Raw genomic sequence first — 57378 nt, 5'->3', positions numbered from 1 at the left:
ATCCCGCCCGGCCGCCGCCACCGGCACGCCGCGATCGTCACCTGCCTGGCCGCGGCTGTCGGGTGTGCCGCCGTCGCCGGGACCCGGGCCGGTGGCCGGTTCTGGCCGGTGGCCGCCACTCTGGCCACCGCGGGCTGGGCGGCCGGCACCGCCGAATTCGCCGCCGCCCGCATCGCACCCGGCCCCCGGGATCGCCGCGAGGTGACCACCATGCTGCTGACCAGCGCCGTCATCCCGCCGATGGCTGTCGCCCACTGGCTACGCGGCTGGTTCCACTGGCGCGGCGCCGAACCGCTGCCCGAGGTCCCGGCCGGCCTCCAGCGGGTCGTCACACCAACCGACGCGATCACGATTCGTCCGGAGAAAGCTGATGAACCAGATGACTCGGAGGAGACGGTTCGTGACGACGAGGGCGTGCGAGCCGGGGCCCGCCGGTGAGCGGGAACCTCTTCGACGCGGTGCTCCTGGACCGGGACGGGACGCTCGTCGTCGACGTGCCCTACAACGGTGACCCGGACGCGGTGGTGCCCATGCCGGGCGCCCGGGCGGCACTCGACCGGCTGCGGGCCGCGGGACTGCGGCTCGGCGTGGTCACCAACCAGTCCGGGCTGGCCCGGGGACGGTTCACCGCCGAACAGATGGCCGCCGTCAACCGGCGGGTCGAGGAGCTGCTGGGACCGTTCGGCACCTGGCAGATCTGCCCACACGACGAGACCGCCGGCTGCGGATGCCGCAAACCCGCGCCCGGCCTGATCGCCGCCGCCGCGTCCGCGCTCGGCACGGTCCCCGCACGCTGTGTGATGGTCGGCGACATCGGCCGGGACATGGACGCCGCGCTCGCCGCCGGAGCCACCGGAATCCTGGTGCCCACCGACGTCACACTGGCCGGGGAGGTCCTCGCCGCCCCGCATCTCGCGACCGGCCTGGGCGCGGCCGCCGACCTGATCCTGCGCCGCCGGGAGCTGCTCGAACCGGCTCCCGCCGGCGACGGCCGGCCCACCGGCGGGACGGTTCTCGCGGTGCGGTCCGACTCGGCGGGGGACGTGCTGGTCACCGGTCCGGCGGTGCGGGCGCTGGCCGCCGGGGCCGACCGGGTGGTGCTGCTGTGCGGTCCGCGCGGACGGGACGCGGCCGGGCTGCTGCCCGGGGTGGACGAGATCATCGAGTGGCGGCTGCCGTGGATCGACCCGGAGCCGGCCGCGGTCGACGACGGTGACATGCGGGCGCTCGCCGCCCGGTTGCGGGAGATCCGGGCCGACCAGGCGGTGATCTTCACGTCGTTCCATCAGTCGGCGCTGCCGCTGGCCCTCCTGATGCGGATGGCCGGGATACCCCGGATCACCGCGATCAGCGACGACTATCCGGGCTCCCTGCTGGACGTCCGGCACCGCGTACCCGATGATCTGCCGGAACCGGAACGGGCCCGCAGCGTCGCCGCCGCCGCCGGGTTCGGTCTTCCGGAGTCCGACGACGGGCGGCTACGGGTGACCGTCCCGCCCGTCCCGCGCGGCGGCTACCTGGTGGTGCATCCCGGCGCGAGCTGCGAGGCCCGCGCCTGCCCGCCGGAGAACCTGCGCCGGATCGTGGCCGCGCTCGCCGCCGACGGGCACCGGGTGGTGGTCACCGGCGGGCCGGGGGAGCGGCATCTGGCCGGGTACGTCGCCGGGACCACCGGAGTGGACGCCGGGCCGATTCCGCTGCGTGATCTGGCCACGCTGATCGCCGGCGCGGGCGCCCTGATCGTCGCGAACACCGGGCCCGCCCACCTGGCCGCGGCCGTCGGCACCCCGGTGATCAGCCTGTACGCCCCGACCGTCCCATTCGGGCGCTGGGGCCCGTACCGGGTGCCCACCGTCCGCCTCGGCGACCCCGCCGCCGGATGCCGCGACTCCCGGGCCACCCGCTGCCCGGTTCCCGGCCACCCCTGCCTGTCCGGGATCGAACCGGACCAGGTCCGCACCGCGGTACGCCGCCTCGGCGTCACCGCCCGACAACCGAACCTCGGCGAGGTGGCCGCGTGAACATCCTGCTCTGGCACGTGCACGGTTCCTGGACGACGTCGTTCGTCCAGGGCAAACACCGCTACCTGGTGCCGGTCAACGACGCCCGCGACGAGTGGGGCCGCGGCCGGGCCCGCACCTTCGACTGGCCCGACACGGTCGAGGAGCTGCCCCTGGACCGGATCCGGGACGTGGACGTGGCGATCGCCCAGCGGCCGGCCGAACTGGACCTGATCCCGCCGCACGTCCCGGTGATCTACGTCGAGCACAACACCCCGAAGGGCGACGTGCCGGCCACCCGGCATCCGCTCGCCGACCGGGACGACCTGCTGATCGCGCACGTCACCGACTTCAACGAGCTGTTCTGGGACTGCGGCGGCACGCGTACCACGGTGGTGGATCACGGGGTCGGCGAACCGGCCGCGCGCTGGACCGGTGACCTGGACCGGCTGGCGATCGTCACCAACGAGCCGGTCCGGCGCGGACGGGTCACCGGCACCGACCTGTTCGGCCGGTTCACCGGCGCCGCCCCGGTCGACGTGTTCGGCATGGGTGTCACCGGGCTGACCGGGGTCACCACCTACGAGGACCTGCCCCAGCAGGCGATGCACGCCGAACTCGCCCGCCGCCGCGCCTACCTGCACCTGTGCCGGTGGACGTCGCTCGGCCTCAGCCTGATCGAGGCGATGCGAATGGGCATGCCGGTGATCGCGCTGGCCACCACCGAGGCGGTGGCCGCCGTGCCACCGGACGCCGGGATCCTGTCCACCCGGGTGGACACCCTGGTCGAGGCGGCCCGGTGGCTGATCGACGAACCGGCCGAGGCCGCCCGCCTCGGTGAACGGGCCAGGCAGGTGGCCACCACCCGCTACGGACTCGACCGTTTCCTCGCCGACTGGGACCGCCTGCTGGAGGAGGAGTCATGCGCGTCGCGATGATCTCGGAACACGCCAGTCCACTCGCCACCCTCGGCGGAGTGGACGCCGGCGGGCAGAACAGCCACGTCGCGGCGCTGTCCACCGCGCTCGCCGGGCAGGGCCACGACGTCCGGGTCTACACCCGGCGGGACGGCGCCGGCCTGCCCGAGGTGGTGCCGATGGGCGAACGGGTGGAGGTGGTGCACGTGCCCGCCGGACCACCCGAGACGCTGCCGAAGGACGAGCTGCTGCCGCACATGGGGGAGTTCGCCGCGTGGCTGGCCGACGACTGGCGCACCGGCTGGCGACCGGACGTGGCACACGCCCACTTCTGGATGAGCGGGCTCGCCACCCTGGAGGCCGGGCGGGCCTGCGCGACACCGGTGGTGCAGACCTTCCACGCGCTCGGCACCGTCAAACGCCGCCACCAAGGCCGGGCCGACACCAGCCCGGAACGGCGCATCGCCTGCGAACGGCACCTCGGCCGCACGATGGACCGGGTGATCGTGCAGTGCCATGACGAGATCGGCGAACTGCTCCGGATGGGTGTACCCCGCAGCCGGATGACCCTGGTGCCGTCCGGGGTCGACACCACCCGGTTCAGCGGGTACGGGCCGGTGGCCCCACGCCGGCCCGGCCTGGCCCGGATCCTGACGGTGGCCCGGCTGGTCGAGCGCAAGGGCGTCGAGGACCTGGTCCGGGCCCTGACCGCGGTGCCCGGCGCCGAGTTGGTGGTGGTCGGCGGGCCGGCCCCGGACCGGGTGCGCGAGGACCCGTACGCCCGCAGGCTCCTCGCCCTGGCCGTCCGCTGCCGGGTCGCCGACCGGGTCACCCTGGCCGGCGCCGTGCCCGCCCACGAGATGCCCGCCTGGTACCGGTCGGCCGACGTGGTCGCCGCCACCCCCTGGTACGAGCCGTTCGGCCTGACCCCGCTGGAAGCCATGGCGTGCGGGGTGCCGGTCGTCGCCACCGAGGTCGGCGGGCTCACCGACACCGTCGTCGACGGGGTCACCGGAGACCTGGTCCCACCCCACGACCCCGGGCGCCTGGCGGACACGTTGCGGCGGTTGCTGGGCGACGAGGTGCGCCGATTCGGGTACGGGGCGGCCGGCGCCGACCGGGCCGGGGCGGTCTACGCGTGGCCCCGCATCGCCGAACGCCTCACCACCGTGTACACCACCGTCGCCGACCTGGAGGCCGTCGTTTGACTTCTCCCCGCTCTAACGGACGGGGATTCCGGCGGTCGCCCGCCGGGTTTCCTGCTTCACAGCCCGCTGCCCCGAACGGAGGTTCCCCCGTTGAGGTCTGACACCAGCTCCCCAGGCAGACACCGCCAGCCCGGCGGCCAGAATGTTGCGCGCCGCGTTGACGTCGCGGTCGTGGACGGCCCCGCACGGGCAGATCCACGACCGCACGTGCAACGGCATCTTCTCCACGAGGTGCCCACAGGCGGAGCAGAGTTTCGAGGACGGGTACCAGCGGTCGATCACGATCAGGTCCCGGCCGTACCAGGCGCATTTGTAGGTGAGCAGTTCGCGGACGGTGGTCCAGGCCGCGTCGGATATGGCGCGGGCCAGCCGGTGGTTCTTGAGCATGTTGCGGACGGTCAGGTCCTCGATCACGAGCGTTTGGTTCTCACGCACGAGTCGAGTGGTCAGCTGGTGCAGGTGATCCCGGCGCCGGTCGGTGATGCGGGCATGGATCCGGGCGACCTTGCGGCGGGCCTTGTCCCGGTTCGCCGAGCCCTTCTCCTTGCGGGCGAGGTTCCGCTGCGCGAGGGCGAGGCGCAGCCGGTCGGCGCGTTCGTGGCGCGGGTTGGCGATCTTCTCCCCGGTGGACAAGGTGACCAGGTGGTCGAGTCCGGCGTCGATCCCGACCGCCGCCGTGGTGGCCGGGGCCTGCTCGATCGTGTCCCCGCACAGCAAGGACACGAACCAGCGGCCCGCCGAATCTCGGGACACCGTCACAGTGGATGGCGACCGGCCGTCGGGCAGCGGCCGCGACCAGACGATGTCGAGGGGGGCGGTCATCTTGGCGAGGGTCAGCTCGCCGTTTCTCCAGCGGAAAGCGGAGGCGGTGAACTCGGCCGACGCCCGCGACCGGCGTTTGGACTTGAACCGCGGGTAGCGGGCCCGCTTGTCCCAGAACGCGGCGAACGCGCCTTGCAGATGCCGCAGGCACTGCTGGAGCGGAACGCAGGACACCTCGTTGAGGAAGGCCAGCTCGCCGGTCTTCTTCCAAGCGGTCAGCATGGCGCTGGTCGCGTTGTAGCCGACCCGTTCCTGCCGCAGGCGCCAGGCGGTGGTGCGGGCCTCCAAGGCCAGGTTGTAGACCTTGCGCACACATCCGAACGTCCGGTTCAGCAGGTCGGCCTGCTCCGGAGTCGGGTAGAAACGGAACCGGAAGGCCCGTTTCACGGCGTGTTCGGACACGCCCGACACGTTAGTACGCCTGTTCGGCAGGATGTCGCGCGGGGGTGGCTTGTGGACAGACGCCTATTCGCCGCCACGGCGAACAGGCTGCCCCTGACCTGCTCCGCAGGTGCCCAATTCCGCTCCGGCCTGAAGGCCGGGAGTATCCACGGAGGAATCTGATGACCGCGTTGGATCTCGTGGATCAGCACCTCACCGGGCTGGTCCGGGCGCTGCCGGCGTTCCGGGCGCGGGCCGGGCTGCTGGACCGCTGGGGCGCCGCCCTGGCCCGGCATCTGGTCGCCGGCGGCCGGCTGCTGGTGGCCGGCAACGGCGGCAGCGCGGCCGAGGCCCAGCACCTGGCCGCCGAGCTGGTCGGCAGACTGCGCGAGGACCGGATGCCGCTGTCCGCGATCGCCCTCACCCCGGACTCGTCGGCGGTCACCGCGATCGGCAACGACTACGGCTTCGACGAGGTCTTCGCCCGGCAGGTGCGCGCGCACGGCCGCCGGGACGATGTACTGATCGTTCTGTCCACCAGTGGCCGCAGCCCCAATCTGGTGGCCGCCGCGCGGGCCGCGACCGGGATCGGGATGCGGACCTGGGCGATGGTCGGTGATCGTCCCGGCCCGCTCGCCGACCTCTGCGACGAGGCGCTGTGCTGCCCCTCGGTGGACGGCCAGGTGGTCCAGGAACTGCATCTGGTCGCGGTGCACCTGATGTGCGAATACGTCGACCGGCACCTGCCCACCGCGCTGGCCCGGCAGGCGGGCGCCGCCGCGGTCCCGTTCGGCGCGGGCCGGGACGAGATCGGGGAGATGGTGCACGCATGAGGCTCGTCATCGTCGGCGACACCCTGCTGGACCGGGACGTCGACGGCAGCGTCACCCGGATCGCCCCGGACGCGCCCGCGCCGGTCCTCGACGAGGAGAACGTCCACGAACGGCCGGGCGGGGCCGGACTCGCCGCGCTGCTCGCCGCCCGGCACGGCCAGCCGGTCACGCTGGTCACCGCGCTGGCCGCGGACGCCGCCGGGGCCCGGCTCAGCGAGCTGCTGACGGCGGCGGGCATCACCGTGTACGCGCTTCCGCTCCCCGGCCGCACCCCGGAGAAGATCCGGATGCGCGCGGGCGGCCAGGTGCTGCTCCGGCTCGACCGGGGCGGGCCGCCGCAGCCACCCGGGGACGCGCCGGCCGCCGTGCTGGAGGTGCTCCGGGAGGCCACCGCGATTCTGGTCAGCGACTACGGCCGGGGCGTCGCCGGGCATCCGGCCCTGCGTGCCGCCCTGACCGAGGCGAAGGCGCCGGTGGTGTGGGACCCGCACCCGAACGGGCCGTCGCCGGTGCCGGGCGTCCGGCTGGTCACCCCGAACGAGTCCGAGGCGCGCCGGCTGGCCGGGGACGCCGGCCACGGATCCGGGCTCTCGACGGCCCAGCGGACCGGGCACACGCTGCGGCAGCGGTGGAAGGCCGGCGCGGTGGTGGTCACCCGCGGATCCTCCGGGGCGGTGCTGTGCCAGGGCGGTCCGTCGCCGCTGGTGGTGCCGGTCCCGGCCGCCTCGGGCGGGGACACCTGTGGTGCCGGTGACGCCTTCGCCGTGGCGGCTGCGGTCGCGCTGGCCGGCGGAGCCCTGGTCTCGGAGGCGGTGGAGGCGGCGGTCCACGAGGCAAGCGCCTATGTCGCCGGACTCTACGATATGTACGAGATATCGGGCAGAAGGGAAGAGCGGGATCGCACTGCCCCGCTGGGGCAGGCTCGCCCGCGGCCGGACGGCGGATCCGCGGGCGGGCGGCGGGGCGACGGACCGGCGGGTGGGCGGCCGGACGGCGGATCCGCGGGCGGGCGGCCGGACGGCGGATCCGCGGGCGGGCGGCCGGGCGATGCATCCGCGGGCGGGCGGCTGGACGGCGGTTACGGCGGTGTGCGGCCGGGTGGCGGATTCACCGGCGAGCGTCCCGGTGGTGGAAACGCGGGCGGGGGCGACGGTGACGGCTATGCCGGGTCCGGGGACGCCGGCCGGCTCGCCGCCGCCGTCCGGGCGCGGGGTGGGACCGTCGTGGCCACCGGGGGGTGCTTCGATCTGCTGCACACCGGGCATCTGGCCACCCTGCGGGCCGCCCGCTCACTGGGGGACTGCCTGGTCGTGTTGCTGAACAGCGACGACTCGGTGCGCCGGCTGAAAGGGGCGGACCGGCCGCTCACCGGGCAGGACGACCGGGCCCGGCTGCTGGCCGCGCTCGACTGTGTGGACGCCGTGGTGATCTTCGGCGAGCCGACGCCCGAGCCGGTGCTCACCTGGCTGCGGCCGGACATCTGGGTCAAGGGCGGCGACTACGCCGACGGTGGCCCGGACCTGCCCGAGTCCGCTGTCGTCGAGCGCTGGGGCGGGCAGACCGTGATCGTGCCCTACCTGGACGGGCGTTCCACCACCAGGACCATCGCCGAAGCACGTGGGAGGTAACCGAGTTGAACACGGTCATCGTCACCGGAGGGTCGAGCGGCCTGGGCGCCGCGGTCGTGGACGCGGTGCTCGGCGCGGGCGGCCGGCCGTACGTCATCGACCGTCAGCCACCGAGGGACGGGGTGGAGTGGATCGCGTGCGACCTGGCCGACACCCGGGCCGCCGAGCGGGCCACCCGGGAGCTGATCGACCGGGCCGGCGGGAGCGTGGACGGGCTGGTGACCGCGGCCGGCATGGACGTCCCGGGCACCCTGGAGGACACGCCGGGTGAGGTGTGGGACCGGATCGTCACGATCGACCTGTTGGCCACGGCCGCGGTGATCCGGGCGGCGATCCCGGCGCTGAAACGGTCGCACGGTGCTGTGGTGACCGTGTCGTCGACGCTGGGGGTGAAGGCGGTGTCCGACGCGACCGCCTACTGTGCCGCCAAGTTCGGCGTGGTGGGGTTCACCCGGGCGCTGGCCGCCGAGCTGGCCGGGCAGGTCAACGTCACCCTGCTGATCCCGGGCGGGATGCGGACCAGGTTCTTCGACGAGCGGGACGTGAAGTACAAGCCGGGGCCGGACGCGATCCTCAACGATCCGGCGCACGTGGCGGCGGCTGTCGTGTTCGCGTTGAGCCAGCCGCCCGGCTGTGCGATCCGGGAGATGGTCGTGGCGGCCGAGACGGAGAGCTCGTACCCATGATCCTGGCCCTGCGCGCCCTCGGGGTGGGTGACCTGGCGACCGCGGTGCCCACCCTGCGCGGGCTCCGGGCCGCCTTCCCCGGCGAGACCCTGGCGCTGGCCGCCCCGGCCTGGCTGACCCCGCTGATCGTCGCGATCGGTGGCATCGACCGGATCGTTGCGGCGGCCGAGCTGGAGCCGCTGGACATGGCGCCGGCGATGCCCCGGATCGCGGTTAACCTGCACGGTTCCGGGCCGGAGTCGCATCAGCGGTTGCGGGTGCTGCGGCCGGGCGCGCTGTGGGCGTTCGCCAGCGCCCCGGCCGGGCACCAGGACGGGCCGGGCTGGCACGACGGCGAGCACGAGGTGCGGCGCTGGTGCCGGCTGGTGCGCTACTACGGCGTACCGTGTGATGAATCTGATCTTGATCTTGCGGTGCCCGGCGCGGACGTGCCGCACGGTGTCACGATCGTCCACCCGGGCGCCAAGTCCCCGGCCCGGCGCTGGCCTCCGGAACGCTTCGCGTCCGTCGCCCGGCGGTTGCACGAGGCCGGCCATCACGTCCTGGTCACCGGTTCCCCGGCCGAGCAGCAATTGTGTGTACGGGTGAGCGAGCTCGCCGGACTCCCCGGCGCGGTGATCCGAACCGGACTCGGGGAGCTCGCCGCCCTGGTCGCCGCGGCCCGGCTGGTGATCTGCGGGGACACCGGGATCGCGCACCTGGCCACCGCGTACCGGACCCCGTCGGTGGTGCTGTTCGGCCCGGTCTCCCCGGTGCTCTGGGGGCCACCCGCCGACCGCGCGTACCACCAGGTGATCTGGCACGGCACGCGCAGTGAGCGCGGGGATCTGCCCGGCCCGGTGCATCCCGCGCTGCTCGCCGTCACCGAGGACGAGGTCCTCGCCGCCGCGGAGAAGGCCCAGGATGCGGCTGCGTCGCAGTGACCCGGCCAAGCCCGGCCTGACCCGCAGCGGCCGGCGTGTCCTGGACGCGGCCGGCGACCCGGTCCGTGACCCGGAGACCCTCGACCGGGTCAAGAGCCTGGTCATCCCGCCGGCGTGGAAGAAGGTGTGGATCGCTCCCGACCCGCGCGGTCACATCCAGGCGGTGGGTGTCGACGCGGCGGGCCGCCGGCAGTACCTCTACCACCCGGTGTGGCGGGAGCAGCAGGACCGGGCCAAGTTCGACCGGGTCCTGGAGCTGGCCGAGCGGCTGCCCGAGGTCCGCGACCGTCTGACCGCCGACCTGACCGGCCGGGGACTGACCCGGACCCGGGTCCTGGCGGCCGTCGTCGGGCTGCTGGACATGGGCATGTTCCGGGTCGGCGGCGCGGAGTCGGCGGCCCGGGAGGAGGACCCGTCCTACGGCCTGTCGACACTGCGGCCCGATCACGTACGTACCAGGGGCGGTTGTGTGATCCTGCAGTTCGTCGGCAAGTCGGGTGTCGAGCAGAACGCCCCCGTCGGGCATCTGGAGATCTGCACCGTGCTGCGTGATCTGAAGCGCCGCCGGAGGGGCGAGGATCGGCTGTTCGCGCACTGGGACGCGTCGGCCCGGCGCTGGCGGCACGTGCACGCCACCACGATCAACGAGTATCTGCGTGAGATCAGCGGCGAGGAGATGACCGCCAAGGACTTCCGCACCTGGCACGGCACCGTGCGCGCGGCCACCGCCCTGGCCGAGATCGGTCCGCAGCCCACCGCCACGGCCCGGAGGAAGGCGGTGGCGGGGGCGATGCGCGAGGTCGCCGACCTGCTCGGCAACACACCGGCGGTGGCCCGTGCGTCGTACGTCGACCCGCGTGTGGTCGAGGCCTTCGAGCAGGGCGAGGTGGCCGAGGGGGAGGACGAGGTCCGCGACCTGCTTGCCTAAACCCTTTAGGTAGATCATGATGGGGTTAAGGAAAGGGGGCCGTGATGGCGCGAGCGGGACTGACACCCGACCGGGTGGTGCGGGCCGGCGCCGAGCTGGCCGACGACATCGGCTTCGCCGAACTGACCGCCTCCCAGCTGGCCCGGCACCTGGGCGTCAAGGTGCCGAGCCTCTACACCCACGTCGGCGGCACCCACGATCTGCGGACCCGGGTCGCGCTGCTGGCCCTGGCCGAACTCGCCGACCTGGCCGCCCTCGCGGTCGCCGGGCGATCCGGCAAGGCGGCGCTGACCGCGCTGGGCGGGACCTACCGGGACTACGCCGCGGCCCACCCCGGCCGGTACGCCGCCACCCGCATGCGGCTCGACCACGAGACCGCCCTCGCCAGCGCCGGGCCCCGGCACGCCGCGCTGACCCGGGCCATCCTGCGCGGATACCAGCTGCCCGAGGCCGAGCAGAACCACGCCGTCCGGCTGATCGGCAGCGTCATCCACGGCTACATCGACCTGGAGTCGGCGGGCGGCTTCGCCCACAGCTCACCCGACTCCACCACCTCCTGGCTGCGGGCGCTGGACGCGCTGGACGTCGCGCTCCGCGCCTGGCCCACCCCCTCCGATGAGAGATGATCCATGATCACCACCCCGATCACCGCTGACCTGCTGACCGGCTTCGCCGACCTCGAACACACCGGGCACGGCCTGCTCCCGCACCGCCTGCCCGCCTGGGCCCGGGCCCGCACCGCCGACCCGCAACTGGCCATGGTGGAAGCCCAGCCGTCCGGCGTGCGGCTGACCTTCCGGACCCGTGCCACCGTCGTCGAACTCGACACCCTGCCCACCCGCCGCGCCTTCACCGGCCTGCCGGAGCGCCCGCACGGCGTCTACGAACTGCTGGTGGACGGTGTCCCCACCGCTCAGGCCACCGCACCCGGCGCCACCGTGATCACCGTCGACATGGCCGCCGGGACCGCCGACGTGCGCCCCGGTGAGCCGGGCACCGTCGTCTTCACCGGCCTGGCCGGCACCGACAAGACCGTGCAGATCTGGCTGCCGCACAACGAGGTCACCGAGCTGGTAGCGCTGCGCACCGACGCGCCGGTCGAACCCGCCCCGCCGTCCGGCCTGCCGGTGTGGCTGCACCACGGCAGCTCGATCAGCCACGGATCGAACGCGACGAACCCCACCGGGATCTGGCCCGCCGTCGCGGCCACCACCGCCGGGCTCGACCTGATCAACCTCGGTCTCGGCGGCAGTGCCCTGCTGGACTCGTTCACCGCCCGCACCATGCGCGACACCGCCGCCGACCTGATCAGCGTCAAGATCGGCATCAACATCGTCAACGCCGACCTGATGCGGCTGCGCGCCTTCGGGCCCGCCGTGCACGGCTTCCTGGACACCATCCGGGACGGGCATCCGGACACGCCGCTGCTCGTCGTCTCCCCGATCCACTGCCCGATCCACGAGGACACCCCCGGCCCCGGGGCATTCGACACGGCGGCGTTCGGCCGGGGCGAGGTGCTGTTCCGGGCCACCGGCGACCCCGCCGAAACGGCCGCCGGCAAACTGACCCTGACGGTGATCCGCGACGAGCTGTCCCGGGTCGTCGCCCAGCGCGCGGCGACCGACCCGAACCTGCACTACCTGGACGGCCTGGAACTGTACGGCGAAAAGGACGCCGACGCCCACCCGTTGCCGGACCGCCTCCACCCGGACACCGCCACCCACCGGCTGATCGGCGAGCGCTTCGCCGCGTGGCTGTCCGGCAGCGAAATGATCAGCACGCCTCGGTAGGTCCGGACGCGTCGTCCACAGACGGTCGCAGTGGGTCTTCTTCTCGACTGCCTGATCACTCGCGCAGGCGGCCCGCCCAGCCGAGATCTGCCACCGGAAAGAGCCTCGTTCTCGGCCGTCGTCCCGCTCGCGGTCAGCTCCCCGAGCGAATGTCCGCTTCCCTGCCCCACTCCGAGCCGATCTTGGCGGATTTACCACCGGAAAGAGTCTTGTTCTCGGCCGCCTGATCACTTGCGGTCAATCCCTCGCGCGGGCGATCCGCTCAGCTGCGATCTTGGTGGATTTACCACCGTTTCCGGTGGTAAATCCGCCAAGATCGGCCCAGGGTGGGGCAGGGAAGCGGACACCCGCGCGGGGAATTGACCGCGGACCGGTTGCCAACGAAGAAGAAGGCTCGAAACGGTGGTAAATCCGCCAAGATCGGCCAGGGCGGAGCTGGAAGGCGGACATTCGCGCGAGGGATTGACCGCGGGCCGGCCGACGACCGAGGAGAAGGGCCCAGTTGGCGGGACCGGTCTCACCAGTCCATCCAGCCGTCCAGGGGTGGTCGGCGCAGGTGGGCCGGGATGTCGTAGTCGACGGCGGTCAGCCAGTGGGCGCCCGGCAGCGCCCGGTAGCCGAGGCCGCCGGTCAGCTCGCGGACGACCAGGGGCATGTGGGCGGCGCCGAACACGATCGACACCTCCATGTCCTCGTCGGCGAACTCGCCGTGGATCTCCCGGATCACCCCGAGCAGCAGGTCGTCGCGTTCGTCCCGGGCGAAGACCGAGTCGTCGTCGATGGTCAGCCCGGTGCCGCCCAGCCAGTCGTCACCGCGGGTCATCGCCATCTCCAGGGCCAGGAACGGGGTCAGCGCCGCCACCATGATCCGTTCCTCGGGAAGCAGCTCGCGATCCGGGCGGGCCGGGCCGGCGGTGTGCGCGTCCGGAAAGATCACCGGAACGCCCAGCGCGCCGTAGTCGATGTCCTGGGCGACGATGTCCCGGCCGGCCCGCTGCCGGGCCAGGCGCATCGCGTTGGCGTACGCCATCCCGGTCGGGCTCGGCATGTCGGCCTGCTCGGCGATGACCGCCTGGGATGAGCGCATCCGCTGCCAGATCGCCCAGTAGTAGTCGGGATGGCCCATGTGGATGGTGGGCATCACCACCCAGCGCATCCCGCCGGCCGGCCGCTGGAACTCGGCGACCACGGTCCGGAACCCGGCCTCGGTCAACTCGGTCAGTCGCATGACGGCTGGACCAGCTGGGCCCCGCCGAGGTGCGAGGCGCGGACGTGGTTCTCCGGGGCCGCCGGCAGCGCGTCGAGGCACTCCCGGGAGCAGGCGGTCACCAGCAGCGGCAGGACGTCGGTGGCGACCCACAGCGAGTGCCAGACCTGGTGGAACTCGCCGCGGAACGGCTGATCGCAGACGGAGCAGGACCGGACCCCGGAGATGCCGTGCACGTACGGGTCCAGCGCCGCCGGATCACCCGGGGTGACCGCTCGCAGCGCGGGGAACGGCGGCCGGTGCTTGAAGTTGCCGAACAGCCACCGGGTGCTGACCGTCGAGTCCCGCAGCCGGGCGCACCGGGTGATCTCGTAGGGGAACCAGTGCAGACGGCGCGACGTGTACGGGCTGAACGACTCCAGGGCGCTCATCAGCCCGATCTCGGGTGGGATCCGGACCAGGTTGCTGCCGTACAGCACCAGGGTGCGCACCCGGGTGAGCCGCCCGATCGCCGCGGGCAGGGTGATCACGTCGCGGCGCAGTTCGGCGGGCATCACGGCGAGTGGGGCGAACTCCTCGCGCCCGTCGGCGGCGGCCTCGTCGATCAGCTCCAGCAGCCGCAACCAGCCGGGCGCGGTGGTGTCCTGCCGTTCACCGTGGAACGACGTCCCGACCGGCCGGGAACGTTTCGAGAATCCGGTGCAGCGGCAGCCCTGCTGCGCCGTCTGCCGCGGGCCGGGCCCGGCGGCGCCGGCGAACTGGTCGGTGAAGATCCGGGGTTCCTCGGTGCTCACGGCCCCGAACATATCGACGCCGCGCACCGGGTCAGAGCCGGGCGGCGAGCAGCGGCACCCCCGGCCCGGACAGGTCGGGCAGTGCGGCGGCGCGGCCGGTGGCGGCCATCCCGAGGGCTTCGGCCGGGCCGCTGATCTCCGGTCCGTCGCCGGCCGTCCAGTCGATGTCGGTGGCGGTCAGGCGCAGCCCGCCGAGACGGCCGGGCGGGGTGAGCCCGGGCGCCGCGCCGGGGGCGGTCAGATAGCCGAGCAGGATCCGCCAGTGCTCGGCCGGCACGTCGGCGGGCAGGCCGAGCGGCCGGGCGATGTCGCGCAGGTGCACACACGTCTCGGCGAACGGTCCCATCGGGCCGACCCGCGGCGGGTTCAGGCGGTCGGCGGCGTGCGCGCGCAGCAGGGCGATCAGTTCCGGACGGGGCCGTCGGGCGAGGCGGCGGGTGAAATGGTCCACGGTCCGGTCGGTGTCGCCACGGTAGCGGATCGAGACGAGCAGGAAACGACCGAACTTCACCAGCATCGGCTGTACGAGGTGAGCCGCCATGTGCTGGACGTCCCACCCCTCCGACAGGGTCGGTGTGGCCCAGGCCGTGTCGTCGAGCCCGTCCAGGAAGTCCGCGATCATCAGACGGTTCCGGCTGGTCAGCGTGTGGATCATGACAGATCCCGCTGCCGCCGTACGTCCCGGTTGAGGCTCTCCAGGACCCGCAGCGCGATGACCAGATCGGCCGGGCCGTGCTCGGCGGCCATCGTGCCGAGCCGGGCCAGTTCGTCCGCGCGGATCCGGGCGAACAACTCCGTCCCGGCCGGGGTGGCGGCGATCAGCACCGAACGGCGGTGCGCCGGGTTGTCGCGGGTCTCGGTCAGGCCCAGCGCGGTCAGGTCGTCGACGTGCCGCTGGATGCCCTGCCGGGCCAGGTCGAGGTGGTCGCCGATGTCCGGCACGGTCATCGGGCCGCGCTCGGCCAGGATCTCCAGCACCGCTCGGGTGCCGACGGTCAGCCCGTCGGCGCGCAGGGACGCCTCGACCACCCGGGCCGAGTTGAGCACCAGGGGGCGGACCTGGCGCAGGAGGTCGTACACCATCGTGCCTCGCTCTGACATGACAACAATGATGTCATATCGAAGGTCGGCGTGTCTCAGCGGCGGTCGTCGAACTCCCGGCGCATCTGGCGGCCGGTCCGGAACGCCTTACGGCTCATCCAGAAGCCGCCGACGACGAGAGCGATGATCAGCAGGAGCAGTAGCCAGCGCATGGTCTGGCGATTCCCCGATCACATCGACTTCAATCGCTCCGCCCGGATCAGAGTGCGCGTCGAGTGGGCGACAAAAGATCCATGCTTGCGGATGTACGCGTCCAGCCGCTCCAGGTCGGCCAGATGACGCTCGACCGTGAAGTCCGGGACCCACCACACGCATTTGCGCAGGATCCACACCACCGCCCCGATGTCGGTGAACTCCATCCGGCAGCGGGCCGTCCGCAACTCCACCACGTCCAGCCCGGCCGCCGACGCCTCGGCGGCCTCCACCCCGGGATCCCGCGCGGTCGCCGGGAGGGGCCCGAGGAACCACTCGATCAGCTCGAACGCCGAACCCGGGCCGACATGCTGCGCCAGATAGGTCCCGCCCGGCCGCAGCACCCGGCTGATCTCCGGGAAGTCCGGCCGCACCGGATGCCGGCTGCTGACCAGGGCGAACTCGCCGTCCGCGAACGGCAGGGGCGCACCCGGCGGGGTCTCCACCACCCGCACCCCGGGGATCAGCCGGGCCCGGGCGGCGTTCGGCGGCCAGCCCTCGGTCACCACCATCCGGGGCGGGAGCACCGGCATCTCCGCGATGATCTCCCCGCCGCCGGTGTCGACGTCCAGGGCCGAGTCCACCATGGCGAGCCGGGCGGCCAGCAGCCGTGCGTAACCCCACGGCGGCCGTTCCTCGCATGCCCGCCCGTCCAGCCAGCCGAAACCCCAGCCGGTCATGTCCGCGGCCGCCGCCTCGGTCACCAGATCGTCGAAGGAGCGCATACCGCAGTCTGCCGATCGCCGGCGGCGGGCCGCACCCGATTAACGGCCTACAGTCGACCGTCATGGGGATGTACACGTCGATCCGCGGCTGGCTGGAGATCGACCACGCGCAGCGCGGCGCGGCCGAGGCGGTGATCGCCCGGCACCACCATGAGCTGTACTCCGGTGGCTGGGCGTTTCCGGTCAAGCCGTTCAACTGGACGCTCTACCTCTTCTTCGGTGGCGACATCCGGGACGGTGCGGTGGACTGGTTCCGCGCACAGGTCCGCGAACTGGCCGCCCTGACCCCGATCGACGACGACGGCGATCGCCCGGACGGGATGTTCCTGCTCACCGACGAGTACGGCACCGCCGTCACCTGGCACGTCCGCGACGGCGCGGTGACCGAGGGGCCGGCGGGCTCACTCAGGTGGTTCGCGGGCCGCTGACCGTGCTGGCGCCCTCGGCCGCGAACGGGCCGCTGACCGTGGTGGGCACGCCTCCGGCCGCGAACGGGCCGCTGACCGTGGTGGGCACGCCTCCGGCCGCGAAATCCAGGGCCGCCAGGTGCATCTCCGTCTCGGTGCCGGACAGTCCTGCCGTGAGTGTGCCGGCCAGGTCGGTCAGGGGGACACCCCGGCGGCGCAGCACCCGCATCGCGGCGGCCCGGGCGGCGGCGCGGTCGATGGTCAGGCGGTATGTGCCGGCCCGGGCCAGCAGAGCCGCCCGCCATCCCGGGGGCAGTTCGTCGCGGCCGCACTCCTCGACGATCGTCCCGGCGCACGAGTGCGACACGCTCCAGTGCAGCCGGCCGTGCACGATCTGCTCGCCGATCGTCGCGCGGGCGTCCCCGCAGTCGTCGCAGGAATACGGAACGGTCACCCGCCGACTGTAGAAGGGCTCACTTCGTGTGCCGCGGTGCGGCTGTCACTTCGTGTGCCGCATCGGTCGCGCGGACGTCACCGAGCTTTGTCCGGGCGTACCAAATCGTGGGTTAGGTCGGTGATCCAATCGACCGCGACCTGCGCCTGTGTCGGACCGGTGTGCAGACCGTTGATGATCAGCCAGATCCGGTCGGCCAGAAGCTGGTCGCCGCCGATGTCGGTGACCAGGCGGTCCAGGAGCGCGCGCGAGTCGGTCAGGAACGCCCGTGCGACCCGGGCCGGCTCGTCGTCCTCGCCGGGGAATTCGGTCAGGTAGTTGCGGAACGCGCAACCCCGGTAACCGGGCCTGGTCACCGAGTCGGCGATCTCGGTGACCAGGGTGAGCAGGCGCTCCACCGGATCGGTGGTCCAGCGCAGCGCCTCCTTGACGGACCGTTCGCGCTCGCGGCGGGTTAGGCTGAGGTAGGCCGCCGCCAGTTCCGCCTTGCTCGGGAAGTGCTTGTAGAGCAGGTTCTTGCCACATCCGGCGACCTCGACGACCTGGGCCATGCCGACCGCGCGGACGCCGTACTCGTAGAAGAGCCCGGCGGCCGCGGTCAGGATGGTGTCCCGTGTCCCCGGGGCCGGCGTCCGCGCCATGAGATCACCTTACATTCGGACATTTCGGAGTTTGCCCGCTTCCAGGTGCATGATCCGGTCGACCAGGTCCAGACCCTCCGCCCGATGGGCGATCACCAGCACGGTCCGGCCGGACGCCGCCCCCAGCAGGTCCGCCATCAGCGCCCGGCCACCCGCCTCGTCGATGCCCTCGGTCGGCTCGTCCAGGATCAGCAGATCCGGATCGGCCAGCAGCGCCCGCGCCGTCGCCAGCCGCCGCTGCTGCCCGCCGGAGATCGTGCCGCCGCCGGTGCCCAGCCGGGTGTCCAGGTCCAGCCCGCCCAGCCCCACCCGGTCCAGCACCTCGGTGAGCTGCTGATCGGTGGCGTCCGGCGCGGCCAGGCGCAGGTTCTCCCGCACCGTCGAGGCGAACACGTGCCCGGTCTCCTCACCGACCAGCACCGCCCGGCCCCGGGTGCGCACCATGCCCTTACGCGGGGTGAGCAGCCCGGCGAGCACCGCCGCGAGCGTCGACTTGCCCGACCCGGACGCCCCGGTGATCGCCGTCCGCGAGCCGGCCTCCAGGTGGAGTTCGACCCCGTCCAGTACCGGGGTACGCCCCGGATCCCAGCCGGCGACCAGTCCGTCGATCTGAACCGCGTCCATCAGCTCACCCGTTCCCCTCCGCGCGGCCGTCGCGGTCGCGCTCGTCTCTTCTGCCGTGTCGTTCCCGGTTGCCGTGCCGCTATCGGTCGGCGTGCCCTTCCCGGTTGGCGTGTCGTTCCTGGTGGCCGTGTCGTTTTCGGTCATGGCTGCCACCCGGCGTTCGGCGCCGGCCGCCCGGCGCCGGGCGATCGCCGCCTCCGGCAGGCCGACGACGGTCTCGCCCAGCACCACCGCGCCCAGCAGCAGCACCGCGCTCCACTCGGCGGACAGCCCACCCGGGGCGAGGGCGAGAGCCACACCGGTCACCGCCGCGCCCCACCCGGCATGCGCGATCGCCGACGCCAGCCCGGCCTCCCGCGCCGCCCGCGACTCCAGGCGGGCGAGGGCCCGGCTTCTCTGCGCCGGTACGCCGGGACGGCCCCCACCCGCACCCAGCTCCTCGACGGCGTCGACGGTCTCCACCACCGCGTCCCGCAACGCCGACCGGGCCGCACCCGTCGCCGCCTCCGCCCGGTCCGCCTGCCATCCGGCCACCGCGGGCGCCAGCACCCCGGCGAGCAGCAGCCCGGCGGCCAGCGGAACCGCCGCCACCGGCGCCATCAACGCCACCGTGACCAGGGCGATCACCGCGGTCACCGCGGCTGCCGCGACCGGGAGCCGGCCCCGCAGCAGCCCGTCCACCGAGGCGTCCACGTCGTCGACCAGGCGGGTCAGCAGATCGCCGCGCCGGTGCAGCCGGGGACCCGGGACGTGCGGGATCAGGTCGGCGTACACCCGCGCCCGCCGCCCACCGAGCCGTGCGAACGCGACGTCGTGCGCGACCAGGCGTTCCAGGTAGCGCAGCAGCGGCCGGGCGACGGCGCTGCCCCGGACCAGGACCACGGCGGTCGACAGGCTCAGCACCGGCGGCAGCGACGAGGCCCGGACCAGCAGCCAGGCGGCGGCCCCGGTCAGCAGGATCCCGGCCAGCGACGAGCCGGCCCCCAGCGCGACCGCGACGCCCGGCCGCCGGAACCACGCCCACCGCCCGGCCGGCGCGGCGGGGTCGGATCCGTCGAGCCCCGGCCGGGGAGCGGTCGGCGAGATGCCGGTTTCCGGCGTCACCGGCTCATCGGTCATGCCGGACGAATCAGTGCCGAGCTTGGGCGTGCCAGGCTCATCGGTCATGCCGGATGGGCCGGTGTCAGGGTTGGAAGTGTCGGCCTCGGGCGTGCCGGGCTTGTCGGTTGTACCGGATACGTTCCTGCCTGGCTCGGGCGTGCGGAGCACCTTGACGCCGGACCACGACGGGAGTTCGCCGCCGTCCCGGAGCGTGACCGTCACTCCGCCGCCGACCGGGGTTCCGGTGGACGGCGGGCGCAACTCGACGCTCCGGTCCGCGGCGGCCAGCAGGGCCGGGCGGTGTGCCACCACCAGGACCGCGCCGCCCAGCCCGGCGAACTCCCGCAGCCGCCCGATGACCAGCCTTTCCGCGGCGGGGTCGAGGTGGGCGGTCGGCTCATCCAGCAACAGGGTCACCACCGGCCCGGCGGCGGAGGCTGTCGGGGTGGTGGCGGCCAGGGCCCGGCCGGCTCGGTGCAGCAGCACGGCGAGGGCCAGGCGCTGGCGTTGGCCGGCGGAGACGCCGGCCGCCTGTTCGCCGAGAGGGGTGTCCGGGCCGATCTCGCCGGTCAGCCCGGTGAGGTGCAGGGCGGCGGTGATCTGGCCGGCGGTGGCCGACGGGGGGAAGGCCTCGGCGACGGTCCGGGCGTGTGGCAACGCCGGCCGTTGTGGCAGGTAGAACACCTGGCCGACGGCTATCGCACCGGACATCGCCGGGTGCAGTCCGGCGAGGACCCGCAAGGTGGTGGTCTTCCCTGCGCCGGACACCCCGCGGAGCGCTACCGTCTCCCCGGCGTGGACGGTCAGCTCGTCCAGCCGGACCGCGTCGCCGGCCGCGCCGGGATAGCGCGCCCGCAAGCAGGTGGCCCGGACGCCCCACCGGCCGCCGGGCGCGCTGAAGACCGGGTTTCTCGCCGGCGGAGCGAAAGTCAGCGCTCGGAAAGGGTGCGGCTCGAAAGATGGCGGCCCGGAAGGCTGCGGTCCGGAAGATGGCGGCTCGGAAGGCAGCGGTCCGGAAGACGGCGGTCCGGAAGGCAGCGGATCCGGGGGCGGCGCAGCGGAAGACGACGCCGTGATCGGGTCGTCCGGGCCGGTCAGGATCTCGTCGACGTCAGCGATGACCGCGCCCGCATCGGTGGAGGCGTGGTAGCGGGCGGCCATCTCGCGGAGCGGCCGGTAGGCCTCCGGCGCCAGCAGGATCACCAGCAGCGCCGGTCCCAGGGGCATGTCACCGGCCGCCACCCGCAGCCCGGCCTGTACCGCGATCAGCCCCACCGACAGCGTGCCGACCAGGTCGAGTGCGGTGGACGACAGGAACGCGATCCGCAGCACCCGCAGAGTCGCGCGCCGGTGCCGGTCGGTCAGATCGGCGATGACGGCGGTCTGGCGTTCGGCCCGGCCGTACATCCGCAGGGTCGCCAGGCCCCGGACCACGTCCAGGAAGTGGCCGGCCAATCGGGCGTCGGCGGCCCACCGCTGGTCGGCACGGGTTTTGGTGGCCCAGCCGATGAGTGCGCCGAGCACCGGGATCAGCGGCAGGGTGACCAGTGCGATCACCGCGGACGCCGGATCCACGAACGCCATGATCACGACGACCAGTGGGGGCAGCAGGACGCCCAGGACCAGGGCCGGGAGATAGCCGGAGAACCAGGGGCGCAGCACGTCCAGTCCGGTGCCGAGGACGGTGCTCAGGCGGCCGGGCCCGTATGCCGCCACCCACGCCGGCCCCCGCCCGACGATCCGGTCCAGCAGCGACTGCCGCAACTCGTCGGTGACCCGGGCCGCGGTCCGCTGGGCCACCACCTGTTCGGCCCAGGCCAGTAGCCCGCGGGTGGCGAACGCCCCGGCCAGCAGCACGGCCGCCCAGCCCCGGGCGGTGCCGGTGACGATCCGGGTGAGGGCGACCGCGATCAGCACGGTGGCGGTCGCCTGCCCGGCGCCGATCAGCGCCAGCAACGTGATGCCGCCCCGGCTGGCCCGCGCGTGCCGCAGGAGGCGCGGATCGACCGGACCCTTCGCTCTGGACGAAGCCGACGAAGCCGACGACGAGGCCGACGAAGCCGGTGAAACCGACGACGAGGCCGGCGTTGAAACTGGTGACGAGCCCGGTGACGAGGACGGCGGGGGGACCGGGACGGGGGACGGGGTGGCGACGGTCGTCACGAGGCGACCCGTTCGCTGGCGACGCGGCGGCGGAACACCCAGTACGACCAGGCCTGGTAGACGAGCACGCCGGGCAGGATCAGCACTCCGGCGACGGTGATGATCTTGAGTGCTTCCGGGCCGGCCGCCGCCGACTCGCGGGTCAGCGACCAGGCCGGGTTCAGGGTGCTGCGCAGCACCACGTCACCGTGGACGGTGAAGACGGCGACTACCGCACCGGCGACCGCGGTGGCGACGGCGGCGAACGCGGTGCCCTCCCGGGACCGGCGGGCCTGCAGGCCGGCGACGAAGGCGAGCGCGGCGGCGGCCAGGGTCAGCCGGCTGCCGGTGATCACCCCGGCCAGCAGCAGGGCGACCGCGGTGCCGGTGCCCAGGTGCCGGGCCACGTCGCGGGCCCGGCGGCGCACCGGGCCGGTGGTGCGCAGCGCCAGGAAGGTGGCGCCGAGCAGGATCGCGGCGGCCAGCGCGGCCAGCGCGCCGATCCCGGCGGCCGGGCTGACCAGCGGGCTCAGGCTGCGGGCCAGCCCGGTGCCGGTGACCTCGCCGTCGGCGCGCAGCGCGAGACCGTCGACCAGGATGCCGAGGACGGCGCCCCAGAGCAGCACGATGCCGCCGGAACTCCAGGCGAGCAGCTGGTCGGCGCGCCGCCGCCAGACCGGTGAGTCGTGCTTGCCGCGGAACTCCAGGGACACCCCGCGGATCGCGAGCAGCAGCAGGATCAGCACCATCGGCAGGTAGAGGGCGGACATCAGGGCGGCGTACCAGTCGGGGAAGGCGGCGAACGTGACTCCGACGGCCGCCACCAGCCAGACCTCGTTGCCGTCCCAGAACGGGCCGACCGTACGGACGATGGCTCCTCGTTCGTGCTCGTCACGGCCGAGGACGGGGCCGAGGACGCCGACACCGAAGTCGAAGCCCTCCAGGACGAAGTAGAGCACCCAGGCCAGAACCAGTACCGCGAACCAGAACGTGATCACCGAAGCTCCTAGTACGAGGGGACCGGGTCGGGCTCCTCGGAAGAGGAGACGGGAGGCGCCAGCGGCTGCCGGGAGAGGTGGACGACGAGGCGGTACCAGACGAGCGCGAGCAGGCCGTAGACGAGCGTGAACCCGGCCAGTGACGCGATCACCTCGGGGCTGGTCAGGCCGGGCGAGATGCCGTCCTCGACCTTGGAGATGCCGAACGCGATCCACGGCTGCCGGGCGGTCTCGGTGAAGATCCAGCCGAAGGCGTTGGCGGCGGCCGGGAGGACCGGGGCGAGCAGCACGAACCGGCGCAGCCAGCGCGGGGTGCCACCGCCGGGCTGGAGGAACCGGGGGAGCAGCGGGACGCGGCGGGTGGTGTCCCAGGTGGACCAGAGGTGGAAGGCGGCCAGGGCCATCGCGAGCACCCCGGCGCCGATCATGAACCGGAACGTCCAGAACGCCACCGGGATCATCGGCACGTAGCTGCCCGGCCCGTACATCTCGGTGTAGAGGGCTTGGAGATCGTCGATGCCCTGGACGGTGCCGGTGAACGACCCGGTGCCCAGGAAGGACAGCAGGCCGGGGATCTCGATGCTGAAGAACGGCCGGTCGTGGCCGAGTTCCCCGATCGCGAAGATCGAGAACGGCGCGGCGGAGGTGGTCTCGTAGAGGGCCTCGGCGGCGGCCATCTTCATCGGCTGCACGGCGGTCATCACCTTGCCGAGGTGGTCGCCGCTGATCGCGGTGACCGCCCCGCCGATCAGCACGGTCCACGCGCCGACCTTGGACAGGGTGCGGAACGCCACATCGGCCGAAGCGCGCCAGATCCCGATCGCCATCAGCAGGCCGCCGCCGGCCATCGCCGCCCCGCCCATGGTGTGCGGGAACGCGGCGAACAGCACCTCGTTGGTCATCAGATCGGCGAAGCTGGTCAGGTGCGCCCGCCCGGTGGTCGGGTCGAGGGCGTACGCGACGGGGTTCTGCATGAACGAGTTGGCGGCCAGGATGATGTACGCCGACAGCAGCGTCCCGACCGCGACGACCACGATGGTGGCGGCGTGGATCCGGCGGGGCAGCCGGTCCCACCCGAAGTACCACAGGGCCAGGAACGTGGCCTCCAGGAAGAACGCGAGCATGCCCTCGATCGCCAGGGTGGGACCGAAGACGTCGCCGTAGAACCGGGCGAACGCGCTCCACCCGAGGCCGAACTGGAACTCCTGGACCAGCCCGGTGACCACGCCGACGGCGAACGTGACGATCAGCAGCTTGCCGGTGAACTTGGTCAGGTGCAGGTACTTGTCCCTGCCGGTGCGCATCCAGGCGAGCTGGAATCCGGCCGCGGTGGCGGACAGGCAGATCGACACCGGGACGAACAGATAGTGGTAGATCGTCACGACCGCGAACTGCAGCCGGGTCAGATCGAGCACGTCCATGGGAACCCCTCTACGACGATTCGTAGTAGATACTACGACGTGTAGTACGACGGTTTGAAGTAGAGTGGCGTACATGGCAAGGAACGACCTCGAACGTGAGGTCATGGCGAAACTGTGGGACGCGGGCGAGGCCCTCACCGTCCGGCAGGTGTACGAGCTGCTCAACCGCGATCGCGATCTGGCGTACACCACGGTCATGACCGTCCTGGACCGGCTCGCCAAGAAGGGCCTGGTCCTGCAGCAGAAAGCCGATCGCGCCTATCGGTACGCCCCCGCGCAGACCCGTGAGGAGATGACCGCGGGGGTGATGCTCGACGCGCTCAGCGCCACCCCCGACCAGGACGCCGCCCTGGCGTACTTCGTCGGGCAGCTGCCACCCGAAGCGCTGAGGGCGGCGATCGAGAAGGCCCGTAACATCGAGCGGTGACCGCCCTCCTGCTCGGCGCCCTCGGGCTGACGCTCTCCCTGCTCGCGCCGAAGCTGCTGGCCACCGCCCGCTGGACCGACCGGTCGCCGGTCGCCGGGGTGCTGTTGTGGCAGTCGCTCACCCTGACCGCCGTACTCTGCGCACTCGGTGTGGTCCTCGCCGCCCCGGAGGAGGCCTCCCGCGCGGCCGGGGCCCGGCATCCGGAGACCGTCGCGGCCCTGCTCTTCTCCCTCGCGGTGGCCGCGGTCATCGTGATCCGGCTGATCGTCTCCCTCGTCCGGGTGACCTCGCGCGCCCATGCCCGCCGGGACCGGCACCGGACCCTCGTCGACCTGCTCGACCGGGTGGAACGCCACGAGGATCTGACCGGCGAGGAGGTGCGGGTCCTCGACGCGCCGCTGCCGCTGGCCTACTGCGTGCCCGGCCGGGACCCGCGGGTGGTGCTCAGCGACGGGGTGCTGCGGGTGCTCGACCGCGAGCAGGTGGACGCGGTGCTCGCCCACGAGCGCGCCCACCTGCGGCACAAACACGAGCTGGTGATGGAGTCGTTCACCGCGTTCTACCAGGCGGTCCCGGCGCCGCTGCGGTCCAAGGCCCCGCTGGACGCCGTCCACCTGCTGCTGGAGATGGTCGCCGACGACGCCGCCCGCCGCCGCACCGGGCCGGCGCCGCTGCGGGCCGCGCTCGCCCGGATGACCGACGCCGTCCCCCTGGCGGAGGAGGTGACCGCCGACCCGGAGGGTGAATCCCGGCGTCGCCGGCTGGCCCGCCTGGACGGTCCGGCGACCGGTTCGGGGGCTGTCACGGTGGCCGCCACCGCCGCCGCCGCGGGCCTGCTGGTACTACCCACAGTGATCCTGGTGGTGCCCTGGCTGGCGCGGGCGCTGGACGCCTGGCCGTTCCAGTGACCGTCCGTTACAGGCGCCGCGCATACCGTATGTCCACTTGTGCGACCTTCATTTGCCGGGATGATCCGAGTACGGTGGTCCCCGGTCCGCCCAGCCCCCCATCGGTCACCCGGCCGATCTGGCGGACCGCCGCCTTGTCGGATGAAAGGACAACGCACCTGTCGTGAGACGAATGCGCAACCTGCTGACGGCCCTGGTGGTCGCGGTGGGCATCGTTGTCACGGGTCCCGCTGTCGCCTACGCCACTCCGTCACCGTCCGATGTCGAGAAGCAGATCGACGAGGAGTGGAACAAGCTCGAACCCGTCATCGAGGACTACAACGGCAACCACGTCAAGCTGACCAAACTCCGCAAGGAGCAGAAGTCGCTGGCGAAAACTCTCGCGCCGCTCCAGAAACAGGTGGACGCCGCGATGGTGGAGGTGCGCGGGCTGGCGACCGACGCGTACATCCAGGGGCCACCGAGTGTGGCCAACGCCATCCTGACCGGTGACCCGGACGGCCTGGCCGACAAGCTGACGCTTCTCGACCAGCTCACCCGCACCCGGAAGGCGTCGATCGAAGAGGTCACGAAGCTGCGCGACAAGTACGCGGCGGACAAGGCCGAGGTCGACAAGATGGAGTCCGAGATCGCGATCCGGGACACCGATCTCAAGGGCAAGAAGACGGCGATCGAGAAGGAGATCACGAAGCTTCAGAAACTTCGGATCACCGCGTACGGGAATTCCGACGCCTCGGACGGCCCGTTGCGCACCGGTCCCTGCCCGGTCACCTACACGAACGACAAGGGTGGCCGTGCCGCCCAGAAGGCGTGTGACCTGATCGGCAAGCCCTACGTCTTCGGCTCCAACGGCCCGAACAGCTACGACTGCTCGGGTCTGACGCAGGAGGCCTGGGGTTCGGTCGGCGTGCGGCTCGAGCACTACACGAAGAACCAGTGGGGTGCCACCACCCCGGTCAGCCAGGCCGATCTGAAGCCCGGTGACCTGGTCTTCTACTACTCGGACCTACACCATGTCGCCCTCTACATCGGCGGCGGCAAGGTGGTCCACGCACCGCACACGGGCGACCACGTGCGGATGGCCAGCATCGATCGTGGGCCGATCGCCGGTTACCGCCGGCCCGGCTAGCGAAACCTTGCGAGAGAGACCGCCGTCGTCTGCTGACGGCGGTCTTCTTCTTTCATCTGGTACGCCCCACGAAGGCCCCGCTTCGTCCGCGCGAGCCGGGCGGCCCGCCCGGACCGTGCCGCGACCGCCGGGCTTGAGCGGTCCGTCACCGGCTGTGGTGGTCCAGCAGCTTGCGCAGGCTGGCCGGCCCCTCCTCGGCCAGTGAGGTCAGCAGCCGGAAGTGGTAGCCGCGCGCGCCGACCGCCCCGAAACCCTCGGTGACCAGGTGATGCACGTGCGCTGCGGTCTGGGAGAGCGGCTACGGCATCGCCCTCACCGGCCACTGGCTGGACTTCGACTGGCGGGCACACGAGGCCGAACTCAACGCCGTCCCGAGGACCCGAAAGCACTGCCCCTGATCCTCACCCACGGCTGGCCCGGCAGCACCGTCGAATTCCTGAACGTGATCGGCCCGCTCGCCCGGCACTTCCACGTGGTCGTCCCGGCGATCCCCGGGGTCGGGCTGTCCGGCCCCACCACCCGCCCGTGGGGTGCCGAGCTGATCCCGCGCCGCGCCCCGGCGAGTCCCGAACCGCGGTGCGGCACGCGATCGGGTGCTGGTTCTGGTGTGCCGCGTTGCGGTGCGTTCCGGACCGCGGCTCGGCACACTCGGGGGAGGCGGTTCGAGCGTGGTGAGTCGCGGCGCGAGACGCGCCGGAAGTCACCACGCTGGAACTGGGGTCAGGGGGTCACCGGGGGCATCGCCGGGGTGCCGTCCAGGTCGCGCAGCTGGCGGTGGACGTGGTCGTCGAGAGCCGACCGGTACCCGACGGCGAGCTGACCCAGGCGGTCGATCTCGTCCAGGGCCGCGGCCCGGTCCCGGGCCAGGCCGTCCATCGCGTCGGAGTGGTTGCGCTGGGCGTCCGCCTCGATCGCGCCGGCGGTGCGGCGGGCGTCACCGGTCACCTGGTCGGCCTTCGCCCGGGCGTCGGACAGCAGCACGTCCGACTCCATCTGGGCGTCCCGGACGTGATCCTCGGCGGTGCGCTGCGCCATCATCAGCACCCGGTCGTTGTCGGGCGACGCGGCCGGCGCGGGCGGGGGAGCCGACCGGGCCTGGTCGCGGGCGCGCTCCAGCTGCACCTGCACCTCGCGGGCGTCGTGCTCGGCGCGGGCCAGCCCCTCACGCATCTGGCGCAGCCGGGCGGTCAGCTCGACCAGCTCGGCCGCGTCACCGTTGAGCACGGTGGTGGCCGCCGGGTCCGGGGCGGGACCGCCGTCGCGGCGCAGACGATCGGCGAGGACGCTGTTCTCCTCGATCAGGCGGACCAGCTCCTGGCTCGCCTCGTCCAGGAAGGCGTCGACCTCCTCCTCGTCGTAGCCGCGTTTCCCGATCGGCGGCCTCCTGAAGTCCATGTTGTGGATGTCAGCGGGAGTGATCGGCACAGTTTTCCTCGTTTCCCGCCGGGGCCGTCCGTGTCCCCCGGCGTCATTGACGACAGCACCACCGCCGGGCGACCTTACCCAGCGCAGTGGCCGGCGACCGCCCGCCATCGAACGCCCGCCCGCGGAGCGTAACCGGCGGCCGCACCCCCGACGGCGTTACCGGTACCGGATCATCCGGTCACTCCGGCCGTATAAACGCAGGCAGAGGCCATCGGACGCGACCCTTGCGCAACTTCTTGGCGAGTCCGGCATCGGTGTGATGGGCGTCACCGAATCCACCACTGTTTCGGGCGCCATCCAGGAGAGGTGAAGATCACGGTCCGCGCTCGGCGTAACCCTCCGGTAAGCGGAGCCGGGACGGAGCCGGGCAAGGACCGGAGTACGGCCGGGGTGTGGGCACCGGCCCGGCTGACCCGTACCGCGCGGCGCGGTGCGGGCATAATCGCGTGTCATGAGCGATGCCTTGATCAACAGCCTGGCGGCGGCCGTCGAGGCGCGACCGGACGACCCGACGTTGCGGCTGCATCTGGCCGAGCTGCTGGTGGCGGCCGGCCGTGGCGCGGAGGCGATCGGGCACGCCGCTCAGGTCCTGGCTCGCGAACCGGGCAACACCGCCGCGCAACACCTGATGGGCCGGGCGCTGGGCGGGGCTGCTCCGGCCGTACACAATCCGGTGTCTCCGCAAGCGGAACCCACCGCGACCGCCCCGCCGGCGCCGCCCACCGGCACGCCCGGTCCCTCCCCGGACGCCTCCCCGAAGCCCGCCGGAAAGCCCGGGGCGGGGATCGACTGGGCGGCCATGGAGGAGCAGTTCGGCGACGTGGTGCCGCCCCGGTTCGCGCGCGACGGGGAACCGGATCCGGTGCGCGGCGACGACGACCGGGCGTTCGACGTGGAGCGGTCCACGGTGACCCTCGCCGACGTCGGTGGCATGGCCGAGGTGAAGAAACGTCTCGAGGTGTCGTTCCTGGGGCCGCTGCGGAATCCGAAACTGCGCTCGCTGTTCGGCAAGAGCCTGCGCGGCGGGCTGCTGCTGTACGGGCCGCCCGGCTGCGGCAAGACGTTCCTGGCCCGGGCGATCGCCGGGGAGATGGGCGCCGCGTTCGTCTCACTGAGCATCACCGACGTGCTGAACATGTGGATCGGCAGCTCCGAACGCAACCTGCACGACCTGTTCGAGTCGGCCCGCGGGCACGCCCCCTGCGTGCTGTTCCTGGACGAGATCGACGCCCTCGGGCACAAGCGCAGTCAACTGCAGTCGTCCATGCGTACCGTCGTGAATCAACTGCTGACCGAACTGGACGGCGTGGACGGCGGCAACGACGGCGTGTTCGTGCTGGCCGCCACCAACGCGCCCTGGGACGTCGACTCGGCGCTGCGCCGGCCGGGGCGGCTGGACCGTACCGTGCTGGTGCTCCCACCGGACCGCCCGGCCCGCGCCGCCATCCTGGAATACCACCTGCGGGACCGCCCGGTCGCCGGGATCGACCTGGGCGCGGTCGCCGACGCCACCGAACACCACTCCGGCGCCGACCTGGCCCACGTGTGCGAGACCGCCGCCGAATACGCGATGCGCGACTCGATCGCCACCGGCGAGATCCGCATGATCAACCAGGCGGACATGCTGGCCGCCGCGAAAGAGGTCCGGCCGTCCACCGACGCGTGGTTCAGCACCGCCCGCAACGTGGCGATGTTCGCCAACGAGAGCGGCGAGTACGACGACCTGGCCGCCTACCTCAAAAAGCGCAAGATCCGTTGAGTGCGGCCGCCCGGGCCCGCGCGCTCGCCGACGTGGGCCGGCTCGACCAGGCCGAGGACGAGGTCCGCTCCGGGCTGGTCGACACCCCGCACGACGCCGAACTGCTGGGCCTGCTCGCCGGCCTGCGGCGGCTGCGGGGCGACGTCACCCGGGCCCTGGAATACGCCGACGCCGCCGTGGCGGCCGCCCCCGGTCAGTCGGTGGTACACATCGAACGAGCCGAATGCCTGCTCGTGCTGTCCCGCTGGGACGAAGCCCTGGCCGCGGCCCGCGAATCGGTGCGGCTCGCGCCGTCCCGGCCGGAACCCCACCGGGTGCTGGCCCGCTGCCTGACCGTCCGCAAAGACTTCGGCACGGCCCGGGAAGCAGCCGGCCGGGCCATCACCCTGGCCCCGCACTCGGTACCCGACCTGATGACCCTGGCCGAAGTGGAACGACACGCCGGCCGCCGGGACGCCGCCCGCCAGGCGACCGCCCGCGCACTCGCCGAAGACCCGGCCGACACCGAGAGCCGCTGGATGATGGCGTTGCTCGACGCGGAGACCATGCGGGTCCGGGACGCGATGCGCGGCCTACGGCAGCTGGCCGCCGACCACCCCGACCGGTACGGCGCCCCCGCCCTCACCTGGCCGATCCGTGGCCTGCTGGCCGGTCTGCGCCGAGGTCTCCTGGCCGGGGTGCCGCTGGTGGCCGTACTGGCGTCGATCGGCACCTGGTGGGGCCCGGCGCTGCTGCTGTCCCGGGGCGCGGCAGTGGTGATGGCCCTGGTGACGGCCGGGCTGGCGGTACGGGTACTGGTCCCGGCCGGCCGCCTGCCGTGGCTGTGCCTGGGCCTCCTGCCGGCCCGGACCCGTCGCGCGGTCGCCGCCGGCCTGATCGCCGCGAGCTGGTCGGTCCCGGTCCTCAGCTGGTACGCCCTGACCCCCCGATGGTCCACCCTGGCCCTGGCCGCCGGCCTGACCGTGGCCCTGCTCGCCGCCGGCGCCACCGAACAGAAGGCGTGACGGGCGTCTTGTGGGCCGGGGCGGCCGGGCGGCACCGGGTCCGTTAAGTTCTGCGGTCGTGATCGATCAACGGCGGGCCTGGCCCGTGAACCTGGCCATCGCCGGGGGCGCCCTGCTGGCCGGCGCCGCGGTGACCGTGGCGACCCTGTCCCTGACCGGCTGGCGTTTCGTCCCGGAACACGAGTACCGGGTCGAGGTCCGTCTCGGGGCCGCCACGACCGTCGAGCAGTCATCGGCGGTCCGCACCGTCCTGGAGGACCTGTCACCGGAGACGGCGGTGACCGTGGACACCCGCGAGATGTTCTTCGAGCGAGTACGCGCGAGGACGGAGAACGAGGGCATGACCGTGCCGGAGAGTGTCAGCGCCGCCGACATGCCGGAAACAGTCACAGCCGTCACCGTCGGCCGTGACTTCGACTGCGACGAGGTCGTACCACTTGTCGACTATCCCGGCGTCGACAACCTCACGGTGTTCCGCACCGACGGCGGCGACGGCCGGCTCTTCGCCCTGGGGTGCAGGTGACAACCGCCGAGCCGGAAGCACCGGTCACCGTCACTGCCACCGAGCCGGAGATGCCGGTCACCGGGAGACAGCCGTCCACCCTTCCGCGCCGGTTGATCATCGCCGGTGTCTCCGCCCTGGCCGGAGCCGGAGTGGCGGTCGCCGCCCTGCTGACAGCCGGCTGGCGGCACGTGCCGGTCGAGCGCTACGAGGTCCGGGTGTTCTTCGTCCTGCCGGCCACCGCCGACCAGAAGGAATCGGTCCGGGCCGCACTGGACGGGCTGCCCGCCGCCCAGGGGAAACCGATCCTGCGTACCCGCGACGAGGCGTGGGCGGAATACACCAAGAGATTCACCGACGCCGGTGATCCGGTGCCGTCCGTCGTCACCCGGGAGACCATCCGCGAATACGCGACCGTGTCCACCACAGGCCGTGACTTCGACTGCACCCCGGTGACAGCAGTGAAGACCGCCCCCGGAGTCGAGTCGGTCCAGGTCGCCGTCTACACGGACGGTCCGCTCCCGATCGAGGCGACCGCCTGTTGACCCGCCCACGCCATGATCGGCGGGTGCTGCGGGCCGTGCTGTTCGACCTCGACGACACCCTCGTCGACCAGGCCCGCGCCGCCCGGACGGCCGTCATCGCCTGGGCGGCGACACTCGGCATCGACGACCCCGGGGTGCCCGGCCGCTGGGCCGCCATCTCCGAACGCCACTTCGCCCGCCGCCAGCGCCGCGAGACCACCTTCCAAGGTCAGCGCCGGGACCGGGTACGGGAGTTCCTCGACCGGGACCTGTCCGACGCCGAGGCGGACGTGCTGTTCGAGGGCTATCTGGAGCGGTACGAGGCGGGCTGGATCGCGTTCCCGGACGCGCTGCCGACGCTGCGGCGGGTGCGGGCGGCCGGGCTGACCGCCGGCATCCTGACCAACGGCGACCGGGACCAGCAGTGGCAGAAACTGGAACGAGTGGGCCTGGCCACCGAGATCGACCTGATGATCACGTCGTCGGAACTGCCGGCCGGCAAACCGGATCCGCGCGCCTTCCAGCACGCCGTCGCCCGGCTGGGCGCATCACCGGGCGAGGTGCTGATGGTCGGCGACTCGCTGTCCAAGGACGTGCGCGGCGCACTGGCCGCCGGCTTGCCCGCGCTGCTGCTGGACCGCGACGACCGGTACAGGGGCTCAGACGTGGAACGCATCCGCACTCTCGAAGAGGTGCCGCCCGGCTGGCCCGCCGACAAACCCAACAAGAACGAACGTTCTATCCAGCCGCGGTAGCCCGTAAGCTCGAACATTGATCCAGCCGAGTCGATCCACAAGAACGAACGTTCTATCCAGCCACGGCAGCCCGCAAGCTCGAACGTTGATCCGGCCGAGGGCGGTCCGCGAGAACGAACGCTTGATCCAGTCGAGGTGGTCCGCGAGAACGAACGTTCTGTGCGGCCATTGAAGTCCGCGAGAACGAACGTTCTTTCCGCTTAGCGTCGTCTTGGTGCCGTCTTCTGGCTTCCGAGCCCCCGGTCACCCTCTCCGGGGAGACTGTCGGGGCTCGATCATGGAGGATTTGTCGCCATGTCGAGCCTTGCTCCCAGCCGCCTGATCACTCGCGGTCAATCCCGCGCGCGGGCACCCCGTCCAGCTGAGATCTTGGCGGATTTACCACCGGAAACGGTGGTAAATCCCCCAAGGTCGGCCGGATTGGGAGCAGGGGGCGGACACTCGCGCGGGAATGGGACCGCTCGCGTGCCGGCGGCCAAGGAGAAGTCTCAAGACGGTGGTAAATCCGCCAAGATCCGCCGCAGAGGACGCTCACGCGGGGGAATTGACGGCGGGGCCGAGCCGCCAAGGGGAGGGCTCCTCAGGGGCGACCAAGGCTGAACGTTCTTCCGATCGGTCATGCAAGACCGAACGTTCTGTCTGGTGGTGGGTGGTGGGGTGCGGTGAGGGCGGGGGCGGGGTGAGGCCGAACGAGCTGTCTGGTGGTGGGTGGTGTGGGGTGAAGTGGCACGGTGCGGTTGGTGGAGTGGGATGGGGCGAGACCGAACGTTCTGTCTAGCAGCGGGAGGTGCGGTGCGGTGCGCTGCGGGTGGGGTGAGGGCGGGGCGGGGCCGCAGCGGGGCTGGGTCCAAGCGGGGCGGGGCCGCAGCGGGGCTGGGCCCAAGCGGGGCGGGACGCGGCGGGGCGGGACGCGGCGGGGTGGGGACGGGCGAGGGCCCCCACCGCGACGCGGTGGGGGCCCTCGGGATGTGCCGGGGAATCTACTTCTTGGCGGCGGCCTGGTACAGCGCCTCCGGGGTGACCAGGCCGGCCAGGACGCGGCCGTCGTCGGTCAGCAGTACGGTGAACAGTGAGCCGCTGAGGACGCGGCCGCTGCCCCAGTCGCCGCTGACCGGCTGGAGGGTGCCGAGGAAGTCCTCGGCCAGCTTTGCCGCGTCGGCGCCCTCGGGGGACTCCGCCTTGGCCTCGCCGGTCAGCTTGGACAGGTCGCCCTTGGTCGGGGCGCCCTCGGCCACCATGATCGACGTCCAGCCCTGGCCGACGACCTTGAAGCCGTCGCCGCCACCGGACTTGCGGGCCTCTTCGAGAGCCTTCTTGGCCTCTTCCTTGCCCTCCGCGCCGGCCTGGTGCCGCTTGTCGAGAGCGTCGGCCGGAACCTTCGCCTCCTCGATCTCGGCGCCCGGCGGCGGGTTGAACGTGAACTGCTCGTCGGCCGGAACGTCGAAGCTGATCTGCTCGAACGCCACCCGGAACGCGGGCTTGGTGGTGTTCTTCGCGTAGACGTCGACGCGGAGCGGGATGTGCTCCTCGGCGTCGACGGCCAGGCGCACCTGGCCGACCAGGGACGCGGTGTCCTTGGGGCTGAGCACCAGCTCGTACGCGTCCCGCCCGGCGACCTGGGCGGCCCCGGTGGTGGCGACCGCGGTGGTCGGGTCGATCGCCGCGAGTGCCGCGTCGGCGGCGGCCTGCGGGGTGACCGGCGCCTCGCTGGCCGACGGGGCCGGCTTCTCACCGGGCTTGACGTCCGGCAGTTTCAGGTGGGTGCCGGTGTTCTGGGTGCTCTCCCAGACCCACACGTCGGTGCCGTTGCGGATCACGTCGGTCTGGCCGCTGGTGCCGACCAGCGCGAACCGCGCCTTGTCCTCACCGGCGACCCACACCCGTGCGGTGTTGTTGCCGGCGATCAGGCTGGTGAGACCGCCGCCTCCGCCGCCCTGGACGTTTCCGAGCAGCCCCGCGATGCCCGGCAGCCCCAGGTCGGAGCTCTGCACCACGGTGCCGGAGAGCCCGTCGATCTCGGCGCTCTGCAGGTCGACGAGCAGTTGGGCGGCACTGCGCTCGGGCAGTCCCGGTTCGGCGTTCGCCACGATGGTGCCGGCCGCTGCGCCGCCCCCGATGACCACGACTGCGGCGGCCGACGGGACCAGCCAGCGCAGGGTGGGCCTGGACCTCAATACGGACACGATGTCCACCTCCCGAATCTCTGCGACCCATCGTGCTCCGGCTCCGCTGTGATCCGGCTGAGAGGAACCCCTAAGGGAGCAGGGTCATATAGCTTTAAAAGACCAATACAAGACAAAACGATTGAGGGTACGTATGACCACGTACGAGGGGCGTGAGCTGCCCAAACCCGACGAGGAAGTGTTCGACCAGGGTCTCGGGTTCGACCTCGGGACGATGCGGCGCCGGCAGGTGCTGAGGGCGTTCGGCATCGGGGCGGTGGCGCTCGGCCTGGGCGCCTGCGGAGGGGAGGACACCGCCACTCCGAGCGCGACCGGCGGCACCTCGGCGAGCGCGACTCTGACCGAGATTCCGGAGGAGACCGCGGGCCCGTACCCGGGCGACGGCTCCAACGGCCCCAACGTGCTGACCGAGAGCGGCGTGATCCGCGGTGACATCCGCTCCAGCTTCGGCGACGCCGAGGGGACCGCCGAAGGCGTCCCGATGACCCTCGTGCTGACCGTCAAGGACCTGGCTAAGTCGGCGGCGGCCTTCGCGGGGGCGGCCGTCTACGTGTGGCACTGCGACCGGGCCGGGAAGTACTCGCTCTACTCCGACGGGATCACCGGCGAGAACTACCTGCGCGGCGTGCAGATCACCGACGCCGACGGCACGGTCACCTTCACCAGCGTCTTCCCGGCCTGTTACAGCGGGCGGTGGCCGCACGTCCACTTCGAGGTCTATCCGGACCAGGCGAGCATCACCGAGGCGTCGAACGCCATCGCGACCTCCCAGGTGGCGCTGCCCAAGGACATCTGCGACGAGATCTACAAGCAGCCCGGGTACGAGGACTCGGTCACCAACCTGGGGCAGGTCACGCTCGCCGGCGACAACGTCTTCGGGGAGGACTCCGGCGCCACCCAGCTCGCCCTCGTCACCGGCGACGTGGTCAGCGGGTTCGAGGTGGCCCTCACCGTCGGCGTGGACACCACGACCACCCCGTCCGGTGGTGGCGACGCACCGCCCGGTGGCGGGATGGGGGCACCGCCGAGCGGTGGACCCGGTGGCCGGCCGCCGAGCGGTGGGCCGGGTGGGCCGCCGCCGAGCCGCTGAGATCACGCTGAGAGCCGCTGTCCCGCGCCCGATCGGCGTGCCAAGGTGTGGGAGTGCGGGTGCTGGTGGTGGAGGACGAGGCGCGGCTGGCCGCCGCCCTGCGGCGCGGATTGCAGGCCGAGGGGTTCGCGGTGGACATCGCGTCCGACGGCCAGGACGGTCTGGAGATGGCCCGCCACGGCGGCTACGACGCGATGATCCTCGACGTGATGCTGCCGCGCCTGTCCGGTTACCGGGTGGTGCGGCAGTTGCGGGCCGAGCGCCACTGGCTGCCGGTGCTGATGCTGAGCGCCAAGGACGGGGAGTACGACCAGGCCGACGGTCTCGACTGCGGGGCTGACGACTACCTGACCAAACCCTTCTCGTACGTGGTGCTCCTGGCCCGGCTCCGGGCCCTGCTGCGACGTGGCGCCCAGGCCCGTCCGGTGGTCCTCGCGTTCGGTGACGTCGAGCTGGATCCGGCCGAGCGCCGGGTGCTGGTCGGCGGCGCGGAGGTGACCCTGACCGCCCGCGAGTTCGCCCTGTTGGAGTATCTGATGCGCCGCCCCGGCCAGGTCGTCTCCAAGACCGAGCTGCTGGACCACGTGTGGGACGCCTCCCTGGAGACGGCGCCGAACGCGGTCGAGGTCTACGCCGGCTACCTGCGCCGCAAGATCGGCCGGGAGCGGCTGGAGACGGTCCGTGGCGCCGGCTACCGGCTGGCCATCGTCACCCCGGGCGGATAGATGTTGCGCCGGGTCAAGGAGCTGAGCCTGCGGGCCCGGCTGCTGCTCGTCTCGGTGGCCGGGCTGATCCTCGGCCTGGCCGCCGGTGGGGTGCTGCTGGTCGCCGTGCTCGGCTACGCGCAGATCCGCTCGGTGCACAGTGAGGCGATGACCACCGCCCGCGGGGTGGCGGCGCTCGTCGACCAGGGTTCGCTGCCCAACCCGATCCCGGTCACCGCCGGGGTGCAGGTCCAGGTGATCGACGAGAACAACACGGTCCGGGCGGTGTCCGCCACCGCCGACCGGCTGGTGCCCATGCTGTACCAGCGGGAGCTGGACGGACTGGCCGACGGTGCGAGCCGCCGGATCCCCGGCTCCCGGATCGGATACCAGGGTGAGGCCCGGGTCGTGCAGGTCACCGCCGGGCCGCCGACCGCGCCGCTGCGGATCCTGGTCGCCCAGTCCACTCTGCAGGTCACCCAGAGCGTGCACGTGCTGCGGGCCACCCTGCTGATCGGGTTCCCGCTGTTGACGATCCTGCTCGCGGCCGGGCTGTGGCGGGCGCTCGGCGCGGCGCTGCGCCCGGTGGACGCGCTGCGCTCCGGCGCCGAGGAGATCACCGGCGGAACCAGGGCCGGCCGGCTGCCGGTCCCGGACGGCCGCGACGAGATCCACCGGCTCGCGGTGACCCTCAACGACATGCTGCACCGGCTGGACGCGGGCCGGGCCCGGCAGCGCGCGTTCGTCGCCGACGCCGCCCACGAGCTGCGCAGCCCGCTCACCAACATGCGCACCGAGCTGGAGGTGGCGCAGCACCTGCCGCACGACACCGACTGGCCGGAGCTGGCCGACGACCTGCTCGCCGACGTGCAGCGACTGTCCCGGCTGGTGGACGACCTGCTGCTGCTGGCCCGCTCGGACGAGGGGGTGCTCACCACCCGGCTGGAGGAGATCGACCTGGCCCAGTTCGTCGGTGAGGCCGCCGAGCGTTATCCCGGCGTGGTCTTCGACGATCCCGGCGTGCCGCTGCTCACCCAGGCCGAGCCGGACGCTCTGGCCCGGGTGATCACCAACCTTCTGGACAATGCGGAGCGTCACAAAGCGTCGAAGGTCACGGTGCGCGCCTACGCGGCCGGCCCGGATCTGGTGGTCGAGGTCATCGACGACGGGCCGGGCATTCCGGAGGCCGACCGGGAGCGGGTCTTCCAGCGGTTCACCCGGCTCGACGACGCCCGCGCCCGGGATGCCGGAGGCTCCGGCCTGGGCCTGGCCATCGTCGGTGAACTGGTGCGCAGACATCGCGGTACGGTCACGCTGGGTGACGCTAATCCTGGGCTGAGAGTGGTCGTCCGACTACCCGGATAGGACATTTTGGCGGTCGTCGAGGACCGCTGTTACGGTGCCGACTCGTTCTTTCATCAAGATCACGGGGAGGCGTCATGCGTTCACTCAAGGCTGTCCTGGGTGCCGGCGTTCTGGCCACCGCACTGCTGTCCGGCTGCTCCGGCGCCGACACGGCCGCGTGCGAGACCATCACCAAGGAACTCAACACCATCGCCACCGAAGGCATGAAGCAGGTGTCCGACCCGGCCGCCATCGCCAAGACCTATGCGGACGGCGCGGCCCGGATCCGGACGGCGGGCGCCGACGCCGGCGGTGACGTGCAGAGTTCGTCGAACGAACTGGCCACCGTCATGGAGGACTTCAGCAAGACCCTGACCGCCGGCAACGGCCAGATCCCGGACGCCGGCGCGTTCAGCACCGCCGCCCTCAAGGTCTCCGAGGCCTGCAAGTAGGTCGGCGGAGCGCTCCAAACGCCCAGTTCGGCTCCCGGGCAGCCCCGCCGGGTGCGCACGTTCCCGCTTCGTGAGCGACTGCCCATGCCGATGGCCCGGTCGGGTGCGCACGTTTGCGGTTTGTGGGTGGACGTCCGCGTCGGTGGGCCGTCGGGTGCGGACGTATTGCGTGGTCTGGTGGTTTGCCAAGGCCGGGGAGGGGCCCGGTTCGTCGTCGTTCGGGGTGGTCGGCGGCTCGGGGTCGAGGGCTGGGGCGGTTCGGGGGCTGGGGCGCTGGGGTGGACTGCCGGGGAGCACCGCATTCGCCCGGCGGTCGCCGGACGGTCCGGTGTGCGGCCGACCTCGCGCGGACCCGACGGGGCCACCCGATTCCGGGGGCCCGAACGGCGTACCGGCAACGGGTTGAGAATGACGCTGAACCCGGAGCCGGACGCCGGCCGGGACCCTCCGCCAAACCTTGCCGGGGGTCAGGAGATGTCGATGGCGTCCAACTCGGCGTAGTTGGCGCCCTTGCCGTACGAGATCGTGTTGGGCCCGGCCTTGAGGGTGACGTCGCGGCTGGTGGTCTGCCAGTTGTCCCAGCCCGTCAGCGGGTAGTCGACGGTGCCGGACGGGGTGCCGTTGACGGTCAGGGTGTGGTCGCCGGGGGCCGAGCCGTTCGCGAAGCGGGTGTGCAGCCGGTAGGTGCCGGAGCGCGGGACGTGGACACGGAAGGTCACCCGCGTGTCGGCGAAGTCGATGCCGCCGACCACCACGCCGTTGCTGGCGCCGCCGGTGGCGTACCGGGCGTTGGCCCTGGTGAAGTCGGCGTCCTCGGCCTCGTAGCGGATCCGGGCGCCCTCGACGACCGGGCGGCTGCCGTGCCAGTCCAGGCGCTGGGAGTACATCGCCCGGTAGGTGAAGCCGGTGTTCCAGCCGTGGAAGACGATGCGGTCGCGGCCGTCGGGGCCGGTCACCACGTCCTGGCCGCCGGGGCCGCGCACCTCACCGCCGAACTTGTCGGTGGTCATCAGCGGGGCCTCCGCCTTCCGGTACGGGCCCCGCAGGTTCTTCGCCGTGGCGTACCCGCTGACGTAGCTGCCGTTGCCGAAGAAGTTCGCCGAGTAGAACAGCACGTAGACGCCGTTGCGTTTCCACAGGGTGGGGGCCTCGACCAGGGTGCCCTCGTACGGCTTGTTCTGCTTGATCAGTGGGGTCTCCGCCCCGACCCGGCGCAGCCCGTCGGCGCTGACCTGTTGCAGGCGCAGCCAGGTGTCCTGGGCGCAGCAGTTGCCGTCGTTCTTCCACAGCAGGTAGCGGCGGCCGTGCTCGGTGTACGAGGACGCGTCGATCGCCCCGCCGATCTCCGGGGTGCAGACCAGCGGGGTGTCCCGGGGTGTGAACGGCCCGCCCGGTGCGGTGGCGGTGGCCGCGCCGATGCACTGCTTGCCGGAGGCCCGGTCGTGGGCGGTGTACCACATCACGAAGCCGCGCGGCCCGGTGGCGAACACCTCGGGCGCCCAGACCCCGTGGTCGCCGGGCCCGCCGGGTGGGAACGACCAGTCGGGGTCGGCCCAGGCGCCCAGGACCGGCAGCGGGTCGGCGTCCTGCACGGTCCAGGAGATCAGGTCGGTGGAGGTGGCCCATTTGATGTTCCGGCCGTCGCTGTTGGTGGCGTACGCGTGATAGGTCCGCCCGACCCTCATCACGTCGGGGTCGGCGAAGTTCTGGTCGACGACCGGCACGATCGTGGGTGGGGGAGCGGCGGAGGTGGGTGTGGACGCGGGTGGGCTCATGAGCGCCGGGACCGCGAAGACGAGTGCGGTGAGCGCCACGGCGGCGGCGAGCGGGGTGCGAGGCATGAGTGATCCTCTCCGCCACGATCGAGTCGAGTCAATGTTCGACCGTGAACGGACCTGAGCGGCCCTGCTCGCTTCATGGACTTGTCCCAGTCCACTGCAGATATTTCACCTCATGCGTACTCGTGTGCTCGTCGCGTTGGTGGCGCTGCTTCTCGGTGGGCTGGCCCTTCCCCGGCCGGCCGCCGCGGCGACCACGCTGATCTACACCACCTTCAAGGGGGACGGTGCAGCGGACCAGGAGCTGTGGGTCTACCAGTCCACCGACGGAGGGCTGAACTACAGCGTCCTGTACGACACCGACTTCCGCGGACCGACCGGGGTGCTGCGTGACCCGAGCATCATCAAGCGGGGCGGAACCTATTTCATCGCCTACACCTGGCAGTCCTGGACCACCAACTCCACCTATTTCGCCGTGGCCCGCAGCACCGACCTGCGCTCCTGGACGAACATCGCCACCGTGCCGTCCGGGATCAGCAGCACCAGGTTCACCTGGGCGCCCGAGTTCCACATCGAGGGCAACACCGTCAACATCATCGCCAACGTGGCGCAGACGACCTGCTCACAGTGCTTCCGGCCGTACGTCTACACCGCCCGGAACACCGACCTCACCTCGTGGAGCGGACCGCAGCAGATGTGGGGGCTGGGCTTCAACCACATCGACGCGTACGTGGTGAAGTCCGGCAGCACCTGGCACTCGTTCGTCAAGAACGAGACCACCAAGTACATCGAACACTGGACCAGCACCGACCGGCTCACCGGCGGCTGGATCAACCGGGGCAACCTGTGGACCTCCGGCTACGAGGGCCCGTCCCTGGTCCGCCTCGACGACGGCCGCTACCGCATCTACGTCGACAAGTACACCAACGGCGGCCTCTGGACCGCGACCAGCTCCGACCTGAACACCTGGACCGGTCTGAGCGCGGTCGGCTGCTCCGGCTGCCGGCACGGCACCGCCATCCCCCGTTGATTGGATCCCCCATGACACCTCTGCGCCGGCTCCTCCTCATCCCCCTGGCCGCCGCCCTCACCGCGATCGGCGGCCTGGCCGTCACCTCCGCACCGGCGGCCGCCGTCACCAGCCAGTTCCGTGGTGTGAACTGGGCGGTGCTCGGCGACAACTTCAGCACCGGGCCGCTGGTCGTGTCCGGGCTCAGCGCCTCGGACAGCAACGCCACCGTCCGGGCCAAGGCGAACGCCCTCTACGACGACATGGCCACGATCGGCGTCAACACGGTCCGGCTGCCGATCAACACCCACACCGTCGGTACGGCGTGGTGGGAGGCCTACCGGGGCGCCATCGACGCGGCCACCGCCCGTGGTTTCAAGGTGATCCTGGCGTATTGGGAGGACGGTGCCGCCTCCGGTGGCCGGATCACCAACATCGCGGCCTGGAACACCATGTGGTCGCGGGTCACCTACCTGTACGGCGCCAACACCAACGTCTACTTCGAGCCGATGAACGAGCCGCACGGCTACAGTTCGGCGGAGTGGCGCACGGTGGCCGCGAACTGGATGAGCTACCACTATTCGGCGGTGCCCGCGCGCACCCTGATCGGCGGCACCGGCTACAGCCAGGACCTGCGGGACGTGTGCAACGACAGCCGCTTCAACGGCACCCTGCTCTCGTTCCACCACTACGCGTTCTTCTACAGCGCGATGACCTACGACGCCTTCCGCACCCACATCCAGACCCGGCTCGGCAACTGCGCCTCCCGGGCGGTGGCCACCGAGTTCGGCGCCCCGATGTCGACCGGTCTCAACTACGCCGACGCCAACAGCACCGACAATTTCGTACGCCACATCAGAGCGATCACCCAGGTCATGCGGGACAACCGGATGGGTGGCACGTACTGGCCGGCGATCGGCGGCAAACCGACCGGCACCTCGGGTTACGACTACTACTCGATGTTCGCCCTGTCCGGCTCCGGCACCGACCTGAACCTGACCGTCCGCAACAACTCGGGCCGCGACCGCCTCCGCTACGGCTGGGGCCTCTGACCGATCCCGGTCGACCGCCGCCGCAGGCTCAGCGGCGGCGGTCACCGAGGGATCAGGACGAGTGAGGATCCCTCGTCCGTCATGCTGATCACCGATCCGGTCCTGGCGTCAGTCCGGCGAAATCGGAGTTCGCGCCGGCGAAGGTTCCTCTGGGCTTCGAGCACCGCCCCCGCACTGCCACTGTTGAGAGCCTCGTCGACACCGGCCTCCACGCCGAGGATGACCTGCAGCAGGCCGCCAGGAAGGGAGATGGTGTTCGGTACCCCGACAACGGTGAGGTCGTTGTCGATGGTTTCGGTGATCCGTTCCGGCCGACTGGCAGCCGTGCGTCCGAGCCTGGCCTGCATCACGCGGGGGGCCCAGCGCTGGAACGCCACGTCATTGCCGGCAAAATCGGCGAGAGCGGCCCACGAGCCGCGTAGTGCGGTAGTGGTCAACAGCGTGGGATCGACGGAATCGGGCTGCTGATCGAGGTCGACGTCGTTCGACTCCGAGATGTCCGCCTCGTAGATGTCGACGGTAACGGGTTCGGTGATCAGTTCCGGCAAGGACTCTGTCGCCGGTTCGGGCCCGGAGCCATCGTTCCGGTGTTGTACGGCGAGATAGCTGACCGAGGTCTGGGAGAGAACCGTGCTCACGGCCAGGCCATCCGGGATCCGGCCATCCACTGTCACGCTGCCCAGCTGTTGCGCCGCGTGTGCCAGTTGCCGATAGGCATATGGTTTCGTCTTGGTGCCCTTGCATTCCAGCAAGTCGATGCTGAATCGGTTGGGGGCCCGTGATGACTCGGAGATGACGAGATAGTCGGGCCGGTTCACGCCGGTCTGCTGCACCAGATGTCCGAGGCCTCCGGCGGAGATCAATCCGCTTGTCAGGGCGATGTCGATATCCACGGTACGAACCGTGCTGGTCCGGGGCCGGTGGTGACGGACCCAGTCCTCAGCGAGAAGGACGGCGAACCCGACGCCGAGTTCCTCGGATGTGACCCGTCGCTGGTTTCCCGCGACACGTCGTCCCGCCGGTGAGAGCACCAAGCGGCCACGCTTGCCCGCGTCGAAGAACCCGAGATATCGCAGAAGTCCCCAGTGGGCGTGGACGTCGTAGAGATCAGGCTGGTATCGGGGCCTGGTCGCTGAGGCGAGTCTGAGCATGACATCGACCGGTCGTATCGCCGTGTCCTGGCCGCTGGGTTCGCGGGACGCTGGACAAGCACTGTTAACACCCTTAATAATTTTACCTCCGTCTATCCCCAGCGGAGGAGTTCGATGCGCCGCACCCGTTCCCTCGTTCTGTCCATGGTCGCGGCGGTCGTCGCCGCCGGCCTCACGTTGCACGCCGTCAGCCCCGCCAGTGCCGCCGCCACCACGGCCACCTTCGCCAAGGTGTCCGACTGGGGGTCCGGCTGGCAGGGGGAGTACACGATCACCAACGGCGGCACGTCCGCCCTCACCTGGCGGGTCGAGTTCGATCTGCCGTCCGGCACCACGATGGGGTCCTACTGGGACGCGCTGCTGACCAGTTCCGGGCAGCATCACACGTTCACCGGCCGGTCCTGGAACGCCAGCGTGGCGCCCGGCGCGACCGCGAAGTTCGGCTTCATCGGCACCGGGGCGGGCGCTCCCACCGGGTGCAAGCTGAACGGTGTGTCCTGCACCGGAACCACCACCCCGACCACCCCGCCGACCACCACCCCACCGACCACCACCCCGCCCACGGGCACCACCCCGGTGGCCAGGAACGGTCAGCTCCGGGTGTGCGGGAAGCAGCTCTGCAACTCCCGGGGCAAGGCGATCCAGCTGCGCGGCATGAGCACCCACGGCCTCCAGTGGTACTCCAGCTGCGTCAACGACGCCTCACTGAACGTTCTGGCGAACGAGTGGAACGCGGACGTGGTGCGGCTCTCGATGTACATCCAGGAGGGTGGTTACGAGACCGACCCGGCCGGGTTCACCGCGAAGGTCAACGACTACATCGAGAAGGCCACCGCGCGGGGCATGTACGCGATCGTGGACTGGCACATGCTCTCGCCCGGTGATCCGAACTTCAACCTGGCGCGGGCCAAGACCTTCTTCCAGCAGATCGCGTCCCGGCACAAGGACAAGACGAACATCCTGTACGAGATCGCGAACGAGCCGAGTGGTGTGCACTGGAGCGCGATCAAGTCGTACGCCGATCAGCTGATCCCGGTGATCCGGGCGCAGGACCCGGACGGTGTGGTGCTGGTCGGGACCGAGGACTGGTCGTCGCTGGGCGCCTCCGGGGACGGGCAGGGTGTGTCGCGGATCCTGGCCAGCCCGGTGAACGCCACGAACATCATGTACACCTTCCACTTCTACGCGGCCTCGCACGACGACTACTACCTGAACACGTTCCGGGACGCGATCGCGAAGCTGCCGATGTTCGTGACCGAGTTCGGCACTCAGGAGGCGACCGGGGACGGGCCGAACAACTTCAGCCGGGCCCAGCAGTACCTGGATCTGATGGCCCAGCACAAGGTCAGCTGGGTGAACTGGAACTACTCCGACGACATGCGCTCGGGCGCGGTCTTCACCGAGGGCACCTGCGCGGCCGGGGCGTACTCCGGCACGGCCCGCCTGAAGCCGGCCGGCTCGTGGATCCGGGACCGGATCCGCACCGCCGACGACTTCTGACGGTCCTGCACCGAAACGCCGTCCCGGAGCATTCCGGGGCGGCGTTTCGCCGTCTTGATGCCTAGAACTACTATGCCTTGTACTTCTAGGTATCAACGGAGGCGCCCGTGCGTGTGACCAAGGACCTGGTGGCCGCCTCGGCGACACCGATCGTGCTCGGCATCCTCGCCGAGGGCGAGAGCTACGGCTACGCCATCCTGCGCCGCATCAACGACCTGTCCGGCGGCGAGCTGGACTGGACCGAGGGCTTCCTCTACCCCCTGCTGCACCGGCTGGAGCGTCTCGGGCACGTCGAGGCGTACTGGCACGTCGCGCCGGGGGAGCGCCGCCGCAAGTACTACCGGATCACCAAGCAGGGCCTGGCCGAGCTGGCCGAGCAGCGACGACAGTGGCAGACCGTCGTCGACACGCTCCAGCAGGTCTGGATGAGGCCCCTTCTCACCCCCATGGAGGGCACCGCGTGACCGTCACCGACGGCAAGGACGAACTGGAGGCCCAGTTCGCGCAGTGGCGGGAGTACGTCCGCCGCCGCCCGGAGCTGGTGGAGTCCGACGCCGACGAGCTGGAGGACCACCTCCGGGACTCGGTCGACGAGCTGGTCACCCTCGGGCTGGCCCGGGACGAGGCGTTCCTCATCGCGGTCAAGCGGATGGGCGGGCTGGACGACCTGTCCCGCGAGTTCGCCCGCGAGCACTCCGAGCGGCTGTGGAAGCAGCTGATGTTCACCGGCTCGCCGGGTGCGCCGGGCAAGCGGAACAACGATCTGATCGCCATGCTGGTCTGCGCGTTCGGCGCGGCGATCTCGATCAAGGTCCCGGACATGTTCGGGGCGGGCAGCGAGTTCTACGGCACCAACGCGACCCTGTTCGCGCTGCCCTGGCTGGCCGGGTTCCTGGTCTGGCGCCGCCGGCCGGCCACCTGGGTGCCCGGGCTGCTGGTGGCGCTGTTCGCGCTCGGCGCGGTGGCCGCCAGCGCCTTCTCCCTGGACGGCGACTCCCAGTCGTACGGCGTCGTGATGACCCACCTGCCGATCGCGCTGTGGCTGGTGGTGGGCCTGGCCTACGTCTCCGACGATCTGCGGTCGTCGCGCCGGCGGATGGACTTCATCCGGTTCACCGGCGAGTGGTTCATCTACATGGTGCTGATCGGTCTCGGCGGTGGTGTTCTCATCGTCTTCCTGTTCGGGATCTTCGACGCCATCGGGATCGGCGCCGACGCGGTCGTCGAGGAGTTCGTGATGCCCTGCGGCGCGGTGGCCGCCGCGGTGGTGGCCGGCTGGCTGGTCGAGGTCAAGCAGGGCGTGATCGAGAACATCGCGCCGGTGCTCACCCGGCTGTTCACCCCGCTGTTCACCGTGGTGCTGGTGGCCTTCCTGGCCGTGGTCGGCTGGAACGGCCGTGGGATGGTGATCGACCGGGAGACGCTCGTCATGTTCGACCTGCTGCTCGCGGTGGTGCTGGGCCTGCTGCTGTACTCGCTGTCGGCCCGCGACCCGCTGGCCCCGCGCGGGCCGTTCGACGTGATGCAGCTCGCGCTGGTGGTGAGCGCCCTGCTGATCGACGCGCTGGTGCTCTGGACGATGGCCGGGCGGATCGCCGAGTACGGCACCACCCCGAACAACGTGACCGCGATCGGGATGAACATCGTGCTGCTGGTCAACCTGGCCTGGTCGGCGTGGCTGCTGCTGGGCTTCGTCCGGCACCGGGCCGGGTTCGCCGCGATCGAGCGCTGGCAGACCTCCTACCTGCCGGTCTACGCGGTGTGGTGCTGGGCCGTGGTGCTGGTGCTGCCCCCGGTGTTCGGCTTCCGATGAGCTGTGGTTAGGTAAGGCTAGCCTCAATCGAGAGTGCCCAGGATCCTCTGGGCACTCTTCTTTGCTTTGCGGAAGGTTCAGTTAATGCGCTTCACAGTTCTGCCCGCCCTGGTCGCCGCCGCCGTCGTCCTCACCAGCTGCTCCACGGCCGAGAGCGACACGGCCACCGCCGGCGCCGGCACCCGCGCCGTCGAGCACGCCCGCGGCACCACCCAGGTCCCGGACGCCCCGCAGCGGGTCGTCGTGCTCGAACCCCTGGAACTGGACACCGCCGTCGCGGTCGGGATCACCCCGGTCGGCGCCGCCGTCGCCAGCAACGTCGCCGGAGTGCCGAAATACCTCGGCGCCGACGGCATCACCCCGGTCGGCACCGTGCCCGAACCGGACCTGGAGGCCATCGCCGCGCTCAAGCCCGACCTGATCCTCGGCACCGAATCCCGGCACGCCAAGCTCTACGACCAGCTCGCCTCGGTCGCGCCCACCGTCTACATCGCCACCCAGGCCGACCCGTGGCAGGACAACGCGATGCTGATCGGCACCGCGCTGAACAAGGCCGACCAGGTCAAGACGCTGCTCGACGGCTACAACGAGCGCTGCGCCGCGATCAAGGCCGAGCACGAGCTGGACGGCAAGACCGCCAACCTGATCCGGCCCCGCGACGAGACCACCCTCAGCCTGTACGGGCCGGTGTCGTTCGCCGGCAGCACCCTGCAGTGCACCGGCTTCACCATCCCCGAGCAGACCTGGGAGGACGGTCTGCAGGCCGACCTGTCGCCGGAGAACATCGGCAAGGCCAAGGCCAACCACGTCTTCGTCACCACCGCCGACGTCACCGACACGTCGACCATCCCGGCCGCGATCCGCGACAACCAGGCCGAGTTCCCGTCGGTGACCCTCGTCGACACCGCCGTCTGGGTGTCCGGCGTCGGCCCCAAGGGTGCGCAGATCGTGCTCGACGACATCGAGAAGTTTCTCGACGCGGCCAAGTGACGGTCGCCAGCGGGCGGCGCCGGAGGTACGCCACCGGCGCCGCCGCCATCCTCGTCACCCTCGCGGTCGTGCTGGTGCTGTCCCTCGCGGTCGGCGCGAACCCGCTCTCCCCGGCGGTCGTGTTCGACACCCTGCGCGGCGGCGGCGACGCGGAATCCCAGTACGTCGTCGGGCTGCGCGTCCCACGGACCGTCACCGGGATCGCCGCCGGAGTCGCCCTGGGCATCGCCGGCGCGCTGATCCAGGCCTTCACCCGCAACCCGCTCGCCGACCCGGGCATCCTCGGCGTCAACGCGGGCGCCGCCTTCGCCGTCGCGGCCGGTGTGGCGTTCCTGGGCCTGCGCGACATCACCGCGTTCGTCTGGCCGGCGTTCCTCGGCGCGCTCGTGGTCACCCTGGCCGTCTACGTGATCGGCTCGTCCGGGCGCGGCGCCGCCGACCCGATCCGGCTCACCCTCGCCGGAGTCGCCATCGGCGCCGTGCTGTCCGGCATCACCACCGGGCTCACCCTGAGCAACCCGGACGCCTTCGACAGCATGCGCGGCTGGAACGCCGGATCACTGCTCGGCCGGGACTTCGGCGTACTCCTGCCGGTCCTGCCGTTCCTGCTCGCCGGAATCGGCATCGCGGTCGCCGTCGCACCCGGCCTGAACGCCCTCGCCCTCGGCGACGACGTGGCCCGCGCCCAGGGCGCCGACGTGGCCGCCATCCGGGTCGCGGTGATCGCCGCGGTCACCCTGCTCTGCGGTACGGCCACCGCCCTCGCCGGCCCGATCTCCTTCGTCGGCCTGATGGTCCCGCACGCCGCCCGATGGCTCTTCGGCGTCGACCAGCGGGTGATCCTGGGAGTCTCGATGCTGCTCGCACCGATCGTGGTGCTGCTCGCCGACGTGATCGGGCGGGTGCTGATCGCCCCGGCCGAGATGCCGGTCGGCATCGTCACCGCGTTCGTCGGCGCCCCGGTGCTGATCCTGCTGGCCCGGCGGCGGAAGGCGGCCGGACTGTGAGAGGACATCTGCTGCTGCGCGCCGGAGGGCTCAGCCTGCTTGTCCGGCGCCGCGCCCTGTTCGTGGCGGTGGCGCTGACCACCCTGATCGCCGGGCTGTCGGTGCTCTCGCTGGGCCTCGGGACCTACACCCTCACCCCCGACCAGGTGGTACGGGCCCTGCTCGGTCACGCCGAGGGCCTCGACCGCACCGTGGTTCTGCAGTGGCGGTTACCCCGTACCCAGGCGGCGGTGTTGATCGGGGCCGTCCTCGGTGTCGCCGGAGCCCTCTTCCAGACGGTCACCCGCAATCCCCTGGCCAGCCCGGACGTGCTCGGACTCGGCAACGGCGCGTTCACCGGCATGCTGATCGCCGTCGTCCTCGGGGCCGGAAGCTGGGCGGCCACCACCCTCGGCGCGGTCCTCGGCGGCACCGTCGCGGCACTCTCCATCTGGGTGCTGGCCAGCCGCGACGGGGTCACCGGACTCCGGCTGATCATCGTCGGCATCGGGGTGTCCGCGCTGCTGTCCTCGGTCAACACCTGGCTGCTGCTGCAGGTCGAACTGGAGACCGCGATGTTCGCCTCGGCGTGGGGCGCCGGCACCCTCAACGGCGTCGGCGCCACCGCGGTCCGGGGCGCGGCACTGTGCGCGATCCCGCTGCTGGCACTGCTGGCGTTCCTCACCCCACGGCTGCGGCAACTCGACCTCGGTGACGACGCGGCCACCGCGCTGGGCACCCGGCCGGACGCCGTACGCCGCACGGTGCTGATCGTGGGTGTCGCCCTCGTCTCGATCGGCACCGCGATCGCCGGGCCGGTCGCGTTCATCGCCCTCGCCGCGCCGCAGATCGCCCGGCGGCTGGCCCGCACCCCGTACCTCTCGCTCGCCCTGTCCGCCCTGGTCGGCGCGGTCCTGTTGCTGGCCTCGGACCTGATCGCGCAGCACGTGCTGCCGGTCACCCTGCCGGTCGGCGTGGTCACCGTGTCGGTGGGCGGCCTCTACCTGATCACCATGATCGTCCAGGAGATCCGCCGATGAGACCATGGGAATACAGCGCCTTTCCGGTACGCGTCACCGCCACGCGCCGGCTCAGCCCCGGCTTCGTCCGGATCACCCTGGCCGGCCCGGCCCTGGAACACTTCGCACCTTGGGGCGTGGACCAGCGGATCAAAGTGGTGCTGCCGATGCCGGACGGCGGGCTCGCCGAGTTCGGCCTGCTCGACCAGCCCACCCCACACCCCTCGCACTGGTACGCCCGCTGGCGCGCCCTGCCGCCGGACCAGCGCAACGTGCTGCGCACCTACACGCCCGCGGCCATCCGGGACGGCGAGATCGACGTCGACTTCGTCATCCACGAACCGGCCGGGCCCGCCTCCGCCTGGGCCCTGACCGCCCGCCCCGGCGACCGGATCGTCATCACCGGCCCGGACATCCGGGCCGGCTGGACCGGGTACGGCATCTGCTGGGCGCCCGGCGACGCCCGCGACGTGCTGATCGCCGGCGACGAGACGGCCTTCCCGGCGATCCGCAACATCGTCACCACCCTCCGGCCCGGCGTCCGCGCGCACGTGCTCGCCGAGACCGGCGACCCGGCCGACGACCTGCTCACCGGCCTGGTCCGGGACGGCGTCACGGTCCGGGTGGCGGCCCGCGGCGCGGTGCACGGGCAGGCCCTGGAACAGCTGGTCCGCGACTGTCCGCTCGCCGACGGCGGCTACGTCTGGATCGCCGGCGAGTCGGGATCGGTCACCCGCATCCGCCAGCACCTGACCCGCGACCGCGGCGTCCCCAAGGACCGGATCGCCTTCCTCGGCTACTGGAAGCTGGGTGGCGCCCTGGTCGGTTAGGCCCGGCCGGACGCGGTGGTCACCGAACCCCGTGTGCCGCGGAGCGGCTCGAATCGAGCCGCTCCGCGGCACACGGGTCACCCGCCGATCGGGTGACCCGACCCTGGCCGACCGCCGGTCGTCACCTCGGGTGTGCGGTCCATCGACGGTGTGTTCGTCGACACGTCTACGGCGTTTAGGCCGTCCCGGCCATCTTCGGTGCGTAGTTTCGATTGCTGCCCTCGGAGATGGAGCGATATTCGGTGACCGTCACGACAGACCTGCGACTGATCGAGCTTCCCGGTGTGACACCGGCGGTGTTCCGCTCACCCTCGGCGCCGGTCCGCCGCACGCTACTGGACGTCTTCGAGGCGACCGTCGAGGCCCACGGCGAGGCACCCGCGATCGACACCGGGGCGGGCACGCTCACCTACCGGCAGTTCGCCGCCGAGGTCGACACGCTGCGCGCCACCCTGGCCGGGCACGGCATCGGGCCCGGTGACCGGGTCGGCGTCCGCATCTCCTCCGGCACCGCCGAGCTCTACCTGGCGATCCTCGGCGTGCTGGCGGCCGGCGCGGCCTACGTCCCGGTGGACGCCGACGACCCGGACGAGCGGGCCGAGCTGGTCTTCACCGAGGCGGGCGTGTGCGCGGTGCTGGGCGACGGCCTGACCGTTTCGCTACGGCGTACCCAGGACGGTTCGCTACGGCCTACCCAGGACGGTTCGCTACGGCGTACCCAGGAGGGAGAACCGGGCCGGCCGGGACCTTCGGACGACGCCTGGATCATCTTCACCTCCGGGTCCACCGGCACCCCGAAGGGGGTCGCCGTCCCGCACGGCGCCGCCGCCGCGTTCGTCGACGCCGAGGCGCGGCTCTTCCTCGCCGGCGGCGACACCGAACCACTCGGGCCCGGCGACCGGGTGCTGGCCGGGCTGTCGGTCGCCTTCGACGCCTCCTGCGAGGAGATGTGGCTGGCCTGGCGGCACGGCGCCTGCCTGGTCCCGGCCGCCCGCTCGCTGGTGCGCAGCGGTGTCGACCTGGGCCCGTGGCTGGCCGCCCAGCGCATCACCGTCGTCTCCACCGTGCCGACCCTGGCCGCGCTGTGGCCGGCCGCCGCCCTGGAGGACGTCCGGCTGCTGATCTTCGGCGGCGAGGCGTGCCCGCCCGAACTGGCCGAACGACTCGCCGTCGAGGGCCGCGAGGTGTGGAACACCTACGGCCCGACCGAGGCGACCGTGGTGGCCTGCGCGGCCCGGATGACCGGTGTGGGCCCGGTGCGGATCGGCCTGCCGCTGGCCGGCTGGGAACTGGCCGTGGTCGACGCGTCCGGCGAGCCGGTGCTGATGGGCGAGACCGGTGAGCTGGTGATCGGCGGGGTCGGCCTGGCCCGCTACCTGGACGCCGCGAAGGACGCCGAGAAGTTCGCGCCGCTGCCCGCCCTGGACTGGGCGCGCGCCTACCGCAGCGGTGACATCGTGCGCGCCGAGCCGGAGGGACTGCTGTTCCTGGGGCGCGGCGACGAGCAGGTGAAACTCGGCGGGCGCCGGATCGAGCTGGGTGAGGTGGACGCCGCCCTGCAAGGGCTGCCGGGGGTGGCCGGGGCGGCCGCCGCGGTGAAACGGACCGCCGGTGGCAACCAGCTCCTGGTGGGCTATCTGGTGCCACACGGTGACGGCTTCGACCTGGCCGCCGCCAACGAGCGGATCCGCGAACAGCTGCCGGCCGCGCTCGTCCCGCTGCTGGCCCTGGTGGACGAGCTGCCCACCCGCACCTCCGGCAAGGTGGACCGGGCCGCCCTGCCGTGGCCGCTTGCCACCGGCACGGCCGAACCCGGCGAGCTGACCGCGTCCGAACAATGGCTGGCCGGCGGCTGGGAGGAGATCCTGGGCGTGCGGCCGGGGCAGCCCGACGCCGACTTCTTCACCAGCGGCGGCGGCAGCCTCAACGCGGCCCAGCTGGTCGCCTGGATCCGCCGCGAGCACCCCCGGGTGTCGGTCGCCGACATCTACCAGAACCCGCGCCTGTCCCGGATGGCCGCGGTCATCGACGGCCTCGGCGCCGACGACACCGTCCGCCGCGAGGTCCGGCCGGCACCCCGCCGGCGCGGTCTCGTGCAGGCCCTGCTGATGATCCCGATGCTGGCGCTGGCCGGTCTGCGCTGGCTGACCGTGCTGGCCGCGGTCGGCATCGTGCTCGGCCTGCTGCCGCACGTCTCCTGGTGGTGGATCGGCGCGGCCGGGGTGGTGCTGTTCAGCCCGCCCGGCCGGATCGCCCTGGCCGCCGGCGCCGCCCGGCTGCTGCTGCGCGGCGTCGGCCCCGGCACGTACCCCCGCGGCGGCAGCGTCCACCTGCGGCTCTGGGCCGCCGAGCGGTTCGCCGAACTGAGCGGCGCGACCGGGGTGGCCGGAGCCGGCTGGATGATCACCTACGCGAAACTGCTCGGCGCCCGTCTCGGCCGCGACGTCGACCTGCACTCCCCACCCCCGGTCACCGGCCTGCTGCGGCTCGGCCGGGGCGCGGCCATCGAACCCGAAGTGGACCTGGCCGGGCACTGGGTGGACGGCGACGTGCTGCGGATCGGCGCGGTCCGGGTCGGCGCCGGCGGCCGGGTCGGGGCCCGTAGCACCCTGATGCCGGGTGCCCGGGTCGGCAAGGGCGCGCGGATCGCCGCCGGTTCCACCGTCACCGGCGCGGTGCCGGCGAACCAGCGGTGGGCCGGATCCCCGGCGGTTCCGGTGGCCGAGAAGGGCGCCACCGTGTGGCCGTCGCAGCGTCCCGAGCGGTCCCGGTTCAGCGATCGGTCATGGGTCTTCGCGTACCGGCTGACCGCGCAAGCCCTCGCCCTGGTGCCGGTGGTGGCGGCGCTGCCCGCGCTGGCACTGCTGAACTGGGGACTCGGCAGCGGGCTGATGCCGGCCGCCGTACCGGCCGCGGCGGTGGCGTTCCTGCTGGCGTACGCCATCGTGGTGTTGATCGCGGTCCGGCTGCTCGGCATCGGGCTGCGCGAGGGCTTCCACCCCGTCCAGGGCCGCGTCGCGTGGCAGGTGTGGACCACCGAGCACCTGATGGGGATGGCCCGGGTGGCGCTGTTCCCGATCTACTCCAGCCTGTTCACACCGGTGTGGCTGCGGCTGCTCGGCGCCAAGGTGGGCCGCGGCGCGGAGATCTCCACCGTGCTCGCCGTGCCCGCCATGACCACCGTCGACGACCACGCGTTCCTCGCCGACGACACCATGGTCGCCACCTACGAACTCAGCCACGGCTGGCTGCGGGTCGCCCCCGCCCGGATCGGCAAGCAGGCGTTCCTCGGCAACTCCGGGATGGCCGCGCCCGGCCGTTCGGTGCCGAAACGGGGCCTCGTCGGGGTGCTGTCGTCGGCGCCGCACAAGGCCAAGAAGGGCTCGTCCTGGCTGGGCGCCCCGCCGATGCCGCTGCGCCGGGTGGTGGAGACCGCCGACACCGGCCGCACCTACGACCCGCCGGCACGGCTCAAAGTGGCCCGCGCCGTGATCGAACTGTGCCGGGTCGTGCCGGTGATGCTCGCCGGGACACTGGCCGTGTCGGTGCTCGCCACGATCGCCGTCGTCTGGCGTACCGCCGGGCTCGGCGTCGCCGCCCTCGCCGCCGGGCCGGTGCTGTTCGCCGCCGCGATCACCGGCGCGCTGCTGGCCACCGCCGCGAAATGGCTGCTCGTCGGCCGGTTCCGGGTCACCGAACGGGCACTCTGGACGTCGTTCGTGTGGCGCAACGAACTCGCCGACACATTCGTCGAAGTCCTCGCCACCCCGTGGCTGTTCCGGCTCGCCACCGGGACGCCACTGCTCAACCTGTGGTTGCGTACCCTCGGAGCCGGAATCGGGCGCGGAGTCTGGCTGGAGACGCTGTGGCTGCCCGAGTTCGATCTGGTCCGGCTCGGCGCCGGTGCGACCGTCAACCGGGGGTGCGTGGTGCAGACCCACCTGTTCCATGATCGGATCATGGCCATGGATGAGGTCACTCTCGGCGCGGGCGCCACCCTCGGCCCGCACGGCATCGTGCTGCCCGGCGCCGGCATCGGCGCACGCACCACCGTCGGCCCCGGCTCACTCGTCACCCGCGGTGACGCCGTGCCCGCCGACACCCGCTGGCTGGGCAACCCGATCGCGACCTGGCCGGTGACGGCCCCCCGCAAGGCATGACCCCGTCGGCCACCCCGGGTGCCGAGCGTTCCACCGATCCCTACCTGCCCGAAGCCGGCAACGGCGGCTACCGGGTGCTGCACTACGACCTGGACCTCGACTACCGGGTGGTGTCCAACCGGCTGGCCGGCAAAGCCGTCGTCACCGCGCGGGCCGTCCAGTCGCTGTCCCGATTCACCCTCGACCTGGCCCGGCTCCAGGTCCGCGACGTGCGAGTGGACGGCCGCCCGGCCCGATTCGACCACCGGCCGGGCAAGCTGCGGATCAAACCCGAGCGCCCGGTCGGTTACGGCACAACCTTCAAGATCGAGATTAGGTACGGGGGCAAACCCGGCCCCGTCTCCGGCCGCTGGGGGGACATCGGCTGGGACGAACTCAGCGACGGAGTACTCGTCGCCAGCCAGCCCAACGGGGCGCCCAGCTGGTTCCCGTGCAACGACCGGCCCGACGACAAGGCCACCTTCCTGATCCGGCTCACCACCGCGTCGGCGTACACCGCCCTGGTCACCGGCGACCTGGTGTCCCGCCGTCGCGGCGCCGGCACCACCACCTGGGTGTACGAGCGCAACGAGCCGACCGCGCCCTACCTGATGAGCGTCCAGATCGGCCGGTACGAGACGGTGTCCCTGGCCGACAGCGGACCCGTCCAGCGGGCCGCCATCACCCCGCGCGTCCGCGGCGTGTTCGCCCACGACTTCGGCCGGCACGGCGAGATCATGGCCGTGCTGGAGCGGCTGTTCGGGCCCTACCCGTTCCGCGAGTACGTCGTCGTGGTCACCGACGACGACCTGGACGACCCGGTCGAAGCGCAGGGCATGGCCGTGTTCGGGCGCAACCACCTGGACGGCAGGCGCACCCACGAACGCCTCATCGTCCACGAGTTGGCCCACCAGTGGTTCGGCAACAGTCTCACCGTCGCCGACTGGCGGCACATCTGGCTCAACGAGGGCTTCGCGACGTACGCCGAATGGATGTGGTCCGGCGCGTCCGGCGGCCCGTCCACCAACGCCCACGCCGCCGGCTGGCACGCCTGGGTGGCCGCCCGCCCCACCACGTTCACCGTCGCCGACCCCGGGGTGTCCCGGATGTTCGACACGGTGATCTACAAGCGGGGCGCGCTGACGTTGCACGCGCTGCGCGCGAAACTCGGCGAACAGGCGTTCCTGGCCATGCTCCGCTCCTGGGTCGCCGAACATCGCCACAGCACGGTGACCACGGCCCAGTTCCGCACCCACGCGGCCCGCTTCACCACCGCCCCCCTGGACGACCTGTTCACGGCGTGGCTGGACCGCCCCGAACTGCCCCCGCCTCCCCGCATCCGCTAGCGAGCCTCCGTGGTCGAGCCAATCCGCGTGCCGGCGCGGATTCGCCGTCATCGGTGAGAATGCCGCGCGGTCCCGTGCCGCGCGGTCCCGTGCCGCGCGGTCCCGTGCCGCGCGGTCCCGTGCCGCGCGGTCCCGTGCCGCGCGGTCCCGTGCCGCGCCTCGGCCAATCCGCACCCGGGGCCGCCCGCCCCGATCTTGGAGGATTCACCACCGGAGAGAGTCGTGTTGTCGATCGCCCGATCGCTTTCCGGTCGTCCCCGCGCGTCGCCGACCCACTCAGTCGCGATCTTGGCGGATTTACCACCGTTTGAGCCTTCTCCTCAGCTGCCGGCCCGCGCGCGGTCAATTCCCCACGCGAGCGCCCGCCTTCCAGCTCCGCCCTGGCCGATCTTGGCGGATTTACCACCTTTTTCGGTGGTAAATCCTCCAAGATCGGCCCGGAAAGGCCTCTGCGCCCGGCAACCCTGACCGAAAATAACACAGGGTTACCGAATGGGCCGCAATCTATGCGGACCGTGACCGGCGTGGACGACACCGTGACCGCACCGGCCGCCATGGCTACCAACCGCGACCACCATCCCACCCTGGCCGGCCGGCATCGCCTGGGCGACAGTCAGCCTGGGCTGACAGACTGCCCGGGCTGGCCAATCCACCCCGTCCGGGCCGGCGGGCTGCCTGGGCCGGCCAGTCCACCCCGTCCGGGCCGGCGGGCTGCCTGGGCCGGCCAGTCCACCCCGTCCGGGCCGACGGGCTGCCTGGGTCGGCCAGTCCACCCTGGCCAGCCCATCCGGGCTGGACGGCACCGCCCGAGCTCGACGAACACCCGCCCGGCGCGGACCGCACCGCTGACCCATCGGCTGTCCGCCCGCCAGGTGCCCGGCTGGTCGGCTCGCCTGCTTCGGCTCACCTGCTTCTCGCCTGTTCGGCTCACCTGCTTCGTTTTACTCCGCTCTGAACCGGTTTACCCTTCTATGCCTCGGCCTGCCCATTTCTGCCGCTTTTAGCCCGGGAGCACCGCATTCGGCCCGGTGGTCGCCGGGCGGTCTGGTGGGGAGGCGGACCTCGCGGGGACGATGGAGGGCTGCCCGATTTCTGTGGGCCCGATTGGCGTACCGCTGAGGGGTCTCTAAATGGGCGCTCAAGCCGGAGGCGGGGGTGGGGCCGGTGGGGCGCGGCCGGGTGTTCGGTGGCGACGTTCGGCGGATGGTGGGCGGGACGCTCGGGTTGATTTTAAAGATCATTTCGGGGAGTCGTGGGGGTCGGGGCGTCACTAACGTCGTTGCGGTTCGGTGCTGTTGGTGGTGCCGGCTCGGGGGAGCGGTACGGAGGTACGGGGCGTTGGGTTCGGGAGTGTTGCCGCCCAACCTGGTGACGGCCGCGGACCTTCTTCTCGATGGGGCTCGCACGCCCGCGGATCTGGCCGGGCTGCTGCGGGCGGCTGGGGTGATCATGCCGGCGGCGCGGCTCGCCCGTCTTCCGGAGCGGTATCCGGACATTTTCGGCTGGGACACTCAGGGGCGGCTCTGTCTCGCATCCGGAATTTCGGAAATGTCCGACAAGGATGCTGCGGGTGGCGCGGGTGTTGCGGGTGGCGCGGGTGTTGCGGGTGTTGCGGGTGTTGCGGGTGTTGCGGGTG

At 71.9% G+C, this 57378-nt stretch carries 53 protein-coding genes (1 of these 53 only partly in view); 37 read left to right on the top strand and 16 right to left on the bottom strand.

Features of this window, described 5'->3' with window-relative positions:
* The 4 genes in view from ACQ0O7_RS27385 to ACQ0O7_RS27370 are tightly spaced (each overlapping or abutting the next) and all read left to right on the top strand, a layout consistent with a single transcriptional unit that may run on beyond the window.
* A protein-coding gene (locus ACQ0O7_RS27385) for a glycosyltransferase family 2 protein (protein ID WP_430785750.1) crosses the window boundary here: on the top strand, window positions 1-438 show its 3' end. It extends 696 nt beyond the left edge of the window; only the last 438 of its 1134 coding nucleotides appear in the window; its start codon lies off the left edge, out of view; the stop codon is at window positions 436-438.
* Complete coding sequence (locus ACQ0O7_RS27380) at window positions 435-2021, top strand: HAD-IIIA family hydrolase (protein ID WP_430785748.1); 1587 nt, start codon at window positions 435-437, stop codon at window positions 2019-2021. The genes ACQ0O7_RS27385 and ACQ0O7_RS27380 overlap by 4 nt, the downstream gene beginning before the upstream one ends.
* Window positions 2018-2938: a glycosyltransferase gene (locus tag ACQ0O7_RS27375; RefSeq protein WP_430785746.1), complete on the top strand. Its 921-nt coding sequence runs from the start codon at window positions 2018-2020 to the stop codon at window positions 2936-2938. The genes ACQ0O7_RS27380 and ACQ0O7_RS27375 overlap by 4 nt, the downstream gene beginning before the upstream one ends.
* Window positions 2923-4125: a glycosyltransferase gene (locus ACQ0O7_RS27370; protein ID WP_430785744.1), complete on the top strand. Its 1203-nt coding sequence runs from the start codon at window positions 2923-2925 to the stop codon at window positions 4123-4125. Before ACQ0O7_RS27375 ends, ACQ0O7_RS27370 begins: the two co-directional genes overlap by 16 nt.
* Window positions 4126-4137: 12 nt before the next feature.
* Here ACQ0O7_RS27370 and ACQ0O7_RS27365 read toward each other — a convergent pair whose 3' ends face one another.
* Window positions 4138-5349, bottom strand: coding sequence for an RNA-guided endonuclease InsQ/TnpB family protein (locus ACQ0O7_RS27365; RefSeq protein WP_430785742.1), 1212 nt, complete (start codon window positions 5347-5349; stop codon window positions 4138-4140).
* A 158-nt stretch (window positions 5350-5507) separates the two neighbouring features.
* Here ACQ0O7_RS27365 and ACQ0O7_RS27360 point away from each other — a divergent pair, with 158 nt between their 5' ends.
* Genes ACQ0O7_RS27360 through ACQ0O7_RS27330 form a run of 7 tightly spaced genes read left to right on the top strand, consistent with a single transcriptional unit; the run spans window position 5508 to window position 12116 of the window.
* A complete protein-coding gene (locus tag ACQ0O7_RS27360; RefSeq protein ID WP_430786291.1) occupies window positions 5508-6161 on the top strand; it encodes a D-sedoheptulose-7-phosphate isomerase in 654 nt (217 codons plus the stop codon).
* Window positions 6158-7789 (top strand): PfkB family carbohydrate kinase, encoded by a 1632-nt coding sequence (locus tag ACQ0O7_RS27355; RefSeq protein WP_430785740.1) that lies wholly within the window; start codon window positions 6158-6160, stop codon window positions 7787-7789. The genes ACQ0O7_RS27360 and ACQ0O7_RS27355 overlap by 4 nt, the downstream gene beginning before the upstream one ends.
* 5 nt (window positions 7790-7794) lie before the next feature.
* Window positions 7795-8475 carry an SDR family NAD(P)-dependent oxidoreductase gene (locus ACQ0O7_RS27350; RefSeq protein WP_430785738.1) on the top strand — a complete coding sequence of 227 codons (681 nt, stop codon included), beginning with the start codon at window positions 7795-7797 and terminating at the stop codon, window positions 8473-8475.
* A complete protein-coding gene (locus ACQ0O7_RS27345; RefSeq protein ID WP_430785736.1) occupies window positions 8472-9398 on the top strand; it encodes a glycosyltransferase family 9 protein in 927 nt (308 codons plus the stop codon). The genes ACQ0O7_RS27350 and ACQ0O7_RS27345 overlap by 4 nt, the downstream gene beginning before the upstream one ends.
* The gene (locus ACQ0O7_RS27340) at window positions 9379-10326 is read left to right on the top strand and encodes a DNA topoisomerase IB (RefSeq protein WP_430785734.1); all 948 of its coding nucleotides are present in this window, start codon (window positions 9379-9381) and stop codon (window positions 10324-10326) included. Before ACQ0O7_RS27345 ends, ACQ0O7_RS27340 begins: the two co-directional genes overlap by 20 nt.
* A 44-nt stretch (window positions 10327-10370) precedes the next feature.
* Window positions 10371-10952: a TetR/AcrR family transcriptional regulator gene (locus tag ACQ0O7_RS27335; RefSeq protein WP_430785732.1), complete on the top strand. Its 582-nt coding sequence runs from the start codon at window positions 10371-10373 to the stop codon at window positions 10950-10952.
* Window positions 10953-10955: 3 nt separating this feature from the next.
* Window positions 10956-12116: a GDSL-type esterase/lipase family protein gene (locus ACQ0O7_RS27330; RefSeq protein WP_430785730.1), complete on the top strand. Its 1161-nt coding sequence runs from the start codon at window positions 10956-10958 to the stop codon at window positions 12114-12116.
* A gap of 517 nt (window positions 12117-12633) precedes the next feature.
* Here the strand turns inward: ACQ0O7_RS27330 and ACQ0O7_RS27325 are convergent.
* The 5 genes from ACQ0O7_RS27325 to ACQ0O7_RS27305 all read right to left on the bottom strand — a co-directional run bounded on the left by ACQ0O7_RS27325 (window position 12634) and on the right by ACQ0O7_RS27305 (window position 16135).
* The gene (locus ACQ0O7_RS27325; protein ID WP_430785728.1) at window positions 12634-13344 is read right to left on the bottom strand and encodes a hypothetical protein; all 711 of its coding nucleotides are present in this window, start codon (window positions 13342-13344) and stop codon (window positions 12634-12636) included.
* A complete protein-coding gene (locus tag ACQ0O7_RS27320) occupies window positions 13335-14117 on the bottom strand; it encodes a leucine-rich repeat domain-containing protein (RefSeq protein WP_430785726.1) in 783 nt (260 codons plus the stop codon). Before ACQ0O7_RS27320 ends, ACQ0O7_RS27325 begins: the two co-directional genes overlap by 10 nt.
* 31 nt (window positions 14118-14148) lie before the next feature.
* Window positions 14149-14772 (bottom strand): maleylpyruvate isomerase family mycothiol-dependent enzyme, encoded by a 624-nt coding sequence (locus ACQ0O7_RS27315; protein ID WP_430785724.1) that lies wholly within the window; start codon window positions 14770-14772, stop codon window positions 14149-14151.
* Window positions 14769-15218, bottom strand: coding sequence for a MarR family winged helix-turn-helix transcriptional regulator (locus ACQ0O7_RS27310; RefSeq protein WP_430785722.1), 450 nt, complete (start codon window positions 15216-15218; stop codon window positions 14769-14771). Before ACQ0O7_RS27310 ends, ACQ0O7_RS27315 begins: the two co-directional genes overlap by 4 nt.
* 170 nt (window positions 15219-15388) lie before the next feature.
* Complete coding sequence (locus ACQ0O7_RS27305) at window positions 15389-16135, bottom strand: class I SAM-dependent methyltransferase (protein ID WP_430785720.1); 747 nt, start codon at window positions 16133-16135, stop codon at window positions 15389-15391.
* A 62-nt stretch (window positions 16136-16197) separates the two neighbouring features.
* Between ACQ0O7_RS27305 and ACQ0O7_RS27300 the strand changes: the two genes are divergently transcribed.
* Entirely contained in the window at window positions 16198-16563 is a 366-nt protein-coding gene (locus tag ACQ0O7_RS27300; protein WP_430785718.1) for a hypothetical protein, read from the top strand.
* Here ACQ0O7_RS27300 and ACQ0O7_RS27295 read toward each other — a convergent pair.
* The 5 genes from ACQ0O7_RS27295 to ACQ0O7_RS27275 all read right to left on the bottom strand — a co-directional run bounded on the left by ACQ0O7_RS27295 (window position 16541) and on the right by ACQ0O7_RS27275 (window position 23923).
* A complete protein-coding gene (locus tag ACQ0O7_RS27295; protein ID WP_430785716.1) occupies window positions 16541-16996 on the bottom strand; it encodes a hypothetical protein in 456 nt (151 codons plus the stop codon). The two genes, ACQ0O7_RS27300 and ACQ0O7_RS27295, sit on opposite strands and share 23 nt — an antisense overlap.
* A gap of 77 nt (window positions 16997-17073) precedes the next feature.
* Window positions 17074-17637 (bottom strand): TetR/AcrR family transcriptional regulator, encoded by a 564-nt coding sequence (locus ACQ0O7_RS27290; RefSeq protein ID WP_430785714.1) that lies wholly within the window; start codon window positions 17635-17637, stop codon window positions 17074-17076.
* Between the two features lie 9 nt (window positions 17638-17646).
* A complete protein-coding gene (gene cydC / locus ACQ0O7_RS27285) occupies window positions 17647-21324 on the bottom strand; it encodes a thiol reductant ABC exporter subunit CydC (RefSeq protein ID WP_430786289.1) in 3678 nt (1225 codons plus the stop codon).
* Window positions 21325-21521: 197 nt separating this feature from the next.
* A complete protein-coding gene (cydB, locus tag ACQ0O7_RS27280) occupies window positions 21522-22502 on the bottom strand; it encodes a cytochrome d ubiquinol oxidase subunit II (RefSeq protein WP_430785712.1) in 981 nt (326 codons plus the stop codon).
* A gap of 8 nt (window positions 22503-22510) precedes the next feature.
* Window positions 22511-23923 carry a cytochrome ubiquinol oxidase subunit I gene (locus tag ACQ0O7_RS27275; protein WP_430785710.1) on the bottom strand — a complete coding sequence of 471 codons (1413 nt, stop codon included), beginning with the start codon at window positions 23921-23923 and terminating at the stop codon, window positions 22511-22513.
* Between the two features lie 73 nt (window positions 23924-23996).
* Here ACQ0O7_RS27275 and ACQ0O7_RS27270 point away from each other — a divergent pair, with 73 nt between their 5' ends.
* From ACQ0O7_RS27270 to ACQ0O7_RS27260, 3 genes are all read left to right on the top strand, one after another.
* On the top strand, window positions 23997-24350 hold the full coding sequence (locus ACQ0O7_RS27270) for a BlaI/MecI/CopY family transcriptional regulator (protein WP_430785708.1): 354 nt from the start codon (window positions 23997-23999) through the stop codon (window positions 24348-24350).
* The gene (locus tag ACQ0O7_RS27265) at window positions 24347-25258 is read left to right on the top strand and encodes a M56 family metallopeptidase (RefSeq protein WP_430785706.1); all 912 of its coding nucleotides are present in this window, start codon (window positions 24347-24349) and stop codon (window positions 25256-25258) included. Before ACQ0O7_RS27270 ends, ACQ0O7_RS27265 begins: the two co-directional genes overlap by 4 nt.
* 172 nt (window positions 25259-25430) lie before the next feature.
* Window positions 25431-26387 carry an NlpC/P60 family protein gene (locus tag ACQ0O7_RS27260; RefSeq protein ID WP_430785704.1) on the top strand — a complete coding sequence of 319 codons (957 nt, stop codon included), beginning with the start codon at window positions 25431-25433 and terminating at the stop codon, window positions 26385-26387.
* Between the two features lie 145 nt (window positions 26388-26532).
* Here ACQ0O7_RS27260 and ACQ0O7_RS27255 read toward each other — a convergent pair whose 3' ends face one another.
* Window positions 26533-26661 carry a hypothetical protein gene (locus ACQ0O7_RS27255; protein ID WP_430785702.1) on the bottom strand — a complete coding sequence of 43 codons (129 nt, stop codon included), beginning with the start codon at window positions 26659-26661 and terminating at the stop codon, window positions 26533-26535.
* On the opposite strand from ACQ0O7_RS27255, the gene ACQ0O7_RS27250 reads away from it, so the two are divergent.
* Window positions 26656-27207 (top strand): alpha/beta fold hydrolase, encoded by a 552-nt coding sequence (locus ACQ0O7_RS27250; RefSeq protein ID WP_430786287.1) that lies wholly within the window; start codon window positions 26656-26658, stop codon window positions 27205-27207. The two genes, ACQ0O7_RS27255 and ACQ0O7_RS27250, sit on opposite strands and share 6 nt — an antisense overlap.
* Here the strand turns inward: ACQ0O7_RS27250 and ACQ0O7_RS27245 are convergent.
* Entirely contained in the window at window positions 27108-27812 is a 705-nt protein-coding gene (locus ACQ0O7_RS27245; RefSeq protein WP_430785700.1) for a DivIVA domain-containing protein, read from the bottom strand. The genes ACQ0O7_RS27250 and ACQ0O7_RS27245 overlap by 100 nt on opposite strands.
* Window positions 27813-28263: 451 nt before the next feature.
* Here ACQ0O7_RS27245 and ACQ0O7_RS27240 point away from each other — a divergent pair, with 451 nt between their 5' ends.
* Genes ACQ0O7_RS27240 through ACQ0O7_RS27220 form a run of 5 tightly spaced genes read left to right on the top strand, consistent with a single transcriptional unit; the run spans window position 28264 to window position 32356 of the window.
* The gene (locus tag ACQ0O7_RS27240) at window positions 28264-29571 is read left to right on the top strand and encodes an AAA family ATPase (protein WP_430785698.1); all 1308 of its coding nucleotides are present in this window, start codon (window positions 28264-28266) and stop codon (window positions 29569-29571) included.
* Window positions 29568-30575: a tetratricopeptide repeat protein gene (locus ACQ0O7_RS27235; protein ID WP_430785696.1), complete on the top strand. Its 1008-nt coding sequence runs from the start codon at window positions 29568-29570 to the stop codon at window positions 30573-30575. The genes ACQ0O7_RS27240 and ACQ0O7_RS27235 overlap by 4 nt, the downstream gene beginning before the upstream one ends.
* Window positions 30576-30633: 58 nt before the next feature.
* Window positions 30634-31098 carry a hypothetical protein gene (locus ACQ0O7_RS27230; protein ID WP_430785694.1) on the top strand — a complete coding sequence of 155 codons (465 nt, stop codon included), beginning with the start codon at window positions 30634-30636 and terminating at the stop codon, window positions 31096-31098.
* Window positions 31095-31622, top strand: a complete 528-nt coding sequence (locus ACQ0O7_RS27225; RefSeq protein ID WP_430785692.1) for a hypothetical protein — start codon at window positions 31095-31097, stop codon at window positions 31620-31622. Before ACQ0O7_RS27230 ends, ACQ0O7_RS27225 begins: the two co-directional genes overlap by 4 nt.
* A gap of 23 nt (window positions 31623-31645) precedes the next feature.
* Complete coding sequence (locus ACQ0O7_RS27220; RefSeq protein WP_430785690.1) at window positions 31646-32356, top strand: HAD-IA family hydrolase; 711 nt, start codon at window positions 31646-31648, stop codon at window positions 32354-32356.
* Between the two features lie 980 nt (window positions 32357-33336).
* Here ACQ0O7_RS27220 and ACQ0O7_RS27215 read toward each other — a convergent pair.
* Window positions 33337-34539 (bottom strand): LolA family protein, encoded by a 1203-nt coding sequence (locus ACQ0O7_RS27215; RefSeq protein ID WP_430785688.1) that lies wholly within the window; start codon window positions 34537-34539, stop codon window positions 33337-33339.
* Between the two features lie 133 nt (window positions 34540-34672).
* Between ACQ0O7_RS27215 and ACQ0O7_RS27210 the strand changes: the two genes are divergently transcribed.
* The 4 genes from ACQ0O7_RS27210 (at window position 34673) to ACQ0O7_RS27195 (ending at window position 38129) form a co-directional block, all read left to right on the top strand.
* Entirely contained in the window at window positions 34673-35629 is a 957-nt protein-coding gene (locus tag ACQ0O7_RS27210; RefSeq protein WP_430785686.1) for a 3,4-dioxygenase subunit beta, read from the top strand.
* Window positions 35630-35682: 53 nt separating this feature from the next.
* Window positions 35683-36354 carry a response regulator transcription factor gene (locus ACQ0O7_RS27205; RefSeq protein WP_430785684.1) on the top strand — a complete coding sequence of 224 codons (672 nt, stop codon included), beginning with the start codon at window positions 35683-35685 and terminating at the stop codon, window positions 36352-36354.
* 42 nt (window positions 36355-36396) lie between these two features.
* Entirely contained in the window at window positions 36397-37698 is a 1302-nt protein-coding gene (locus ACQ0O7_RS27200; protein ID WP_430786285.1) for an ATP-binding protein, read from the top strand.
* A gap of 74 nt (window positions 37699-37772) precedes the next feature.
* Window positions 37773-38129: a hypothetical protein gene (locus tag ACQ0O7_RS27195; protein ID WP_430785682.1), complete on the top strand. Its 357-nt coding sequence runs from the start codon at window positions 37773-37775 to the stop codon at window positions 38127-38129.
* A gap of 467 nt (window positions 38130-38596) precedes the next feature.
* On the opposite strand, the gene ACQ0O7_RS27190 is transcribed toward ACQ0O7_RS27195, so the two are convergent.
* The gene (locus ACQ0O7_RS27190; protein ID WP_430785680.1) at window positions 38597-39970 is read right to left on the bottom strand and encodes a family 43 glycosylhydrolase; all 1374 of its coding nucleotides are present in this window, start codon (window positions 39968-39970) and stop codon (window positions 38597-38599) included.
* 112 nt (window positions 39971-40082) lie between these two features.
* Between ACQ0O7_RS27190 and ACQ0O7_RS27185 the strand changes: the two genes are divergently transcribed.
* Entirely contained in the window at window positions 40083-40937 is an 855-nt protein-coding gene (locus ACQ0O7_RS27185; RefSeq protein ID WP_430785678.1) for a family 43 glycosylhydrolase, read from the top strand.
* An 11-nt stretch (window positions 40938-40948) separates the two neighbouring features.
* Window positions 40949-41968: a glycoside hydrolase family 5 protein gene (locus ACQ0O7_RS27180; RefSeq protein ID WP_430785676.1), complete on the top strand. Its 1020-nt coding sequence runs from the start codon at window positions 40949-40951 to the stop codon at window positions 41966-41968.
* Window positions 41969-42009: 41 nt separating this feature from the next.
* On the opposite strand, the gene ACQ0O7_RS27175 is transcribed toward ACQ0O7_RS27180, so the two are convergent.
* Window positions 42010-42861: a hypothetical protein gene (locus ACQ0O7_RS27175; RefSeq protein ID WP_430785674.1), complete on the bottom strand. Its 852-nt coding sequence runs from the start codon at window positions 42859-42861 to the stop codon at window positions 42010-42012.
* Window positions 42862-43233: 372 nt separating this feature from the next.
* Between ACQ0O7_RS27175 and ACQ0O7_RS27170 the strand changes: the two genes are divergently transcribed.
* From ACQ0O7_RS27170 to ACQ0O7_RS27125, 10 genes are all read left to right on the top strand, one after another.
* A complete protein-coding gene (locus ACQ0O7_RS27170; protein ID WP_430785672.1) occupies window positions 43234-44619 on the top strand; it encodes a cellulase family glycosylhydrolase in 1386 nt (461 codons plus the stop codon).
* 107 nt (window positions 44620-44726) lie between these two features.
* Complete coding sequence (locus ACQ0O7_RS27165; protein WP_430785670.1) at window positions 44727-45083, top strand: PadR family transcriptional regulator; 357 nt, start codon at window positions 44727-44729, stop codon at window positions 45081-45083.
* Window positions 45080-46432 carry a permease prefix domain 1-containing protein gene (locus ACQ0O7_RS27160; RefSeq protein WP_430785668.1) on the top strand — a complete coding sequence of 451 codons (1353 nt, stop codon included), beginning with the start codon at window positions 45080-45082 and terminating at the stop codon, window positions 46430-46432. The genes ACQ0O7_RS27165 and ACQ0O7_RS27160 overlap by 4 nt, the downstream gene beginning before the upstream one ends.
* A gap of 84 nt (window positions 46433-46516) precedes the next feature.
* Window positions 46517-47422: an ABC transporter substrate-binding protein gene (locus tag ACQ0O7_RS27155; protein ID WP_430785666.1), complete on the top strand. Its 906-nt coding sequence runs from the start codon at window positions 46517-46519 to the stop codon at window positions 47420-47422.
* Window positions 47419-48429: an iron chelate uptake ABC transporter family permease subunit gene (locus ACQ0O7_RS27150; RefSeq protein WP_430785664.1), complete on the top strand. Its 1011-nt coding sequence runs from the start codon at window positions 47419-47421 to the stop codon at window positions 48427-48429. The genes ACQ0O7_RS27155 and ACQ0O7_RS27150 overlap by 4 nt, the downstream gene beginning before the upstream one ends.
* Complete coding sequence (locus ACQ0O7_RS27145; RefSeq protein WP_430785662.1) at window positions 48426-49448, top strand: FecCD family ABC transporter permease; 1023 nt, start codon at window positions 48426-48428, stop codon at window positions 49446-49448. The genes ACQ0O7_RS27150 and ACQ0O7_RS27145 overlap by 4 nt, the downstream gene beginning before the upstream one ends.
* A complete protein-coding gene (locus ACQ0O7_RS27140; RefSeq protein ID WP_430785660.1) occupies window positions 49445-50257 on the top strand; it encodes a siderophore-interacting protein in 813 nt (270 codons plus the stop codon). The genes ACQ0O7_RS27145 and ACQ0O7_RS27140 overlap by 4 nt, the downstream gene beginning before the upstream one ends.
* A 242-nt stretch (window positions 50258-50499) precedes the next feature.
* A complete protein-coding gene (locus ACQ0O7_RS27135; protein ID WP_430785658.1) occupies window positions 50500-54417 on the top strand; it encodes a Pls/PosA family non-ribosomal peptide synthetase in 3918 nt (1305 codons plus the stop codon).
* Window positions 54414-55742: a M1 family metallopeptidase gene (locus ACQ0O7_RS27130; protein WP_430785656.1), complete on the top strand. Its 1329-nt coding sequence runs from the start codon at window positions 54414-54416 to the stop codon at window positions 55740-55742. The genes ACQ0O7_RS27135 and ACQ0O7_RS27130 overlap by 4 nt, the downstream gene beginning before the upstream one ends.
* 1350 nt (window positions 55743-57092) lie before the next feature.
* Window positions 57093-57378 (top strand): hypothetical protein (locus ACQ0O7_RS27125; RefSeq protein ID WP_430785655.1); only part of this gene is annotated, 286 nt, incomplete at its 3' end.

The sequence above is a fragment of the Actinoplanes sp. G11-F43 genome (assembly GCF_050589265.1).
Classification (GTDB): domain Bacteria; phylum Actinomycetota; class Actinomycetes; order Mycobacteriales; family Micromonosporaceae; genus Actinoplanes.
The sequence above is the reverse complement of the archived record's forward strand: the minus strand, read 5'-3'. Positions and strand labels throughout refer to the sequence as shown.

Excerpts from the sequence above, each read along its gene's own strand:
- ACQ0O7_RS27370 (WP_430785744.1), top strand. The coding sequence starts at position 2,923 with ATGCGCGTCGCGATGATCTCGGAACACGCCAGTCCACTCGCCACCCTC.
- ACQ0O7_RS27355 (WP_430785740.1), top strand. The coding sequence starts at position 6,158 with ATGAGGCTCGTCATCGTCGGCGACACCCTGCTGGACCGGGACGTCGAC.
- ACQ0O7_RS27345 (WP_430785736.1), top strand. The coding sequence starts at position 8,472 with ATGATCCTGGCCCTGCGCGCCCTCGGGGTGGGTGACCTGGCGACCGCG.
- ACQ0O7_RS27340 (WP_430785734.1), top strand. The coding sequence starts at position 9,379 with ATGCGGCTGCGTCGCAGTGACCCGGCCAAGCCCGGCCTGACCCGCAGC.
- ACQ0O7_RS27335 (WP_430785732.1), top strand. The coding sequence starts at position 10,371 with ATGGCGCGAGCGGGACTGACACCCGACCGGGTGGTGCGGGCCGGCGCC.
- ACQ0O7_RS27330 (WP_430785730.1), top strand. The coding sequence starts at position 10,956 with ATGATCACCACCCCGATCACCGCTGACCTGCTGACCGGCTTCGCCGAC.
- ACQ0O7_RS27325 (WP_430785728.1), bottom strand. The coding sequence starts at position 13,344 with ATGCGACTGACCGAGTTGACCGAGGCCGGGTTCCGGACCGTGGTCGCC.
- ACQ0O7_RS27315 (WP_430785724.1), bottom strand. The coding sequence starts at position 14,772 with ATGATCCACACGCTGACCAGCCGGAACCGTCTGATGATCGCGGACTTC.
- ACQ0O7_RS27310 (WP_430785722.1), bottom strand. The coding sequence starts at position 15,218 with ATGTCAGAGCGAGGCACGATGGTGTACGACCTCCTGCGCCAGGTCCGC.
- ACQ0O7_RS27305 (WP_430785720.1), bottom strand. The coding sequence starts at position 16,135 with ATGCGCTCCTTCGACGATCTGGTGACCGAGGCGGCGGCCGCGGACATG.
- ACQ0O7_RS27300 (WP_430785718.1), top strand. The coding sequence starts at position 16,198 with ATGGGGATGTACACGTCGATCCGCGGCTGGCTGGAGATCGACCACGCG.
- ACQ0O7_RS27290 (WP_430785714.1), bottom strand. The coding sequence starts at position 17,637 with ATGGCGCGGACGCCGGCCCCGGGGACACGGGACACCATCCTGACCGCG.
- ACQ0O7_RS27275 (WP_430785710.1), bottom strand. The coding sequence starts at position 23,923 with ATGGACGTGCTCGATCTGACCCGGCTGCAGTTCGCGGTCGTGACGATC.
- ACQ0O7_RS27270 (WP_430785708.1), top strand. The coding sequence starts at position 23,997 with ATGGCAAGGAACGACCTCGAACGTGAGGTCATGGCGAAACTGTGGGAC.
- ACQ0O7_RS27260 (WP_430785704.1), top strand. The coding sequence starts at position 25,431 with ATGCGCAACCTGCTGACGGCCCTGGTGGTCGCGGTGGGCATCGTTGTC.
- ACQ0O7_RS27250 (WP_430786287.1), top strand. The coding sequence starts at position 26,656 with ATGCACGTGCGCTGCGGTCTGGGAGAGCGGCTACGGCATCGCCCTCAC.
- ACQ0O7_RS27240 (WP_430785698.1), top strand. The coding sequence starts at position 28,264 with ATGAGCGATGCCTTGATCAACAGCCTGGCGGCGGCCGTCGAGGCGCGA.
- ACQ0O7_RS27210 (WP_430785686.1), top strand. The coding sequence starts at position 34,673 with ATGACCACGTACGAGGGGCGTGAGCTGCCCAAACCCGACGAGGAAGTG.
- ACQ0O7_RS27195 (WP_430785682.1), top strand. The coding sequence starts at position 37,773 with ATGCGTTCACTCAAGGCTGTCCTGGGTGCCGGCGTTCTGGCCACCGCA.
- ACQ0O7_RS27190 (WP_430785680.1), bottom strand. The coding sequence starts at position 39,970 with ATGCCTCGCACCCCGCTCGCCGCCGCCGTGGCGCTCACCGCACTCGTC.
- ACQ0O7_RS27185 (WP_430785678.1), top strand. The coding sequence starts at position 40,083 with ATGCGTACTCGTGTGCTCGTCGCGTTGGTGGCGCTGCTTCTCGGTGGG.
- ACQ0O7_RS27180 (WP_430785676.1), top strand. The coding sequence starts at position 40,949 with ATGACACCTCTGCGCCGGCTCCTCCTCATCCCCCTGGCCGCCGCCCTC.
- ACQ0O7_RS27170 (WP_430785672.1), top strand. The coding sequence starts at position 43,234 with ATGCGCCGCACCCGTTCCCTCGTTCTGTCCATGGTCGCGGCGGTCGTC.
- ACQ0O7_RS27155 (WP_430785666.1), top strand. The coding sequence starts at position 46,517 with ATGCGCTTCACAGTTCTGCCCGCCCTGGTCGCCGCCGCCGTCGTCCTC.
- ACQ0O7_RS27140 (WP_430785660.1), top strand. The coding sequence starts at position 49,445 with ATGAGACCATGGGAATACAGCGCCTTTCCGGTACGCGTCACCGCCACG.
- ACQ0O7_RS27130 (WP_430785656.1), top strand. The coding sequence starts at position 54,414 with ATGACCCCGTCGGCCACCCCGGGTGCCGAGCGTTCCACCGATCCCTAC.